The organism is Streptomyces luteireticuli (genome assembly GCF_041519305.1).
Taxonomy (GTDB): Bacteria; Actinomycetota; Actinomycetes; order Streptomycetales; family Streptomycetaceae; genus Streptomyces; species Streptomyces luteireticuli.
The window spans coordinates 5,454,347-5,510,327 of record NZ_CP167927.1; the positions used below are offsets into that span (position 1 = coordinate 5,454,347).

The 55,981-nt window shown below is 72.6% G+C and carries 52 protein-coding genes, 2 tRNA genes, 1 pseudogene and 1 riboswitch (2 of these 56 cut by a window edge); of the genes and pseudogenes, 35 read left to right on the top strand and 20 right to left on the bottom strand.

All coding sequences use genetic code 11. From position 1 onward, the window contains the following. The 3 genes from AB8735_RS24515 to nudC all read left to right on the top strand — a co-directional run. Positions 1-1,394, top strand: partial view of an ATP-dependent DNA helicase gene (locus AB8735_RS24515; RefSeq protein WP_372409403.1) — the final stretch only. 2,368 nt of this gene lie to the left of the window's left edge; 1,394 of the gene's 3,762 nt are visible here — the last part of the coding sequence; the start codon falls outside the window, past its left edge; it ends in the stop codon at positions 1,392-1,394. 10 nt (positions 1,395-1,404) lie between these two features. Further along, the gene (locus AB8735_RS24520) at positions 1,405-2,844 is read left to right on the top strand and encodes a dipeptidase (RefSeq protein WP_372409405.1); all 1,440 of its coding nucleotides are present in this window, start codon (positions 1,405-1,407) and stop codon (positions 2,842-2,844) included. A gap of 86 nt (positions 2,845-2,930) precedes the next feature. Beyond that, the gene (gene nudC, locus AB8735_RS24525; RefSeq protein ID WP_344020088.1) at positions 2,931-3,860 is read left to right on the top strand and encodes an NAD(+) diphosphatase; all 930 of its coding nucleotides are present in this window, start codon (positions 2,931-2,933) and stop codon (positions 3,858-3,860) included. A 37-nt stretch (positions 3,861-3,897) separates the two neighbouring features. On the opposite strand, the gene AB8735_RS24530 is transcribed toward nudC, so the two are convergent. Next, positions 3,898-4,143, bottom strand: coding sequence for a mycoredoxin (locus tag AB8735_RS24530; RefSeq protein ID WP_344020086.1), 246 nt, complete (start codon positions 4,141-4,143; stop codon positions 3,898-3,900). A 193-nt stretch (positions 4,144-4,336) separates the two neighbouring features. Here AB8735_RS24530 and AB8735_RS24535 point away from each other — a divergent pair, with 193 nt between their 5' ends. From AB8735_RS24535 to AB8735_RS24555, 5 genes are all read left to right on the top strand, one after another. Continuing rightward, positions 4,337-6,577: an ATP-dependent DNA helicase UvrD2 gene (locus AB8735_RS24535; protein ID WP_372409406.1), complete on the top strand. Its 2,241-nt coding sequence runs from the start codon at positions 4,337-4,339 to the stop codon at positions 6,575-6,577. Positions 6,578-6,720: 143 nt separating this feature from the next. Then, positions 6,721-7,062 carry a hypothetical protein gene (locus AB8735_RS24540; RefSeq protein ID WP_372409408.1) on the top strand — a complete coding sequence of 114 codons (342 nt, stop codon included), beginning with the start codon at positions 6,721-6,723 and terminating at the stop codon, positions 7,060-7,062. A gap of 130 nt (positions 7,063-7,192) precedes the next feature. Beyond that, positions 7,193-7,555, top strand: a complete 363-nt coding sequence (locus AB8735_RS24545) for a WhiB family transcriptional regulator (protein ID WP_344020080.1) — start codon at positions 7,193-7,195, stop codon at positions 7,553-7,555. Further along, entirely contained in the window at positions 7,552-7,857 is a 306-nt protein-coding gene (locus AB8735_RS24550) for a hypothetical protein (protein ID WP_372409409.1), read from the top strand. Before AB8735_RS24545 ends, AB8735_RS24550 begins: the two co-directional genes overlap by 4 nt. 116 nt (positions 7,858-7,973) lie before the next feature. Continuing rightward, positions 7,974-8,183, top strand: coding sequence for a hypothetical protein (locus AB8735_RS24555; RefSeq protein WP_344020076.1), 210 nt, complete (start codon positions 7,974-7,976; stop codon positions 8,181-8,183). Between the two features lie 57 nt (positions 8,184-8,240). On the opposite strand, the gene AB8735_RS24560 is transcribed toward AB8735_RS24555, so the two are convergent. Further along, the gene (locus tag AB8735_RS24560) at positions 8,241-9,617 is read right to left on the bottom strand and encodes an ABC1 kinase family protein (protein ID WP_372409412.1); all 1,377 of its coding nucleotides are present in this window, start codon (positions 9,615-9,617) and stop codon (positions 8,241-8,243) included. 41 nt (positions 9,618-9,658) lie between these two features. Then, a complete protein-coding gene (locus AB8735_RS24565) occupies positions 9,659-10,783 on the bottom strand; it encodes a ThiF family adenylyltransferase (RefSeq protein ID WP_372411908.1) in 1,125 nt (374 codons plus the stop codon). A gap of 315 nt (positions 10,784-11,098) precedes the next feature. Between AB8735_RS24565 and AB8735_RS24570 the strand changes: the two genes are divergently transcribed. Then, positions 11,099-11,716, top strand: coding sequence for a M48 family metallopeptidase (locus AB8735_RS24570; protein ID WP_372409414.1), 618 nt, complete (start codon positions 11,099-11,101; stop codon positions 11,714-11,716). Positions 11,717-11,737: 21 nt separating this feature from the next. On the opposite strand, the gene AB8735_RS24575 is transcribed toward AB8735_RS24570, so the two are convergent. After that, a complete protein-coding gene (locus AB8735_RS24575) occupies positions 11,738-12,277 on the bottom strand; it encodes an NUDIX hydrolase (RefSeq protein ID WP_372409415.1) in 540 nt (179 codons plus the stop codon). Continuing rightward, positions 12,274-13,725, bottom strand: coding sequence for a zinc-dependent metalloprotease (locus tag AB8735_RS24580; protein WP_372409417.1), 1,452 nt, complete (start codon positions 13,723-13,725; stop codon positions 12,274-12,276). The genes AB8735_RS24575 and AB8735_RS24580 overlap by 4 nt, the downstream gene beginning before the upstream one ends. A gap of 203 nt (positions 13,726-13,928) precedes the next feature. Between AB8735_RS24580 and AB8735_RS24585 the strand changes: the two genes are divergently transcribed. The 4 genes from AB8735_RS24585 (at position 13,929) to AB8735_RS24600 (ending at position 17,104) form a co-directional block, all read left to right on the top strand. Next, positions 13,929-15,053, top strand: a complete 1,125-nt coding sequence (locus AB8735_RS24585; RefSeq protein WP_344020068.1) for an SDR family oxidoreductase — start codon at positions 13,929-13,931, stop codon at positions 15,051-15,053. A 32-nt stretch (positions 15,054-15,085) separates the two neighbouring features. Continuing rightward, a complete protein-coding gene (locus AB8735_RS24590) occupies positions 15,086-15,520 on the top strand; it encodes a molybdenum cofactor biosynthesis protein MoaE (protein ID WP_344020066.1) in 435 nt (144 codons plus the stop codon). A gap of 208 nt (positions 15,521-15,728) precedes the next feature. Beyond that, positions 15,729-15,932 (top strand): hypothetical protein, encoded by a 204-nt coding sequence (locus AB8735_RS24595; protein ID WP_344020064.1) that lies wholly within the window; start codon positions 15,729-15,731, stop codon positions 15,930-15,932. Positions 15,933-16,012: 80 nt separating this feature from the next. Beyond that, positions 16,013-17,104 carry a PDZ domain-containing protein gene (locus AB8735_RS24600; RefSeq protein ID WP_344020062.1) on the top strand — a complete coding sequence of 364 codons (1,092 nt, stop codon included), beginning with the start codon at positions 16,013-16,015 and terminating at the stop codon, positions 17,102-17,104. Positions 17,105-17,203: 99 nt separating this feature from the next. Here the strand turns inward: AB8735_RS24600 and AB8735_RS24605 are convergent, their stop codons facing one another. Beyond that, the gene (locus AB8735_RS24605; RefSeq protein ID WP_344020060.1) at positions 17,204-17,797 is read right to left on the bottom strand and encodes a PPA1309 family protein; all 594 of its coding nucleotides are present in this window, start codon (positions 17,795-17,797) and stop codon (positions 17,204-17,206) included. Positions 17,798-17,941: 144 nt separating this feature from the next. On the opposite strand from AB8735_RS24605, the gene AB8735_RS24610 reads away from it, so the two are divergent. The 4 genes from AB8735_RS24610 (at position 17,942) to AB8735_RS24625 (ending at position 23,336) form a co-directional block, all read left to right on the top strand. After that, positions 17,942-20,797 carry a UPF0182 family protein gene (locus AB8735_RS24610; protein ID WP_372411909.1) on the top strand — a complete coding sequence of 952 codons (2,856 nt, stop codon included), beginning with the start codon at positions 17,942-17,944 and terminating at the stop codon, positions 20,795-20,797. Between the two features lie 41 nt (positions 20,798-20,838). Then, positions 20,839-20,912 (top strand) — tRNA-Met (locus AB8735_RS24615). A 259-nt stretch (positions 20,913-21,171) separates the two neighbouring features. Then, a complete protein-coding gene (locus AB8735_RS24620) occupies positions 21,172-23,166 on the top strand; it encodes a tetratricopeptide repeat protein (RefSeq protein ID WP_372409421.1) in 1,995 nt (664 codons plus the stop codon). A 96-nt stretch (positions 23,167-23,262) separates the two neighbouring features. Further along, a tRNA-Met gene (locus AB8735_RS24625) sits at positions 23,263-23,336 on the top strand. Between the two features lie 64 nt (positions 23,337-23,400). Here the strand turns inward: AB8735_RS24625 and AB8735_RS24630 are convergent. Further along, positions 23,401-23,817, bottom strand: a complete 417-nt coding sequence (locus tag AB8735_RS24630; protein WP_344020056.1) for a transcriptional repressor — start codon at positions 23,815-23,817, stop codon at positions 23,401-23,403. Between the two features lie 166 nt (positions 23,818-23,983). Between AB8735_RS24630 and AB8735_RS24635 the strand changes: the two genes are divergently transcribed. Further along, positions 23,984-25,471 (top strand): catalase, encoded by a 1,488-nt coding sequence (locus AB8735_RS24635; protein ID WP_372409423.1) that lies wholly within the window; start codon positions 23,984-23,986, stop codon positions 25,469-25,471. A 101-nt stretch (positions 25,472-25,572) separates the two neighbouring features. On the opposite strand, the gene hisN is transcribed toward AB8735_RS24635, so the two are convergent. After that, positions 25,573-26,388, bottom strand: coding sequence for a histidinol-phosphatase (hisN, locus tag AB8735_RS24640; RefSeq protein WP_344020052.1), 816 nt, complete (start codon positions 26,386-26,388; stop codon positions 25,573-25,575). Positions 26,389-26,687: 299 nt separating this feature from the next. On the opposite strand from hisN, the gene AB8735_RS24645 reads away from it, so the two are divergent. Next, a complete protein-coding gene (locus AB8735_RS24645) occupies positions 26,688-27,323 on the top strand; it encodes a TetR/AcrR family transcriptional regulator (protein WP_372409425.1) in 636 nt (211 codons plus the stop codon). 15 nt (positions 27,324-27,338) lie between these two features. On the opposite strand, the gene AB8735_RS24650 is transcribed toward AB8735_RS24645, so the two are convergent. From AB8735_RS24650 to AB8735_RS24665, 4 genes are all read right to left on the bottom strand, one after another. After that, positions 27,339-27,662 (bottom strand): multidrug efflux SMR transporter, encoded by a 324-nt coding sequence (locus AB8735_RS24650; RefSeq protein WP_344032089.1) that lies wholly within the window; start codon positions 27,660-27,662, stop codon positions 27,339-27,341. An 87-nt stretch (positions 27,663-27,749) separates the two neighbouring features. Continuing rightward, positions 27,750-28,757, bottom strand: a complete 1,008-nt coding sequence (gene rsgA / locus AB8735_RS24655; RefSeq protein WP_372409428.1) for a ribosome small subunit-dependent GTPase A — start codon at positions 28,755-28,757, stop codon at positions 27,750-27,752. A gap of 17 nt (positions 28,758-28,774) precedes the next feature. Further along, on the bottom strand, positions 28,775-30,136 hold the full coding sequence (gene aroA, locus AB8735_RS24660) for a 3-phosphoshikimate 1-carboxyvinyltransferase (protein ID WP_372409430.1): 1,362 nt from the start codon (positions 30,134-30,136) through the stop codon (positions 28,775-28,777). A gap of 97 nt (positions 30,137-30,233) precedes the next feature. After that, positions 30,234-30,947 (bottom strand): M50 family metallopeptidase, encoded by a 714-nt coding sequence (locus AB8735_RS24665; protein WP_372409433.1) that lies wholly within the window; start codon positions 30,945-30,947, stop codon positions 30,234-30,236. A gap of 185 nt (positions 30,948-31,132) precedes the next feature. On the opposite strand from AB8735_RS24665, the gene AB8735_RS24670 reads away from it, so the two are divergent. The 11 genes from AB8735_RS24670 (at position 31,133) to AB8735_RS24720 (ending at position 41,195) form a co-directional block, all read left to right on the top strand. Next, on the top strand, positions 31,133-31,966 hold the full coding sequence (locus tag AB8735_RS24670; RefSeq protein WP_372409435.1) for an SOS response-associated peptidase: 834 nt from the start codon (positions 31,133-31,135) through the stop codon (positions 31,964-31,966). Between the two features lie 46 nt (positions 31,967-32,012). Next, positions 32,013-32,645 carry an alpha/beta family hydrolase gene (locus AB8735_RS24675; protein WP_372409437.1) on the top strand — a complete coding sequence of 211 codons (633 nt, stop codon included), beginning with the start codon at positions 32,013-32,015 and terminating at the stop codon, positions 32,643-32,645. 250 nt (positions 32,646-32,895) lie between these two features. Further along, the gene (locus AB8735_RS24680) at positions 32,896-33,615 is read left to right on the top strand and encodes a sigma-70 family RNA polymerase sigma factor (protein WP_372411910.1); all 720 of its coding nucleotides are present in this window, start codon (positions 32,896-32,898) and stop codon (positions 33,613-33,615) included. Then, the gene (rsrA, locus tag AB8735_RS24685) at positions 33,612-33,944 is read left to right on the top strand and encodes a mycothiol system anti-sigma-R factor (protein ID WP_344032105.1); all 333 of its coding nucleotides are present in this window, start codon (positions 33,612-33,614) and stop codon (positions 33,942-33,944) included. The genes AB8735_RS24680 and rsrA overlap by 4 nt, the downstream gene beginning before the upstream one ends. A gap of 181 nt (positions 33,945-34,125) precedes the next feature. Beyond that, a complete protein-coding gene (locus AB8735_RS24690; protein WP_344032106.1) occupies positions 34,126-35,445 on the top strand; it encodes an HD-GYP domain-containing protein in 1,320 nt (439 codons plus the stop codon). Then, positions 35,442-36,665 (top strand): metal-dependent phosphohydrolase, encoded by a 1,224-nt coding sequence (locus tag AB8735_RS24695; RefSeq protein WP_372409440.1) that lies wholly within the window; start codon positions 35,442-35,444, stop codon positions 36,663-36,665. Before AB8735_RS24690 ends, AB8735_RS24695 begins: the two co-directional genes overlap by 4 nt. A 132-nt stretch (positions 36,666-36,797) precedes the next feature. Continuing rightward, positions 36,798-36,980: a hypothetical protein gene (locus tag AB8735_RS24700; RefSeq protein ID WP_344032110.1), complete on the top strand. Its 183-nt coding sequence runs from the start codon at positions 36,798-36,800 to the stop codon at positions 36,978-36,980. Further along, positions 36,977-37,963 (top strand): hypothetical protein, encoded by a 987-nt coding sequence (locus AB8735_RS24705; protein ID WP_344032112.1) that lies wholly within the window; start codon positions 36,977-36,979, stop codon positions 37,961-37,963. Before AB8735_RS24700 ends, AB8735_RS24705 begins: the two co-directional genes overlap by 4 nt. 128 nt (positions 37,964-38,091) lie before the next feature. Further along, complete coding sequence (gene def, locus AB8735_RS24710) at positions 38,092-38,721, top strand: peptide deformylase (RefSeq protein WP_372409442.1); 630 nt, start codon at positions 38,092-38,094, stop codon at positions 38,719-38,721. Positions 38,722-39,051: 330 nt separating this feature from the next. Continuing rightward, complete coding sequence (locus tag AB8735_RS24715; protein WP_344033132.1) at positions 39,052-39,669, top strand: carbonic anhydrase; 618 nt, start codon at positions 39,052-39,054, stop codon at positions 39,667-39,669. Positions 39,670-39,725: 56 nt separating this feature from the next. Further along, positions 39,726-41,195, top strand: coding sequence for a SulP family inorganic anion transporter (locus tag AB8735_RS24720; RefSeq protein WP_372409444.1), 1,470 nt, complete (start codon positions 39,726-39,728; stop codon positions 41,193-41,195). A gap of 39 nt (positions 41,196-41,234) precedes the next feature. Here the strand turns inward: AB8735_RS24720 and AB8735_RS24725 are convergent, their stop codons facing one another. From AB8735_RS24725 to AB8735_RS24735, 3 genes are all read right to left on the bottom strand, one after another. Next, positions 41,235-41,591 (bottom strand): YciI family protein, encoded by a 357-nt coding sequence (locus tag AB8735_RS24725; RefSeq protein ID WP_344033127.1) that lies wholly within the window; start codon positions 41,589-41,591, stop codon positions 41,235-41,237. 126 nt (positions 41,592-41,717) lie between these two features. Then, complete coding sequence (locus AB8735_RS24730; RefSeq protein ID WP_344033135.1) at positions 41,718-42,743, bottom strand: ribonucleotide-diphosphate reductase subunit beta; 1,026 nt, start codon at positions 42,741-42,743, stop codon at positions 41,718-41,720. Continuing rightward, entirely contained in the window at positions 42,743-45,139 is a 2,397-nt protein-coding gene (locus tag AB8735_RS24735) for a ribonucleoside-diphosphate reductase subunit alpha (protein ID WP_372409445.1), read from the bottom strand. The genes AB8735_RS24730 and AB8735_RS24735 overlap by 1 nt, the downstream gene beginning before the upstream one ends. Before the next feature lie 162 nt (positions 45,140-45,301). Next, positions 45,302-45,445, bottom strand: a riboswitch (cobalamin riboswitch). A gap of 290 nt (positions 45,446-45,735) precedes the next feature. Here AB8735_RS24735 and AB8735_RS24740 point away from each other — a divergent pair. Next, complete coding sequence (locus AB8735_RS24740) at positions 45,736-46,233, top strand: hypothetical protein (protein WP_372409446.1); 498 nt, start codon at positions 45,736-45,738, stop codon at positions 46,231-46,233. A gap of 42 nt (positions 46,234-46,275) precedes the next feature. Here AB8735_RS24740 and mctP read toward each other — a convergent pair whose 3' ends face one another. Together mctP and AB8735_RS24750 are read right to left on the bottom strand one after the other, a co-directional pair. Beyond that, a complete protein-coding gene (gene mctP, locus AB8735_RS24745; protein ID WP_344033120.1) occupies positions 46,276-47,901 on the bottom strand; it encodes a monocarboxylate uptake permease MctP in 1,626 nt (541 codons plus the stop codon). Further along, positions 47,898-48,158, bottom strand: a complete 261-nt coding sequence (locus AB8735_RS24750) for a DUF3311 domain-containing protein (RefSeq protein ID WP_344033118.1) — start codon at positions 48,156-48,158, stop codon at positions 47,898-47,900. The genes mctP and AB8735_RS24750 overlap by 4 nt, the downstream gene beginning before the upstream one ends. 162 nt (positions 48,159-48,320) lie before the next feature. Between AB8735_RS24750 and AB8735_RS24755 the strand changes: the two genes are divergently transcribed. Further along, entirely contained in the window at positions 48,321-49,067 is a 747-nt protein-coding gene (locus AB8735_RS24755; protein WP_372409448.1) for an HAD family hydrolase, read from the top strand. A 77-nt stretch (positions 49,068-49,144) separates the two neighbouring features. Here the strand turns inward: AB8735_RS24755 and AB8735_RS24760 are convergent. Further along, a pseudogene (locus tag AB8735_RS24760) lies at positions 49,145-50,455 on the bottom strand (MFS transporter); the annotation flags it as partial. Between the two features lie 10 nt (positions 50,456-50,465). Here AB8735_RS24760 and AB8735_RS24765 point away from each other — a divergent pair. Beyond that, the gene (locus tag AB8735_RS24765) at positions 50,466-51,311 is read left to right on the top strand and encodes a helix-turn-helix transcriptional regulator (protein WP_372409450.1); all 846 of its coding nucleotides are present in this window, start codon (positions 50,466-50,468) and stop codon (positions 51,309-51,311) included. A 7-nt stretch (positions 51,312-51,318) separates the two neighbouring features. Here the strand turns inward: AB8735_RS24765 and AB8735_RS24770 are convergent, their stop codons facing one another. Both AB8735_RS24770 and AB8735_RS24775 read right to left on the bottom strand, forming a co-directional pair. Continuing rightward, complete coding sequence (locus tag AB8735_RS24770; RefSeq protein ID WP_372409451.1) at positions 51,319-52,413, bottom strand: radical SAM protein; 1,095 nt, start codon at positions 52,411-52,413, stop codon at positions 51,319-51,321. A 326-nt stretch (positions 52,414-52,739) separates the two neighbouring features. After that, a complete protein-coding gene (locus tag AB8735_RS24775) occupies positions 52,740-53,507 on the bottom strand; it encodes a GntR family transcriptional regulator (RefSeq protein ID WP_372409453.1) in 768 nt (255 codons plus the stop codon). A gap of 240 nt (positions 53,508-53,747) precedes the next feature. Here AB8735_RS24775 and AB8735_RS24780 point away from each other — a divergent pair, with 240 nt between their 5' ends. Both AB8735_RS24780 and AB8735_RS24785 read left to right on the top strand, forming a co-directional pair. After that, positions 53,748-55,019: an extracellular solute-binding protein gene (locus AB8735_RS24780; RefSeq protein ID WP_372409454.1), complete on the top strand. Its 1,272-nt coding sequence runs from the start codon at positions 53,748-53,750 to the stop codon at positions 55,017-55,019. A 96-nt stretch (positions 55,020-55,115) separates the two neighbouring features. After that, a protein-coding gene (locus tag AB8735_RS24785) for a sugar ABC transporter permease (protein ID WP_344033106.1) crosses the window boundary here: on the top strand, positions 55,116-55,981 show its 5' portion. It continues 124 nt past the right edge of the window; only the first 866 of its 990 coding nucleotides appear in the window; it begins with the start codon at positions 55,116-55,118; the stop codon falls past the right edge of the window.

The following is a 55,981-nucleotide window of genomic DNA, read 5'->3' on the forward strand; positions in this document are numbered from 1 at the left end:
ACCCGGCCCTGGCGGAGCACGGGACCGACCTCGCCTGGCCCCTCCCCCTGGACGAGGAGTCCCTGTCCCGCCGCCGCGCCGCGGCGGACACGGTCCGCGCCCATCTGGGCCGCGCCCCGGGCATCCGCCCGTCGCCCGAGCCGTCCCACGACCCGGAGTGGCCCCCGCCGCCGGAGGAGGACGCGTACGACGCATACGGGGACGAGCCGTTCGACGCCTCGGACGAAGACCAGGAGGCCCTGGCCGCCCTGACGGACTGGGACGCCTTGCCGGCGACCCGCCCGGAGCCGACCGCACCCACTGCCGACGAACACGTCCCCGACGCTTGCACTGTCGAGGACGTGGTGCCGCAGCGTGCTGCGGCGCCGACGCCCGCAGCCGGCGGCTCGGCCGCCACGACCTCCTCGCGTCCGAGCCGCGACGCTTCGCGGGGTGCAGGGGGCGCAGCTCCCGCCGTCCGCGCGGCGGAGCCGCGCTCGGGTCCGGGGCTTGCACCGGGAAACGGAGAAAGGGCGGGGCTGGGGCAATACCCCTCCGTCCCCCGTCCCGCACCCGCCCCCGACAACGCGCCCCCCCTCACCCCCGAGGAATCCCGCCTCATCACCTCCTGGGACCGCGACCTGGAAGCCCTCGCCGGCGAGCTCCGCCGCGCCCGCGCCACCGTCCGTGACGTCCCCCTCCCGTCGTCGCTGACCGCCACCCAGCTGGTCCGCCTCGCCGCCGACCCCGACGCGTTCGCGGCCGAGCTCGCCCGGCCCATGCCGCGCCCCCCGCGCCCCGCCGCGCGCCGCGGCACCCGCTTCCACGCCTGGCTGGAGTCCCGCTTCGAGGCCTTCGAGGAGCTGCCCCTGCCCGGCTTCGACGACCTCGTCGACCCGGACGATGCCGAGGACGACACCACCGACCCTGGGACCACCGACGACCAGGACCTCGCCGCGCTCAAGGCGGCCTTCGAGCGCACCCCGTACGCCCACCGCACCCCCCACCGCGTGGAGACCCCCTTCCAGATCACCCTCGCCGGCCGCCTGATCCGTGGCCGGATCGACGCGGTCTACCGCACGGACGACACCCCGGGCGAGGAGCGCTACGAGATCGTCGACTGGAAGACGGGCCGCACCGCGGACGCCGCCGACCCCCTCCAGCTGGCGGTCTACCGCCTGGCCTGGGCCGAGCGCCACGGCGTCCCCCTGTCCCGGGTGACCGCCGCGTTCGTCCACGTCCGCGACGGTGCGGTCGTCCGCCCGCCGGACCTGCCGGACCGCGCCGGGCTCGAACGGATCCTGCTCGGGGAAGCCGACGGGGCGGCCGGGGCGGACGGCCCCGACGGGCCCGGCGCGGCCGACGGGACCCCGGACCGGGAAACCCGGTCCCGGTCACCGCACGTGTCCGGATAGGCTCGATGTCATGAGCCCCACCCCGGACAGTGCCGTCCGCGCGTACATCGAGCAGCACCGCGCCGCCTTCCTCGACGACCTCGCGGAGTGGCTGCGCATCCCCTCCGTCTCGGCCGACCCCGGCCGCGCCGCCGATGTCCGCCGCAGCGCCGACTGGCTGGCGGCGAAGCTGAAGGAGACGGGCTTCCCGACCGTCGAGGTCTGGGAGACGGACGGCGCCCCCGCGGTCTTCGCGGAGTGGCCCTCCGGGGACGACGACGCCCCCACGGTCCTGGTCTACGGCCACCACGACGTCCAGCCGGCCGCCCGCGAGGACGGCTGGCACACCGACCCGTTCGAGCCCGTCGTCAAGGACGGCCGGCTCTACGGGCGCGGCGCCGCCGACGACAAGGGCCAGGTGTTCTTCCACACGCTCGGTGTCCGCGCCCACCTGGCGGCCACCGGCCGGACGGCCCCCGCCGTCAACCTCAAGCTGATCGTCGAGGGCGAGGAGGAGTTCGGCTCGCCGAACTTCCCGGCCCTGATCCGCGCCCGCGCCGACCGCCTCGCCTGCGACAGCGTGATCGTCTCCGACACCGGCATGTGGTCCGAGGACACTCCGACGGTCTGCACCGGCATGCGCGGCCTCGTCGAGTGCCAGATCGACCTGTACGGGCCGGACCAGGACATCCACTCCGGCTCCTTCGGCGGGGCCGTGCCCAACCCGGCCACCGAGGCCGCCCGGCTGGTCGCCGCCCTGCACGACGAGGACCGCCGCGTCGCGATCCCCGGCTTCTACGACGGCGTCGTGGAGCTCACCGACGCCGAGCGCGAGCTCTTCGCCGAGCTGCCCTTCGACGAGGAGCGCTGGCAGCGCACCGCGCACTCGCACGCCACCCTGGGCGAGGCCGGCTTCAGCACCCTGGAGCGCGTCTGGGCCCGCCCCACCGCCGAGGTCAACGGCATCGGCGGGGGCTACCAGGGCCCCGGCGGCAAGACGATCGTGCCGTCCTCGGCTCAACTGAAGCTGTCGTTCCGCCTGGTGGCCGGCCAGGACACGGACCGGATCCAGCAGGCCGTGCGGGAGTGGACGGCCGCCCGTCTGCCCGGGGGCGTCCGCCACGAGATCGCCTTCACCGGGGCCACCCGTCCCTGTCTGACGCCGCTGGACCACCCGGCGCTCCGGTCCGTCGTCCGGGCCATGGGCCGTGCCTTCGGGCAGAAGATCCGCTTCACCCGCGAGGGCGGCTCCGGCCCCGCCGCCGACCTCCAGGACGTCCTGGGCGTCCCCGTGCTGTTCCTCGGCATCTCGGTGCCCTCGGACGGCTGGCACGCGCCGAACGAGAAGGTCGAGCTCGACCTCCTCATGAAGGGCGTGGAGACCGCGGCCCACCTCTGGGACGACCTCGCCGGGTCCACCGCCGGGTCCATCGCCGGGCCGGACGCGCCTGTCGCGCCCGGCGCGCCGTGACGGGACCGGGCCGGGCCGCCGGCCGCCCCGCGAGCCGCGCCCAAGACGCACCATCACCGTTACCACAGGGGGAGTTGGAAGCAGCCGTGACCACCTGGACCGCATTTCCGGCCGACCGTCCCATCACGCTCAGCGGCGCGAGCGGCATCGACCGCGCCGCGCACCACCGCCTGGACGAGGCGTGGCTGGCGGCGGCCTGGAGCCACCCCTCGACCCGGGTCTTCGTGGTCTCCGGGGGCCAGGCGCTGATCGACGACACCCCCGACGGCCGCACGGAGCTGGTGATGACGCCGGCGTTCGAGGCCCCCGTCACCGAGACGCACCGCTACTTCCTCGGCGAGGACGAGGACGGGGTGGCCTACTTCGCGCTCCAGAAGGACACCCTGCCCGGCCGCATGGACCAGTCGGCGCGTCCGGCCGGGCTGCGCGAGGCGGGCCTGCTGCTGTCGCCGCGCGACGCCGGCCTGCTGGTGCACGCGGTGGCGCTGGAGAACTGGCAGCGGCTGCACCGCTTCTGCTCGCGCTGCGGCGAGCGCACCGTCATCGCCGCCGCCGGCCACATCCGCCGCTGCCCGGCCTGCGGCGCCGAGCACTACCCGCGGACCGACCCCGCGGTGATCATGCTGGTCACGGACGATCAGGACCGCGCCCTGCTGGGCCGTCAGATGCACTGGCCGGAGGGCCGCTTCTCCACCCTCGCCGGTTTCGTCGAGCCCGGCGAGTCCATCGAGCAGGCGGTGCGGCGCGAGGTCGCCGAGGAGGCCGGCGTGGTGGTGGGCGAGGTGGAGTACGTCGCCAGCCAGCCCTGGCCGTTCCCCTCCAGCCTGATGCTGGGCTTCCGGGCGCGCGCCGTCTCCTCCGAGATCCAGGTGGACGGCGAGGAGATCCACGAGGCGCGCTGGTTCTCCCGGGAAGAGCTGCGGGCCGCGTTCAAGTCCGGGGAGGTACTGCCTCCCACCGGAATCTCGATCGCGGCCCGGCTGGTCGAGCTCTGGTACGGCGAGCCCCTGCCGTAGGCCCGGGGGCCGTGGGCGGGGGGCCGTAAGCAGGGGGTCAGACGCCGACCCCGATCTTGGCCTTGACCTGGGCGAGAGAGGGGTTGGTGAGCGTGGAGCCGTCCGCGAAGAGCAGGGTCGGCACCGTCTGGTTGCCCTCGTTGGCCTTCTCCACGAAGGCCGCCGACTCCGGGTCGAGCTCGATGTTCACCTCGGTGTACTCGATGCCCTCCCGCTCCATCTGGCGCTTGAGGCGTACGCAGTAGCCGCACCAGGTGGTGCTGTACATCGTCACGGCGGACATCGGTGCTCCTTAGGGAGTCGTGCTGTGGTGGGGGAGCGGTGCTCCGGTGGTAGAACGTGCATCCATCCCCGGCCATTCCCGGACCGGTCACGGGCGGATTCCGGCCAGTCCCGGCCCAGCATAAGTACGACCGCAGGGCCCCGCCTGTGGACAACCGTCCCGGTCGCCTCCGGGAACCTGGCAGCATGGCGGGGTGACACCAGCAACGCACACCACCCTCTTCCCCCAGGTGCCGGAGACCGCCGACGCCGTGCTCGACGGGCTCGACCCGGAGCAGCGCGCGGTCGCCACGGCCCTCGGCGGGCCGGTGTGCGTGCTGGCCGGCGCGGGTACGGGCAAGACCCGCGCCATCACCCACCGGATCGCCTACGGGGTCCGCTCCGGGGTGCTCCAGCCCGCCAGTGTGCTCGCCGTCACCTTCACCAACCGCGCGGCGGGCGAGATGCGCGGCCGGCTGCGCGAGCTGGGCGCCGCCGGCGTCCAGGCGCGCACCTTCCACTCGGCCGCCCTGCGCCAGCTCCAGTACTTCTGGCCCAAGGCCGTGGGCGGCGAGCTGCCCCGGCTGCTCGAGCGGAAGGCCCCGTTCGTCTCCGAGGCCGCGGCCCGCTGCCGGGTCCGCCTCGACCGCACCGAGCTGCGCGACACCACCTCGGAGATCGAGTGGGCCAAGGTCACCCAGACCGTCCCCGAGGAGTACCCGGCCGCCGTCGCCCGCAGCTCCCGGGAGGCCCCCCGCGACCCCGCCGAGATCGCCAAGGTCTACGGCGTCTACGAGCAGCTCAAGCGCGAGCGCGGAGTGATCGACTTCGAGGATGTCCTGCTGCTGACCGTCGGCGTCCTCCAGGACCGGAACGACATCGCCGAGACCGTCCGCCGCCAGTACCAGCACTTCGTGGTCGACGAGTACCAGGACGTCAGCCCCCTCCAGCAGCGCCTCCTGGAGCTCTGGCTGGGGGAGCGCGACAGCCTCTGCGTGGTCGGCGACGCCAGCCAGACGATCTACTCCTTCACCGGCGCCACCCCCGACCACCTGCTGGACTTCCGCACCCGCCACCCCGGCGCCACCGTCGTCCGGCTCGTCCGCGACTACCGCTCCACCCCCCAGGTGGTCCGCCTGGCCAATGGGCTCCTCGCCCAGGCCCGAGGCCGCGCCGCCGACCACCGCCTGGAGCTGGTCTCCCAGCGGGAGAACGGCCCGGAGCCGGTCTACGCGGAGTTCGCCGACGAGCCCGCCGAGGCCGAGGGCGTCGCCCGCCGCGTCCGCGACCTCATCGCCTCCGGTGTGCCCGCGGGCAGGATCGCGGTCCTCTACCGCATCAACGCCCAGTCCGAGGGCTACGAGCAGGCCCTCGCCGACGTGGGCGTGCCCTACCAGCTGCGCGGGGCCGAGCGGTTCTTCGAGCGCCCCGAGGTCCGTGAGGCCCAGGTGCTGCTGCGCGGCGCGGCCCGGGCGGCGGACGGCACCGACCCCCGGCTGGCCGCCGCCGAGGACCTGGCGGGCCAGGTGCGGGCCGTCTTCTCCACCCGGGGCTGGACGCCCGAGCCGCCCGCCGGCTCGGGGGCGGTCCGCGACCGCTGGGAGTCCCTCGCCGCCCTGGTGCGGCTCGCCGAGGACTTCGCCCGGTCCCGCCCCGGCGCCACCCTCGCCGACCTCGTCACCGAGCTGCAGGAGCGGACCGAGGCGCAGCACGCCCCCACCGTCGAGGGGGTGACGCTCGCCTCACTGCACGCCGCCAAGGGCCTGGAGTGGGACGCCGTCTTCCTGGTCGGCCTCACGGAGGGCATGCTGCCGATCACCTATGCGAAGACGGACGAGCAGATCGAGGAGGAGCGCCGGCTGCTCTACGTCGGCGTCACCCGGGCCCGCCGCCATCTGACCCTGTCGTGGGCGCTCTCCCGGGCGCCCGGCGGGCGGCCCTCCCGCCGCCCCAGCCGCTTCCTGTCCGGCCTGCGGCCGGGCTCCACGGCACCCCGCCCGGGCGCTCCGGAGCCCGCGGGCCCGATGGGCCACGTCTCGTACGGCTCCGGCGCGTACAGGCCCGGCGGCCGCCCCGCCGAGGACGGCCCCGCTCCCCGGGCGCGGCGCAGACCGGCGCGCTGCCGCGTCTGCGGGCGCACGCTGACCGACGCGGGGGAGATCAAGCTGCTGCGCTGCGAGGACTGCCCCAGCGAGCTGGACGAGGGGCTCCACGAGCGGCTGCTGGACTGGCGGGCCGAGCAGGCCGGCCGGCTCGGCCAGCCCGCCTTCTGCGTCTTCACCGACAAGACGCTGCTGGCGATCGCCGAGGCCGTGCCGGGAACCGAGGCGGAGCTTTCCGTCATCTCCGGTGTGGGAAGGCGCAAGCTCGGCGAGTTCGGAGCCGATGTCCTGGCGCTGTGCGCCGGTCGTGAGCCGGGGTCGCGCGAGGGTCCGGAAATCTCTCCGGAAAAATAGTTTGCGCGTGTGGAGGGCATACCCATAGCCTTCCGAGCAGGGAAACAACGGATCCTCACGGGATCCGCTGGTTCCGTGCTGTACTGAACCGAAGATTCGACGGACCACCGTCCGTCCCGAGACGCCGAGAGGAGGCGAGACCAATGATCAGCTTCATTCCCAGCAACAAAATGACCGATCGCCCGGTCTTCGCCATGCCTTCGCTCGGCATGCGTCCGTCCGGCGCCGTATCCGGTGTCGTCCTCGCCTCCGGCCTCGGTTCCGTCAATGGCACCGGTCTGTCCTCCGTCGCCCTCCCGGCCAATGTGTCGGTCCTGGGCAATGAGCGACCGACCAAGGCGCCTGCGGCAGCGGCAACGGCGGCAGTGGCACAGTTCCGTGCCTTTGCGGCGGAGACCAACGGCGCCGAATCCCGGACGAAGCAGTACCAGCACCACACGATGTGGGCCTTCCGTGGGCTCGAACCCTGGAGAGATCCAGCCTGATCGGCAGATCAGGTCGGCACCTTCCAGGGCCGCGGAACCCACACCGGGATCCGCGGCCCTTTTGCTTGCCCCCCAGCCAGGGGAAACCCCTCCGGCCACCAGCCGGAACAACAGACGAGGAACACCAACCGTGCAGATCAAGGCACACACCCCGTCAGTAGCCACCGACCTGATCCCCCCGCCCGTCCCCACGGAGGACACCTTGACCCCCCTGACCGCGCTCACCGACCTCGACGACGCGATCGAGAACCTGGGCACCCCGGTCCCCTGCCGCAGCTACGACCCGGAGGTCTTCTTCGCCGAGACGCCGGCGGACGTGGAGTACGCCAAGTCGCTCTGCCGGACCTGCCCGCTGCGCGAGGCTTGCCTCGCCGGCGCCATGGACCGTCGTGAGCCGTGGGGCGTCTGGGGCGGCGAGCTCTTCGTCCAGGGCGTCGTCGTGGCCCGCAAGCGCCCCCGTGGCCGCCCGCGCAAGAACCCGGTCGTCGCATGAGTCTCCCCGGCACGATCGACCTCCCCCTCGCGCACGATCCCACGAAGCAGGAACCGACGATGCACCACGCGTCCCCCGAGCCCTCCGGCTCCGCCCTCCCCACCCGCACCACCTCCGGCGCGACCACCTCGCGTCAGAACAGGAACCTCGAAATGCAACTCATCCCAGAAGTCCTGGCCCGTGCCCATATGCACGAGGGCAGGGCCGTCCGGCTCGCGGCGGCCCGGCGCATGCAGCGCCGTGCCGAGCGGGCCTCTCTGCGTGCCCGACGAGCCTTGGCCATGGCAGTGATGCACCCCTAGGCGCAGATCCGCCGAACGCGACTTGGTGAACCGGGGGCCGGTCCGAAAGGACCGGCCCCCGGTGCGTTCGGGTGCGTTGAACCCTCACGAACCGTTCACGGGGATATCGTCTGGGAGTGGACCAGAAGACGCCTGATTCAGCGCAGTTGGACCCTGAGGCCACCGGCACCACCCTCACGTGTGCCCGTTGCGGAACCACCGCCGACGGCTTCCCGCCGACCTGGACCTGCTCCGTGGAGAACGGCGGCCGCCACTACTTCTGCGACGACTGCGCCCGCGCCAACATCAGAGCGATCGAGGGCCGCCTCGACTCGGCCTGGTGGTGAGGGAGGCCTGATGGCGAGGGAACCGGGCCCGCGCCATGGACGGGCCCGCCGCCCTCCTCAGGCGGGAGTCCCCTGACCGCAGTCCTCGGCCGGACTGTCGTCCGCGAAGCCCGGGACCCACGCCTCCATCTCGTCGCGCATCCGCACCGTCGCGCCCAGCTGACAGAGCACCCCTATGGTGCTCGTGGTCACCCGGTGGATGAGCAAATACGCCGGGGGCAGGTTGAGCTGACGGGCCAGCTGGTACGCGGGGGAGCGGGGGTCGGCGATCCGTGTGGCCTGGGACCGCATCCAGTCGCGGGTGAAGGTGAACTCCTCCACCTGGGCGGGCTCGATGATCGGCAGCAGATAGTCGAGCACGGCCTCCGGGTCGAGCTCGATCTCCGGCTTGACGAACCCCTCGTCGCGGAGCAACTCGTGGACCGCCTCGGCGTCGCCGTCCAGCGTCAGCCGCAGCGCCGTCCCGATCTCGGCCGGCAGCCCCTGCGGCAGCCGGTCCACCGTGCCGAAGTCCAGGACGCCCAGCCGCCATTTCTCCGGCGGGCCGTCGGGATGGTCGCCGGTCACCAGACGGAAGTTGCCCGGGTGCGGGTCGGCGTGCAGCAGCCCGGTGCGGGCCGTGCCCGAGAACAGGAAGCGGGCCAGCAACTGGCCTGCTCTGTCCCGCTGCTCCTGAGTGCCGTCCGTTATCACTTCGGACAACGGCACCCCCTCCAGCCACTCCGTCACCAGCACTTGGTCGCTGTGGTGCACCACAGCGGGCACCGTGACGTCGGCATCCCCCGCGAACTCCTCGGCGTGGGCGATCTGGGCGCTCGCCTCCAGTCCGTAGTCCAGTTCCTCGGCCACCCGGTCCCGCAGCTCGGCGATGAGGGGCTTGAGATCCATCCCGGGGATCAGCGGCCCCAGCAGCCGGGCGAAACGGCCGAGTTGGGTGAGATCGGACAGCAGCGCCTCCCCGGCCCCCGGATACTGCACCTTGACCGCGACCCGTCGCCCGTCGTGCCAGACGGCCCGGTGCACCTGCCCGATCGACGCCGCGGCGGCCGGCTTGTCGTCGAACTCCTGGAAGAGATCCCGCCAGTCCGCCCCCAGCCGCTCCGCCAGCGCCGCGTGCACCGACTTCACCGGCATCGGGGGCGCCGCCTCCTGAAGCTTGGTGAGCGCCGCCCGATAGGGGCCCGCGACCTGCTCGGGAAGCGCCGACTCGAAGACGGACAGGGCCTGTCCGAGCTTCATCGCACCGCCCTTGAGCTGACCGAGCGTCGCGAACAGCTGCTCCGCCGTGCGCTGCTGCAGCTCGGCGGCGATCATCTCCGCCGGCCGGCCGCCGATCCTCTTGCCCAGCTCCAGCGCGGTGCGCCCGGCGAACCCCAGCGGCAGCGCGGCCAACTTGGCGGTACGAGCAACCGCCTTGCGCGGTAGATCAGACATGCGCCCCTCCAACTAGCTGTACAGCCACGCCGCGACGGCGGTCACCCGTGCATCCTCCCGTGCGGCGCCCCGGCGGCCGGGACACGGCCCCCCTCCGGAAGACGTGCCGCACCGCACGGGCACCGCGGGTGCGGCTCGACGGGGCGCGAGGACCACCCCGGACCCGGCAGTGCCAGCTCCAGGCGGTGCCCCGCACCCGCCGTGGACCCACCGTCGAGGAACGCCAGCGCCCACGACACGGTCAGCCCCGCCACGACCGTGGCCAGTGCCATGTCGCATGACGGTACCCCCGCGCGTCGGCCGGACCTCCACTGGGCGAGCATCCGGGGCCAGGCCGCGTCCCTCTCGGCACGGTCCAGGTCCAGGCAGCCCGCGCAGGCCGACCGTCCGGGCAGGACCAGCGGGCCCACCACCCCCGTCGCCTCGGCCACCCCCGCGTACAGATGGGGCGTCCCCGACGCCGCCAACTCCCGGGCCTCCGCCGGATCCGGGGACCAGACCGCCACCCCGTCCCGCGGCGCGCACACCGTCAGGGCCAGGGGCGGATCGGGGCGTCCGGCCCGGGAGCGGGGCCCGGGCAGCGGCGCCGCCTCGTGCACCACCCGGCGTCCCGCCGCGTCCCGCCGCTCGCCCGTCCGCCGTGCCCCCACCCCGCCCGGGCCCACGTCCCACGGCTCGACACAGCCACCGTCCACCACGTCGACCCGCCCCACCCCCGAGGCCGACAGCAGCGCGGCGACGGCCGCCCCCACCCGGCCCGCCCCGCGGACCCGCACCCGCGCCTCCTGCCGCGCGGCCATCAGCCGCATCGCCGCGCCCGGTCCGGGGTGCAGCACCGAGAGCGAGGCCAGGTCCGGGCGCAGCCGCTCCAGGGCCGCGCCGCCCCGGCTCCGCAGGGTGTCCCCGCCCGCACCGCCCCCGCGCGCGTCGTCGAGCAGGCCCGCCCGCGCCAGGCGCTCCACCAGCGCGTCCACCCGGCCCTCCGGGAGGCCCAGGGCGACGGCCTCCGCCCGCAGCAGCGGCAGGCTCCGCGTGCCGTCGAGCAGGGCCAGGAGGGAAGCGGTCGCGGTGTCCAGCGGACCGACCACCGACGCGTGCGCCCCCGTCATCCCCACCTGCACGGTGTCCCGGCTGCGCCAGGCCCGCCGCAGCGCCGGCTTGAGCATCGGATGCGCGGAACCGCCCCGGAGCGGCGGGCTCCCGCCTTCCGTCACGGCCGCCGCCCCGCACACCCGTCCGCTCCCCATGGCTCCCCCTGCCGGTCCGGTGCAGCGCACCGGCGCGTCACACCGTCGCCGCCCGGCAAGGCCCTGGTGCCCCGCCGATCCGGCAGGCCCAGGATGCACGGCGATGGCCGTTACTGCCCGGAGTTGTCCACAGGTAGGGAGTGATTGTCGTACTAGTGGTGTGCCCGATGGGGATCGGCCCTCAACCGGGCGGGCGCGGGACTTCCGGCGCCGCCACCCGGTAACGTCGGGCCCGTGCCCGTCGATCCTCTGCACAGTGCCCCCAGAACACCGCGCGGTGCCCCGAGTCCTGGCGGTCCGTCCGTCGAGGGGGCGGCGGCGGAGGCCGGGGCCGACGCGGTGGAGGTCCGCAGGAGCGCACGGCGCCGCAGGACCGTCTCCGCCTACCGCGAGGGCGACCGCACGGTCGTCCTCATCCCGGCCCGGATGTCGGACGCCGAGGAGAAGCGCTGGGTGGGCGTGATGCTCGACCGGCTCGCGGCGCAGGAGAGCAAGCGGATACTCGGGGACGCCGAGCTCGCCGAGCGGGCCGGGCGCCTCTCCGCGCAGTACCTCGACGGCCGGGCACGGCCGGCCACGGTCCGCTGGGTCACCAACCAGAACACCCGCTGGGGCTCGTGCACCCCCGCCGAGGGCAGCATCCGCCTCTCGCACCGGCTCAAGGGCATGCCCGAGTACGTCGTCGACTACGTCCTGCTGCACGAGCTGGCGCATCTGCTCGTACCCGGGCACGGCCCCGCCTTCTGGCGGCTGCTGGAGACGTACCCCCGCACCGAGCGCGCACGGGGGTACCTCGAAGGTGTGGTGGCCGCCGGCCGGCTTCCGCACCTGCCGGCGGCCCGCAGCGAGTGACCCGGGGCCCCGGGCCCCCGGTCACCCCAGCAGCGCGCGCACCCGGTCCACCAGGCGCACCACCGACGCGTCGGCCACCGAGGCCACCTCGTCGTAACCGAACCAGCGCAGGTCCAGCGACTCGTCGCTGATCGCCGCCTCGGAGCCGGCGGGGGCCAGCGCCGCGTACTGCACGTCCAGGTGCCAGGCGCACGGCGTGTGGTGCCGGTCCAGCCGGACGGGACCGCCCGGCAGCAGCGTCAGCCCCTCGGCGATGCCCGACTCCTCGCGCGCCTCGCGCAGGGCCGCCGCCGCCAGCGTGGCGTCCTCCGGCTCGCAGTGCCCGCCCATCTGGAGCCACATCTCCAGCTTGCGGTGGAGGGTGAGCAGCACCCGGCCCGCGGACGGGTCCACCACCAGGGCGCTCGCCGTGACGTGGCCCTCCCGGCACGCCTTCCACATGCCGTCCGGACGGCTCCGCAGGTGCTCCAGGTAGGCCAGCCGCAGGGTCTCCTGCCCGGCGTCCCCGTCCGGGGCGGACCACTCCTTGAGGACCCGCTCCGCGTCGGCGTGCAGGCTCACTCGGTCCCCTCGGAACCGTCGTCCTTCTTCGTGTCCGGCTTCTTCGGGTCCGGACCCGCGGTGCCCCCGGCCGCCTCGCCGAGCATCTTGTCCAGCTCGGAGAAGTCCAGGTGCTCGCGGTGCACGAAGCCGTCCGGGTCGTCCAGGTCGGCGGCGGTCGGCAGCATGTCCGGGTGCTCCCAGAGGGCGTCGCGGCCCTCGGCGCCGCGCGCGTCCGTCAGGGAGGCCCACAGCCGCGAGGCGTCGCGCAGCCGGCGCGGACGCAGCTCCAGGCCGATCAGCGTGGCGAAGGTCTGCTCGGCGGGGCCGCCGGTCGCCCGGCGCCGGCGCAGCGTCTCGCGCAGCGCCCCGGCGGACGGCAGGTGCGGGGCCGCCGCCGCGTGCACGACCGCGTCCACCCAGCCCTCGACGAGCGCCAGCGCGGTCTCCAGCCGGGCCAGGGCCGCCTTCTGCTCCGGCGAGTCCTCCGGCTGGAACATGCCCTGCTGGAGCGCCTCCTGCATCTGCTCGGGGTGCGTGGGGTCGAGCTGGCCGACGACGTCCTCCAGCTTGGAGGTGTCGACCTTGATGCCCCGGGCGTACCCCTCGACGGCACCGAACAGGTGCGAGCGCAGCCACGGCACATGGGAGAAGAGCCGCTGGTGGGCGGCCTCGCGCAGGGCCAGGTAGAGGCGGACCTCCTCCTGCGGGACGCCCAGGCCGGAGCTGAACTCCGCGATGTTCAGGGGCAGCAGCGCGGCCTTGCCGGCCGGGCCCAGCGGCAGGCCGATGTCGGTCGAGCCGACGACCTCGCCCGCCAGCACGCCCACGGCCTGGCCGATCTGGGTGCCGAACATGGCACCGCCCATGCTGCGCATCATGCCGAGCAGCGGACCGGCCATGGCCCGCATCTCCTCGGGCAGCACGTCGCCCATGGCCGAGCCGACGCGCTCGGCGACCGGGTCCACCAGCTCGCGCCAGACCGGCAGGGTCGCCTCGACCCACTCCGCGCGGCTCCAGGCCACGGCCGTGCCGGAGCCCGAGGGGAGCGAGGTGACGCCGTCCAGCCACAGGTCGGCCAGGCGCACGGCCTCCTCGACGGCCGCCCGCTCGCCGTCGGTGACGCTGGCGTCCTTGCTGCCGTCGGCGGTGCCCTGCGCGACGGTCTGCCGTGCGATGTCCTTGGCCATGTCCCAGTTCACCGGGCCGCCCTCGTACGAGAGCATCTGGCCGAGCTGCTGGAAGGCGGCGCCCAGGTCCTGGGGGTTCATCCCGCCCGCTCCGGGCATACCGGGCATGGCCCCGCCGAACAGCGCGGCGAAGGGGTTGTCCCCGCCGCCGGCCCCCGGGCCGAACCCGAAGGGGTTCGCCGGCCCTTGGCCACCCTGGTCACCGCCCTTCTTCTTGCCGTTGTCGCCGTCCTCCGGCTCCTCCGGCGGAAGACCGAATCCGAATGGGGTGTCACTCACGGGTTTCCTCGGCTCGTAGGGCCGCCGGCTCGGGCCGGCGGCGAATGCCCGACAACACCACCCAGCGTAGACACCTCCCCGGTATCGGGGCTTGGTGCTCCACCGGCTCGGGGCCTGCGGCAGGATGGACGTCACCTGGTACGTACGGGTCATGGCACAGGTGATGACGCATACATACTGAAGACAACCGCTGGAGACGCCCGGTGAGTTCCCCCGACCGAGAAGTTCGCGCAGCGCGAAACGGTTCCGCGCGAGACAGTACGAGGCCGCCCGGCCGTCGGCCCGTGGTCGCCGTGACCGGTGCCGCCCGTGGCATCGGCGCGCTGCTCACCCGGCGGCTCGCCGCGTGCGAGGAGGTCAAGCACGTCCTCGCGATCGACGAGCGGCGCGGCGACGTCAGCGAGGCGCAGTGGCATGTGCTGGACGTGCGCGACCCGGCGATCGCGGAGAAGCTGCGCGGGGCCGACGTCGTGGTCCACCTCGCCCTCGACCTCGATCTTGAGACCGATCCCGCCGCCCGCACCGCCTACAACGTGCGCGGCACCCAGACCGTGCTGACGGCCGCCGCGGCGGCCGGGGTGCACCGCGTGGTGCTGTGCACCTCGGCGATGGTCTACGGCGCGCACCCGGACAACGACGTGCCGCTGGACGAGGACGCCGAGCTGCGGGCGACCGCCGAGGCCACCGGTGTCGGGGACCTGCTGGAGATCGAGCGGCTGGCCCGCCGCGCGCCGCGCGCGCACCCGGGCCTGAACGTCACGGTGCTGCGGCCCGCCGTGCTGGTCGGCGGCACGGACACCGCCCTGACGCGCTACTTCGAGTCGCCCCGCCTGCTGGTGGTCGCCGGCTCCCGGCCCGTGTGGCAGTTCTGTCACGTGGAGGACCTGGTGAGCGCGCTGGAGTTCGCGGCGCTGGAGAAGGCCGAGGGCGAATTGGCGGTCGGCTGCGACGGCTGGCTGGAACAGGATGAGGTCGAGGAGCTCAGTGGGATCCGCCGCATGGAGCTGCCCTCGGCGGTGGCGCTCGGCGCCGCCTCCCGGCTGCACCGCCTGGGCCTGACGCCCTCCCCGGCCGGCGACCTCGCGTACACGATGCACCCGTGGGTGGTCAGCGGGCACCGGCTGCACGCCGCGGGCTGGCGGCCGCGCTGGACCAACGAGGAGGTCTTGGCGGAGCTGCTGGAGGAGGTCGCCGGGCGGCACACGGTGGCCGGGCGGCGCCTCGGCCGGAAGGACGCGACCGCGGCGGGGGCGGCGGGGGCGACGGTGGCGCTGCTGGGCACGGCGGCGCTGGTGCGACGGGCGCGGAAGGCGCGACGGAGGGTGTAGGGCTCCGTCCCTCCTGCGGCACCATGGTCCGCATGCCCGCTTCGAACGAGCGCCCGGTGCGCCTCCTCGCCGTCCGCGACACCCCCCTCTCCCTGGACGAGGTCTTCGCCGCCGTCGGCGACCCCGCCGCCGGTGGCACCGCGCTCTTCGTCGGTACGGTGCGCGACCACGACGGGGGAGCGGATGTGACCGGACTCGGCTACTCCGCGCACCCGTCCGCCGAGGCCGAGCTGCGGCGGGTCGCCGAGGCGGTGGCGGCCGACTTCCCGGTGCGGGCGCTGGCCGCCGTGCACCGGGTCGGGGACCTGGTCGTCGGCGACCTCGCCGTCGTGGTCGCGGTCTCCTGCCCGCACCGGGCCGAGGCGTTCGCGGCCTGCCGCCGGCTGATCGACGACCTCAAGAGCGAGGTGCCGATCTGGAAGCACCAGACCTTTTCCGACGGTACGGAGGAGTGGGTCGGCGCGTAGCGCCGTCGATGAGGGGTGGCGGTCGGGTGACGGGAGGGCGGGTAGGGGTCTAAGGGGGACAAGGGGGTTCAAGGGGGTTTAAAGAGGCGTCGTGCCCGGAACGGGCCGCCACCGGTTGCGTAACCAGGCCCCTGAAGTGAGCGTTGAGACGGCAGACGATTAATGTGCTCATCGGTAAGTCGCGAGGAGTGAGGGGTCGGAGGCCGTTATGGCGGCGCTCGCTTGGTTGCTGATTCCGGTTGCCGCGGCCGTGGTCGCCGCTCTGTGGGGGAGCTGGGCGGCCCGGAACCGCAAGTCCGGCGATGTCTCGGAGCTCGCGGGGTACGAGAAGTTCCGCGAGGCCATGGAGCGCCGGGAGGCGGTGGAGCGCCCGGCCATGGAGCGCTCGGACTCCGGGACCGGATCCGCCTGACACCCGCCGCGACCAGGCATTCCGCCCCGTACGGACCGCCCCGGGAGTGGACTGTCGGACCCGTCCCGTACTGTCGTTCCATGCCCCGCCGCACTGCGACGATGCTCGCCTCCCTGCTGATGCTGATCGCGCTTCTCTGCGCCGGCGTGCTGATCCCCGTGCCCTATTCGGAGATGTCGCCCGGGCCCACGGTGAACACCCTGGGGGACCACGGCGGAGAGCCGGTGCTCCAGATCTCGGGGCGCAAGACGTACCCGACCACCGGCCACCTCAACATGACGACGGTCCGGGTGACCGGCTCGCAGTACCGGATGAACATGGTCGAGGCGGTCTACGGCTGGCTGACCCACGACAAGCTGGTCGTCCCGCACAGCACCCTCTACCCCGACGACAAGACCCCGGACCAGCTGAACCAGGAGACCGCCGAGGAGTTCAGCCAGTCCCAGGAGAGCGCCAAGGTCGCGGCGCTCAAGCAGCTGGACATCCCGGTCGGCACCCGGGTGGTGGTCTCCTCCGTGGTCAAGGCCAGTCCGGCGGAGGGCCTGCTGCACGCCGGCGACGTGATCAAGTCCGTGGACGGCACGGAGGTCAAGCAGCCCGGCGACGTGGCCAAGCTGGTCACCCGGCACAAACCGGGCGAGAAGGTTGCCTTCCGGGTCGTCCCGGCCAAGGAGGCGGCCGCCGCGGAGAAGGAGAAGCGGCAGCCGAAGACCGAGGAGACCGTGACGCTGGTGACGCGCGAGGCATCGGGCGACAAGCGGGCCATCGTGGGCATCCAGGCGGGGACGGCGCACACGTTCCCGTTTTCGATCAACATCAAGCTGGCCGACGTCGGCGGGCCGAGCGCGGGCCTGATGTTCGCCCTCGGAATAGTCGACAAGCTGACCCCGGACAACATCGCCGACGGCAAGTTCATCGCCGGCACGGGCACGATCGACGACAACGGCAAGGTCGGCCCGATCGGCGGCATCGAGATGAAGACCGTCGGCGCCCGCAGCAAGGGCGCGGAGTACTTCCTGACCCCCAAGGACAACTGCGCGGCCGCGGCCAAGGACACCCCGAAGGGGCTGACCCTCGTCAAGGTCGAGACGATCGGGGACGCGCTGAAGTCCCTGGACAAGATCAAGAAGGGGGACGCGGCCGGCCTGCCGCAGTGCACGACGGGCAAGTGACGCCCCCGCGCCCCGCGGCTCCCCCGAGCTCCCGCCGCCGTCCCCCTCTCCGTCCCCGGACCCGGCCGGGGCCCGGTCCGGGGACGGCGCGGTCCCGGCTCAGGCGGCGAAGGTGGCCGCGAGCGCCTCGGCCAGACCCGGCACCAGGTCGGGGCCGGTGAGCACCTCGGTCGGCGAGTCCTTCTCGCGCAGCCGGACGGCCGACTCGCGGGCCCCGTCGCGCAGCACCGCGACGGTCATCCGGACCTCCTGCCGGTCCGGGTGCCCGGCGACCCACTTGGCGAGCTGCTTCTCGTTCAGCCCGTGCGGCACCGAGCCCTCGGCCGACGGCGGCAGCATCAGCCGCTCCACGGTCAGGGCGCAACCCGCCACGGCGTCCGGCCAGGCGACCGTGCCGAGGAACTTGTCGAGGGCGGTGCCGGCGGGCAGCTCGTCCTGCTCGATGGGGGTGTAGGAGGGGGCGGCGGAGCCGGGGGCCCCTTCGAGGCCGAGCTGCGCGGCGAGCGCGGGCTCCTGCGCGCGGAGCTTCGCGGTGTCGACGAGGGCGAAGAGCCGGGCGGGCTGGTCCCAGCCGAGCCCGGAGGCGTACTCGTCGATCTCGAGCACGGCGCGGGTCAGCGGGCTCGCGGCCATGGGGGGCGTGCCCGGGACGGGCTGGTCGGGGTGGCTCGGGGAGCCGGCATTGCTGGACATGCTCAATATCGTGCCCTGACCGGGGCCGAAATCGGGAACCGAGTAAAGCCTCGGTAAGTTGCCACAGTGGGTCCTACTATCGCCAGGGCCTGATCGACAGCTCCACTGACAGCGAACTTCGAGGTGCGCACCTTGGCTTTCCAGATGCCGGACCGCGGCGGAGGCCCGACAGGCCCGCGGATGAGAGTCGGACGGCCTTCCCGCCGCGTCCGGACCCTGATGACGACCCTGGGTGTGCTGGCGGCGCTGGCCATGCTCTTCGTCATGTTCGCCGGGTTCTGGACGGACTGGCTGTGGTACCGCTCCGTCCACTACTCCTCGGTCTTCACCACCACGCTCGGCACCAAGATCGGCCTGTTCGCCGTCTTCGGCGTGCTGATGGCCGTGGCGGTGGGGATCAACATCTGGCTGGCGCACCGGCTGCGGCCGCCGCTCAGCGCGATGTCGGCGGAGCAGCAGTCGCTCGACCGCTACCGGATGAGCATCGCGCCGTACAAGAAGTGGGTGCTGCTGGCGGTCACCGCGCTCGTCGGCCTCGTCGCGGGAGCCTCCGCGGCGGGCCAGTGGCGCACCTGGCTCCAGTGGATCAACGGGGTCCCCTTCCATCAGAAGGACCCGCAGTTCCACAAGGACATCTCCTTCTACACCTTCGATCTCCCCTGGTACCGCTTCCTGTTGAGCTTCGGCTTCGCGGCGGCCGTGCTGTCGCTGATCGCCGCCGCCCTGGTGCACTACCTCTACGGGGGGCTCAGGCTCACCAGCCCCGGTCACCGGGCCACCGCCGCGGCGACGGGCCATCTCGCCGTCCTCCTGGGCCTGTTCGTGACGCTCAAGGCCGTCGCCTACTGGCTGGACCGGTACGGGCTGGCGGTCAAGTCGAGCGGTCTGAAGTCGACGAACGGCTGGACGGGCCTGCGTTATGTGGACGCCCACGCCTATCTGCCGGCCAAGACGATCCTGTTCATCATCGCGCTGATCTGCGCGGTGCTCTTCTTCGCGACGCTGTGGCGGCGCACCTGGCAGCTGCCGGTGATCGGCTTCGGCCTGATGGTGCTCTCGGCGATCCTGATCGGCGGGCTCTACCCGGCGATCGTGCAGAAGTTCCAGGTCTCTCCCAACGAGCAGGCCAAGGAAGCCCCGTACATCGCGAAGAACATCAAGGCCACGCGCGAGGCGTACGGCATCGACGAGACCAAGGTCGACGACGCCTACCCGGGCAAGGGCGACACCTCGACGGACAAGAACACGCTGCGCGACCTGGCCGGTTCCACCGCCAGCCTGCGGCTGCTCGACCCGAACATCGTCTCGCCCGCCTTCCAGCAGGAGCGCCAGGACCGCGGGTACTACCAGTTCCCGTCCACCCTGGCCGTGGACCGCTACAAGGTGGACGGCAAGGACCAGGACACGGTCATCGGTCTGCGCGAGCTCAACATCAAGGGCATCCCCGAGCGCAACTGGATCAACGACCACTTCAAGTACACCCATGGCTATGGCGCGGTGACCGCCAAGGGCGACTCGGTGCCCAGGGGCGGCGGCCCCGACTTCCAGTCGGACAAGGTCCTGGGCCCGTACGAACCGCGGGTGTACTACGGCGAGAAGACCACGCAGTACTCGATCGTCGGCGGTCCGCAGAAGGAACTGGACCGGCCCGGCGACGAGGACAAGGAGAGCTACAGCTATCAGGGCAGGAGCGGGGTCGACCTGTCGAACCCGGTCAACCGCGCCGCGTACGCCGTGGCCTTCGGCGAGCCCAAGATCCTCTACTCGGGCGCCATCGGCAAGGGTTCGAAGATCCTCTACAACCGGACCCCGAAGGCCCGCGTCGAGGCGGTGGCCCCCTGGCTGACGATCAACAGCGACGCCTACCCGGCGGTGGTGGACGGCCGTATCCAGTGGATCGTGGACGCCTACACCACGACCAACGGCTATCCCTACGCCTCCCGTACCACCCTCGGCGACACCACGGCCGACTCGCTGACCACCGGCCAGCGCGCGGTGGTGGCGCAGCAGAACCGGGTCAACTACATCCGCAACTCGGTCAAGGCGACGGTCGACGCCTACGACGGCAAGGTCACGCTGTACCAGTGGGACACCGAGGACCCGGTGCTCAAGACCTGGATGAAGGCCTTCCCGGGGACGGTGAAGGCGAAGAGCGAGATCGGCGCCAAGCTCAAGGACCATCTGCGGTACCCGCAGGACCTGTTCAAGGTGCAGCGCGAACTGCTGACCCGGTACCACGTCACCGACCCGGGGACGTTCTACACCGGCAGCCAGCGCTGGGAGGTGCCGGACGACCCGACGAACAAGGGCAACGCGGTTCCGCCGTACTACCTGAGCATGCGGATGCCGGACCAGAAGGACCGCACGTTCTCGCTGACCACGACGTTCACGCCGAAGAACCGCCAGAACCTGGGCGCTTTCATGGCCGTTGACGCGGATGCGCGCAGCGGCGAGTACGGCAGGATCAGAATTCTCCAGCCGAAGGACACGGTCTGGGGCCCGTTGCAGGCGCAGAGCAATTTCAACAGCGACCCGACGGCCGCCAGTGAGATCAAGCTCCTGCGGGGCGGGGATTCCGAGATCGAGTACGGAAATCTGCTGACGGTTCCTCTCAACGGCGGTCTGCTGTACGTGGAACCGGTCTACGTCCGCGGTGCGCGCGCGAATTACCCGCTGCTGAAGAAGGTGTTCGTCACCTACGGCGAGAAGATCGCGTTCGAGAACACCCTGGGGGAGGCCCTCGACAAGGTCTTCGGCGCACAACAGCCGGGCGGCAAGCAGCCGCCGGACGGCACGAAGCAGCCCCCGGCCGGCAACCCGACGGTGAAGCAGGCCGTGAAGGATGCTCAGGACGCCTACAGCGCAGGGCAGAAGGCGCTGGAGAAGCAGGACTGGGAGGCGTACGGCAAGGCCCAGAAGGACCTCAAGGACGCCCTCGACCGGCTGGCGAAGGCCGAGGCGCGGAGCGAGGAGAAGAACGGGGGCAAGCCGGGCAGCTAGTCCCGCCCGTCCCGCGCCGTGGTACGGTTGTTCCACAACGGCGCGGGGTGGAGCAGCTCGGTAGCTCGCTGGGCTCATAACCCAGAGGTCGCAGGTTCAAATCCTGTCCCCGCTACTGGAAGACAAGGCCCGGAGTCCTAGACTCCGGGCCTTGTCGTGCTTCCAAGGAGCCGTCAGGGGTCGACCGTTGCCGGAGTGACCGGCGGGACCACTGTTCGTATCGGACGCCACGCTGCTCTGTGCGGGTTGTGTGCGGGGGTTTTGATTAGAGTTTGGAGCAGCGTTGTGTCGGGAAGTCGGGAAGTCGACAAAACGCTGAAGTGACCTCACTGGCTGCGGGATTCCAGGTGTACGCAGGTTGCGGGAGTGCGACGATGGGACGTATGGGGGACAAGGCGAGGCTGGTGGAGACAGGTCGGCTTGTGAAGGCTCCCGCTGCGGGGAGTGTTCCGGAGGTACGGGTTCCGGCGCCGTACGACCCTGCGCGGGCCTCGTCGGGCCGGTCGGCCCCGGTGCCCTCGACGGCCCCGGCACCCTCGGCGGGCGCCGCCGAAGCGGCCGACCTGGAGCTGGAGACCGCCCGCCGCCGCGCCGAGGAGTCCGGCGACCCCGCCGCCCTGAGCATGCTCGGCGCCCTGCTGCTGCGCCGCGGCGACCTCGACGGGGCCGAGAAGCACCTGCGCGCCGCCACCGCCGAGGGGGACCGCTCCGCGGCCAACAACCTGGGCGTCCTGCTCCACCAGCGCGGCTACGCCGACGAGGCGGCCGGCTGGTGGCGGGTGGCCGCCGTCGCCGGTTCCGCCGCCGCGGCCCACGCCCTCGGCCGCTACCACCGCGAGCGCGGCGACGAGCCGGCCGCCGAGTACTGGCTGCGGCAGTCCGCCGAGTCCGGGCACGCCCTCGGCGCGTACGCCCTCGCCGACCTGCTGGAGCACCGCAGCGACGTGGGCGCCGAGCGCTGGTTCCGCTCGGCCGCCGAGCGCGGGCACCGCGAGGCGGCGTACCGGCTGGCCCGCATCCTCGACGGCCGGGCGCCCGGCTCCGCCGCCCGCTCCGGCGGCCTGGCCGCCGGGCCGGTCCCGGCCACCGGCTCCCGCCGCACCCCCGTCGGCGGCGGCGACACCTCCGTGCGCGACCTGCGGGCCGCCGCGGCCGGCCGGGAGAAGGGCCCCGCCGACGAGGCCGAGCAGTGGTACCGGCAGGCCGCCGCCCGCGGCCACCGCCGCGCGGCCCTGCACCTGGGCACCCTGCTGGAGGCCCGGGGCGAGATCCAGGAGGCCGCCCGCTGGTACCTGACCTCGGCCAAGGACGGCGAGTCCCGGGCCGCGTGCGCCCTCGGCTTCCTGCTGCGCGACGCCGGTGACGGCGACAGCGCCGCCGTCTGGTGGCGCCGGGCCGCCCAGGACGGCGACGGCAACGCGGCCAACGCCCTGGGCGCCCTGCACGCCGACCGCGGCGAGTCGCAGCAGGCCGAGCGCTGGTACCGCGCCGCGCTCGATGCCGGGGACGTCAACGGCGCGTACAACCTCGCCCTGCTCTGCGCCGAGCAGGGCCGCACCGCCCAGGCCGAGCAGTGGTACCGCCGCGCCGCCTACGCCGGTCACCGCGAGGCCGCCAACGCCCTTGCCGTCCTGCTGCTCCAGGCCGGCGACCCGGCCGGCGCCGAGCCGTGGTTCTCCAAGGCCGCCGAGGCGGGCAGCGTCGACGCCGCCTTCAACCTCGGCATCCTCTACGCCGGGCGGAACGAGGAGCGCGCGGCGCTGCAGTGGTACGAGCGGGCCGCCTCCGCCGGGCACACCGAGGCGGCCCTGCAGGTGGCGATCGTCCTGCTGCGCGAGGGCGGTCCGGACGACGCCGAGGATGCCGAGCGGCACCTGCGGGTGGCCGCCCGGGGTGGCAGCGCGGAGGCGGCCTTCCGGCTCGGCTCCCTGCTGGACCGGGAGGCCGGGGACGACCACGACGCGGCGTCCGCGGCGGAGTGCGAGGAGTGGTACGGCAAGGCCGCCCGCCAGGGCCACCGCCGCGCCCAGGTGCGGCTCGGCATGCTCGTGGCGGCGCGGGGCGACGTCGTCGAGGCCGCGCGCTGGTACCGCGAGGCCGCCGAGGCGGGCAGCAGCAACGGCGCCTTCAACCTCGGGCTGCTGCTGGCCCGGGAGGGCAGCGAGCCGGAGGCGGCCCTGTGGTGGACCCGGGCGGCCGAGGCCGGACACGGCCGCGCGGCCCTGCGGCTGGCCCTGCTGGCCGCCCGCCACGGCGAGTTGACGCAGGCTCAGCTCTGGTGCGCGCAGGCCGTCGAGCGCGGCCCGGCGGAGGTCGCCGAGCGGGCGGCGCGGCTGCGGGACGCGCTCCAGCAGGAGTTGTCGGCGTGAGCCGCGCCACCGTACGTGGTGCCGTGCTCGCGGGCTGTCACGGGAGACATCGCGTTTGCACCATGTGCCGTAACCGGGTTACAGTTGGCCCATCGACGCGGGGTGGAGCAGCTCGGTAGCTCGCTGGGCTCATAACCCAGAGGTCGCAGGTTCAAATCCTGTCCCCGCTACTGATCACGAAGGCCCGGATCCTCAGGATCCGGGCCTTCGTGCTGCACCCGTTCGGTGCCGGGCTCAGCCCGCCGCGCAGCCGGGGCACAGGCCCCGGTACGTCACCTCGACCGCCGAGAGTTGGAAGCCGAAGCGCTCCTCCGGCGGGAGGCCGGCGAGCAGGTCCCCCGAGGGGTGCACGTCGCGGATCGTGCCGCACCGCGAGCACACGAGGTGCTGGTGCGCATGGTGGGCGTTGGGGTCGTAGCGCTTGGCGCGGCCGTCGGTGCTCACCTCCAGCACCTCGCCCAGCGAGACCATCTCCCCGAGGGTGTTGTAGACGGTCGCCCGGGAGATCTCCGGCAGCATCTCCGCCGCCTTCGCGTGCACCTCGTCGGCGGTGTAGTGCACATGGTCCCCGTCGAGCACCTCGGCGACGACGCGCCGCTGTGCGGTCAGCCGCCAGCCGCGTCCCCGGAGCCGATCCAGCAGGTCACTCATGCCATTCACCCATCAGTCAGATAGCACCAGCCTAGCAGCGCGTTTTGTCCATCAATGGAGGTGATTCTTCTGTACGCCGCATCTTGACTTAGACAAAGTCCAATGTAGGATCGCTTTCGGTTCCTGCCAAGGCCGAGTGCCTGGCGTGGCAGGGCGAGTCGATGGAATGACGGAGGCGTACGTGTCGGTTCAGGACGAGGTCAAGACGACGGGCCCGCTGACCACGGAGTCCGGAGCTCCGGTCGCGGACAACCAGAACAGCGAGACCGCGGGCATCGGCGGCCCCGTCCTGGTGCAGGACCAGCTGCTCCTGGAGAAGCTCGCCCACTTCAACCGTGAGCGCATCCCGGAGCGCGTGGTGCACGCCCGCGGCGCCGGCGCCTACGGCACCTTCACCGTGACCGCGGACGTCACGCGGTACACGCGGGCGAAGTTCCTCGCCGAGATCGGCAAGGAGACCGAGGTCTTCCTGCGCTTCTCGACCGTCGCGGGCAACCTCGGCGCCCCGGACGCGGTCCGTGACCCCCGCGGCTTCTCGCTGAAGTTCTACACCGAGGAGGGCAACTACGACCTCGTCGGCAACAACACCCCGGTGTTCTTCATCAAGGACGCCATCAAGTTCCCGGACTTCATCCACACCCAGAAGCGCGACCCGTACACCGGCTCGCAGGAGGCGGACAACGTCTGGGACTTCTGGGGTCTGAGCCCCGAGGCCACCCACCAGGTGACCTGGCTGTTCGGCGACCGCGGCATCCCCGCCTCGTACCGCCACATGAACGGCTACGGCTCGCACACCTTCCAGTGGAACAACGAGGCCGGCGAGGCCTTCTGGGTCAAGTACCACTTCAAGACCGACCAGGGCATCAAGAACCTCACCCAGAGCGAGGCCGACAAGCTCGCCGGTGCGGACCCCGACAGCCACCAGCGCGACCTGCGCGAGGCCATCGAGCGCGGCGAGTTCCCGACCTGGACCGTGCAGGTGCAGATCATGCCGGTCGAGGACGCGGCGAACTACCGCTTCAACCCGTTCGACCTCACCAAGGTGTGGCCGCACGAGGACTACCCGCCGATCGAGTTCGGCAAGCTGGAGCTCAACCGCAACCCGGAGAACATCTTCGCCGAGGTCGAGCAGTCCATCTTCTCGCCGGCCCACTTCGTGCCCGGCATCGGCCCGTCCCCCGACAAGATGCTCCAGGGCCGGCTCTTCGCCTACGCCGACGCCCACCGCTACCGCGTCGGCATCAACGCCGACCACCTGCCGGTGAACCGTCCGCACGCCACCGAGGCCCGCAGCTACGGCCGCGACGGCCACCTCTACGACGGCCGCCACGGCCGGGCGAAGAACTACGAGCCGAACAGCTTCGGCGGCCCGGTCCAGACGGACCGCCCGCTGTGGCAGGCGTCCGCCGTCTCCGGCGTGACGGGCGACCACGTCGCCCCCTCGCACGCCGAGGACAACGACTTCGTCCAGGCGGGCAACCTCTACCGCCTGATGTCGGAGGCGGAGAAGGAGCGCCTGATCGCCAACCTCGCTGGCTTCATCGCCAAGGTGTCCCGCGACGACATCGCCGAGCGCGCGATCGACAACTTCCGCAAGGCGGACGAGGACTACGGCAAGCGGCTGGAGGCCGCGGTCCAGGCCCTGCGCGGCTAGGGCGCTTGCCGTAAGAAACCGGAGAGGCCGGACGCCAATGGGCTCCGGCCTCTCCGGCCGTTCGGGGACAGCCGCCCTGAACGGCGTTCAGGAACGGCCGTTCAGGGACGGCTCGGGCGCAGATAGCCCAGCAGCTCGTCGTGGAGCAGCCCGTTGGACGCCGCCGCGTTCCCGCTGTGCGGGCCGGGACGGCCGTCCAGCCCGGTGAAGCGGCCGCCCGCCTCCTCGACGATGACGACGTTCGCCGCCATGTCCCACAGCGACAGCTCCGGCTCGGCGCAGATGTCCACCGTGCCCTCGGCGACCATCATGTACGGCCAGAAGTCGCCGTAGCCGCGGGTGCGCCAGCAGTCCCGGGTCAGATCCAGGAAGCCCGGCAGCATCCCGCGCTCCTCCCAGCCCGAGAGCGAGGAGTAGGCGAACGACGCGTCCGCCATCCGCTCGACCTTCGAGACGCCGAGCCGGCTCGCGGAGGAGAGGCTGCGGCCGGTGTACGCGCCCGAGCCCTTCGCCGCCCACCAGCGGCGGCCCAGCGCCGGGGCCGAGACCAGGCCCACCACCGGCTCGAACTCGGCCCGGCCCTCGCGCTCGACCTGGACCATCAGGGAGATGAGCGTCGCCCACACCGGGACGCCGCGCACATAGTTCTTGGTGCCGTCGATCGGGTCGATCACCCAGCGGCGGGGGCCCAGGCCCTCGCTGCCGAACTCCTCGCCGAGGACGGCGTCCCGCGGGCGGGCCCGCTGCAGCTGGCCGCGGATCAGTTCCTCCGCGGCCTTGTCGGCCTCGCTCACCGGGGTCATGTCCGGTTTGGTCTCGACCTTGAGGTCGAGGGCCTTGAACCGATCCATGGTCGCCGCGTCGGCGGCGTCCGCCAGGACGTGGGCCAGGCGCAGATCATCGTGGTAGTCGGACATAACCGGAACACTACCCGCGATCGGTCTTCCTGGGCTCTTGACACCGTCTGGTGGTGCGTCAATTCTGTGGCCACAACCGTCGTGCGGCCGCAAGGGCGTGTCCGATGGGCCGGTGCGGGCCCTGCAGCGTCCGGTGCGGTGCAGGGCAAGGCGGAGCATCGCCCGCGTACCGGGCGTACTCGGGTGATGCGACAACGCAGCGAGGTGCCGTGCCTGGGGGCACCTCCCAGCGGTGGCCGGGGGAGCGTCGCGGGGCCCCGGCCGACCCATCGGACACGCCCCAGGCCCGGGAGGCGACGATGCCCGCGGCACGAGAGCTCCTGCTGGACGCGGCCTTCACGGCCCTCGGCACCCGGCCCTGGCACGGGGTCCGCATGGTCGACGTGGCGGCCGCCGCCGGGGTGTCCCGGCAGACCCTGTACAACGAGTTCGGCAGCAAGGACGGCCTGGCCCGCGCGCTGGTGCGGCGCGAGGCGGAGTCCTTCCTGGCCGGTGTGGACCGGTCGTTGGCGGACGTCGCCGACCGGGGCGACGCGGACGCCGGGGACTGCTGCGCGGCCGTCGCCGTATGGACGCTGCGCGCCGCGCGGGCCAACCCGCTGGTGCGCGCCGCCCTCACGGGCTGCCGCGGCGACCGGCTGCCCGCCCAGGCGGCCCCGGCCGTGCCCGCGCCGCGCACCCCGCCGCCCTCCGCGGCCCGGGGCGCCCCGGTGCCCGCGGCGCTGGTGGAACGCATCCGGGGCAGCGCGGCCGCGGCCGTCGGCAGGTCGGCGGAGCCGGAACCGGCGGATCCGGAGGCGATACGGCGGGCCTGCGAGGCCGCCGTGCGGGTGACCCTGTCGTATGTGGTCGCCCCGGCCGCCTCCGACGTGGAGGCGGCGGGGCAGGTCGCCCGGGTCGTGCGCGCGCTGCTGGATGCTCCCGAGCGCTCCTGAGAGCCGGGCCGCGCCTCAGTGCGCCGAGCCGGAGAGCTGGAGTCCGATCACCCCGACGATCACAAAGGCGATCGATACCAGCTTGAGGGTGGAGACCAGGTCGTCCAGGAAGACCATGCCGTAGATCGCGGTGCCCGCCGCCCCGATCCCCGTCCACACCGCGTACGCCGGACCGACGTCCAGCTTCTTCAGCGAGAGCGTCAGCAGGCCGAAGCTGCCCAGGGCGAAGCAGGCGAAGGCGATCGTCGGCCACAACCGGGTGAAGCCGTGCGAGAGTTTCAGACAGACGGCGAAGCCCGTTTCCAGAAGTCCGGCGACCACGACCAGCAGCCACGCCATCAGATTGCCTCCCGAGTCGTAGACCGCCCCACGCGTACCGGTCGGTTGGTGCACTTGCCGCTGGCGGTCATTCGCAAACGTAGGCGATCAATCGCCTTCGCGCCGCTCCCGGGTGGCCAGAAGCCTGCGCAGCGAGAAGAGCCGCTGCGGATCGGCGTGCCCCTCCGCGACCCAGGCGTCCAGCGCGCAGTCCTGCTCGTCGTGGCTGCAGGCGCGCGGGCAGCCCTCGGTGCCCGGTTCCAGGTCGGGGAAGGCGTGGATGACCCGGGACGGGTCGATGTGGTGGAGCCCGAACGACCGGACGCCCGGGGTGTCGATCACCCATCCCGAGTTGTCCGGAAGCGGCAGGGCCAGCGCCGACGTCGTGGTGTGCCGGCCGCGGCCGGTGACCGCGTTGACATGGCCGGTGGCCCGCTGCCGGTCGGGGACGAGCGCGTTCACCAGGGTCGTCTTGCCGACGCCGGAGTGCCCGACGAAGGCGGTGATCCGGCCCGTCAGCTGCTCGCGGACCCGGTCGGCGGCGTCGCCGTCGGCCAGCTCTTGGCGGTTGGTGACCACGTACGGCACGCCCAGCGACCCGTAGGACTCCATCAGCTTCTCGGCCGGGGCCAGGTCCGACTTCGTCAGGACGAGCAGCGGTTCGAGCCCCGCGTCGTACGCCGCGACCAGACAGCGGTCGATCAGCCGGGGGCGCGGCTCCGGGTCGGCGAGCGCGGTGACGATGGCGAGCTGGTCGGCGTTGGCGACCACGACCCGCTCGAACGGGTCGGTGTCGTCGGCCGTCCTGCGCAGCACCGAGCGGCGCTCCTCGACCCGGACGATCCGGGCCAGGGTGTCCTTCTTCCCGCTGAGGTCGCCGACGATCGCGACGCGGTCGCCGACCACCGCGCTCTTGCGGCCCAGTTCACGGGCCTTCATGGCCGTGATGGCGCGGTCCTCGACGAGGACGGTCAGCCGGCCGCGGTCGACCGTGAGGACGAAGCCCTCGGCGGCGTCCTCGTGCTTGGGGCGGATGCTCGTCCGGGGCCGGTTGCCCTTGCGATTGGGGCGGACGCGGACGTCGTCCTCGTCGGTGTGCTTGCCGTAGCGGCGCATGGCTGTTCTCGGATCTCTCAGGCTCTCGGAGCCGTCGCCTCCGCGACGGACCCGAGCATTCCGTGCCACAGCTCCGGGAAGTCCGGCAGCGTCTTGGCGGTGGTCGCCACGTTCTCCACCCGGACGCCCGGGACCGCGAGGCCGAGGACCGCGGCGGCGGTGGCCAGCCGGTGGTCCTCGTAGGTGTGGAAGACGCCGCCGTGCAGCGGGCGCGGGCGGATGCGCAGGCCGTCGGCGGTCTCGGTGACGTCGCCGCCGAGCTCGTTGATCTCCTTGGCGAGCGCGGCGAGCCGGTCGGTCTCGTGCAGCCGGAGGTGGGCGATGCCGCGCAGCTCGGACTCGGAGTCGGCGAGCGCGGCGACGGCGGCGATGACCGGGGTCAGCTCGCCGACCTCGTGCAGGTCGGCGTCGAGGCCGGTGATCCGGCCGGTGCCGGTGAAGGTCAGCCCGGCGTCGGTCAGTTCGCAGATGCCGCCCATGGCGGTGAAGATCTCGCGCAGCGCGTCGCCGGGCTGCGTGGTGTGCTCGGGCCAGTCGGGGATGGTGACCCGGCCGCCGGTGACCAGGGCGGCCGCCAGGAACGGCGCGGCGTTGGACAGGTCGGGCTCCACGACCAGGTCGCGGCCGAGCAGGGCGCTGGGGGAGACCCGCCACACGTCCGGCTCGCCGCCCGCCTCGGGGGTGTCCACCTGGGCGCCGGCGGCGCGCAGCATGTCCACGGTCATCCGGATGTGCGGCAGCGAGGGCAGCGCGGAGCCGACGTGGCGGACCTCGACGCCCTGGTTGAAGCGCGCGCCGGAGAGCAGCAGCGCGCTGACGAACTGGGAGGACGAGGACGCGTCGATCTCCACCGGACCGCCCTCCAGGGCCCCGGCGCCGTGCACGGTCAGCGGCAGGGCGCCGCGGTCGTTGTCGTCGATGCGGGCGCCCAGGGCGCGCAGGGCGTCGATCACGCCGTGCAGCGGACGCTCGTAGCTGCGCGGGTCGCCGTCGAAGCGGATCGGGCCGTCGGAGAGCGCGGCCACCGGCGGCAGGAAGCGCATGACCGTGCCCGCGTTGCCGACATCGACCGTGGCCGGGCCGTGCAGCTGGGCGGGGATGATGCGCCAGGCCTCGCCGGTGCCGTCGGGGCCGCCCTCGGAGCTGGAGGAGACGGTCTCCTCGATGCCGACGCCCATGGCGCGCAGCGCCTCGGCCATCAGGAGGGTGTCGCGGGAACGCAGCGGGCGGCGCAGCCAGCCAGGCTCGGCGGCCAGCGCGGCGAGGACGAGGCCGCGGTTGGTGACCGACTTCGAGCCGGGCACGGTGACGGTCGCGTCAACGGCCCCGGTCGCGGTCGGAGCGGGCCAGAGGTCGGTGTGCGCGGGGCTCTGGGTCATGCCCTTACCTTACGGCCTCCCCGGCCGCGGTGAACGGGCTCCCCGGTGGAGGTGAACGGGCTTCTGACGCCCGTCCGTCCGTTCCGGTCGTTCCGCTTCACGCCCCGAGCAGCCAGCGCCCGCCGGCCACCAGACAGACCAGCGAGACGAGGTGGAACAGCAGCAGCCACAGCACGGGCGCGATGCCGGTCAGCCGCGCCAGCTGGTCGGCGTCCGAGTCCGGGGCGGCGCCGTGCCGGCGCTTGCGCTGGAGCTCGAAGGCCGGCCGCACGCCGCCCAGCAGCAGGAACCACACCACTCCATACGCGAACGCGGCCCGCAGCTCGGCGCCCGCCAGCCAGGAGACCAGGGCGAAGGCGCTGCCGGAGACCACCACGGTCAGCACGCCCCAGGCGTTGCGGATCATGACCAGCATCGCCGCGAGCAGCGCCGTCGCGCCCCACAGCAGTGCCGTGACATGCCCGGTGGCCAGCGCCCACGCCCCGGCGAGACCCAGCAGCGAGGGGGCCGGGTAGCCGGCCGCGGCGGTCAGGACCATGCCGATCCCGGCCGGCCTGCCGCGCGAGACGGTCAGCCCGGAGGTGTCCGAGTGCAGCCGGATCCCGCTCAGGGTCCGCCCGCTGAGCAGTGCCACCAGGGCGTGCCCGCCCTCGTGGGCGATGGTGACGGCGTTGCGCGTCACCCGCCAGACCCGCGGCGGGGCGACGGCGGCGAGGGCGAGCAGCCCGGTCACCACGACGGTCCAGAGGGAGGGCCCGGGCTGGGAACCGGCCAGCCGGTCCCACAGTCCGGCGGTGCTGGTGCTGTCCATGGCGGTGCCGCTCCTCAGGCGTGGTGCATCGACGCGTGGTGCATCGGCGCGGTGTGGATCCGTGCAGAGGGACGGCCGGAAGTCGACGGTGGTTCCCCGGGCCGCGGCTCCCGAGGGTTTGATGGGCGGGTGGGGCGGATGGGGCACCATGGTCAGCGCGAGGGTGAACCGAGGGGCGGTCGGACATGTGCGGGCGGTACGCGGCGAGCCGGAGGCCGGAGGACCTGGTCGGACTCTTCGACGTCGAGGTCTGGGAGCCCGAGGAGACCCTGGCGCCCGACTGGAACGTGGCGCCGACCAAGAGCGTCCACGCGATACTCGAACGCCCCCTGAAGGGTTCCGGCGACCCGCGCCCGGTCCGCCAGCTGCGCGTCCTGCGCTGGGGGCTGGTGCCGCCCTGGGCCACCTCGCCCGAGGGCGCCGCCCGGATGATCAACGCCCGGGCGGAGACGGTGCACGAGAAGCCGTCCTACCGGCGGGCCTTCGCCGCGCGGCGCTGTCTCCTCCCGGCGGACGGCTACTTCGAGTGGGTCACCGGCGCGCAGGAGCGCGAACTGGAGGTCCAGGGCCGTAAGAAGCGCGCCCGCAAACAGCCCTGGTTCGTCACACCGGCCGACGGCTCGGTGATGGCCATGGCCGGGCTCTACGAGTTCTGGCGCGACCGGACGCTGCCCGACGACCATCCGCAGGCCTGGTGGGCGACCTGCTCGGTGATCACGACCGAGGCCGAGCCGGAGCCCTTCGCGGACGGCGGGGCACCGGACGCCGATGCCGAGGGCCGCCCGCGCTCGCTGGCGGACATCCACCCCCGCATGCCGCTCGTCCTCACCCCCGACCGGTGGGCGGACTGGCTGGACCCGGCCCGCACCGACCCGGAGGAACTGCGCCCGCTGCTCGCCCCGCCGCCGCCCGGCCTGGTGCGCGCCCATCCCGTGACGACGGCGGTCAGCGATGTCCGCAACAACGGGCCCGAACTGCTGACGGAACTGGCGGCGCCGGAGGAGGCGACGCTGTTCTGAGCCCGGCCGGAGCGGCGTTGTCGGTGGGGCGCGGCAGGATGGTCGCGTGAGCATCCAGACCGTACCGACCCCGGCCGGGGACGCCCGGATCCACTGGCACCCCGCAGCCACCGGCACGCCCCGCCTCGTCCTCGCCCTCGGGCACGGCGCCGGCGGCGGCGTCGAGGCCCGCGACCTCGTGGCGCTGGCCGCCGCCCTGCCGGCGCACGGGGTGACCGTGGCCCTCGTCGAGCAGCCCTGGCGCGTCGCCGGGAAGAAGGTGGCCCCCGCGCCCGCGACGCTGGACAAGGCCTGGCGCGCCCTCTGGCCCGAACTCGCCGCGCCCGGCGTCCCCGTGGTGGCCGGCGGGCGCAGCGCCGGGGCGCGGGTCGCCTGCCGGACGGCCGCGGAGCTGGGCGCGGTGGCCGTGCTCGCGCTGAGCTTTCCGCTGCATCCGCCGGGCAGGCCCGAGAAGTCGCGGGCGGAGGAACTGCTCGGCGCGGGTGTGCCGGTGCTCGTCGTGCAGGGGGCGCGGGATCCCTTCGGACGGCCCGAGGAATTCCCCGCGGGCACCGGCCCGGTGGCCGTGCCCGGCGCCGACCACGGTTTCGCGGTGGCCCGGTCCGCGGGCGTCACCCAGGAGGACGCACTGGCCCTGATCACCGAAGCGGTGCGGGACCGGCTCGCCGGCCTGCCCTGACCGGGAATGCGCGGGGGCCCGCCGCTGTTCTCGTACTCGTACGACAACGCACCGGCACATGACAAAGGAACGGGAGACCCGCGCAATGGGTTCGATCGCATGCCTGTCCCGCCCGAACACGGCAGACCAGGGCCAGGTGGCCATGGGCATGGGCCGGGCGGCCGCGGCTGGAGCGGCGGGCCTGGCCGATCGTCGTCTATTCTCCGAAACGAGCGGGTCCGCCAAGGACCCGGCCAGGGTTCTGGAGGAGGTGGGTCCGGTCGCAGGCACCGACGCGGGGTCGAACGGCGAGGGGCTCTCTCCCGCCCGGCACACGGAGAACGAGCACCCGGAGAGCGGGCACGCGGAGAGCACGGCGGAGCGCAACGCGCGCTTCGAGCGGGACGCGCTGACCTTCCTCGACCAGATGTACTCGGCCGCCCTGCGGATGACCCGCAATCCGGCGGACGCGGAGGACCTGGTCCAGGAGACGTACGCCAAGGCGTACGCGTCCTTCCACCAGTTCCGTGACGGCACGAACCTCAAGGCGTGGCTCTACCGCATCCTCACCAACACCTTCATCAACTCGTACCGCAAGAAGCAGCGGGAGCCGCTGCGCAGCGCGTCCGAGGAGATCGAGGACTGGCAGCTGGCGCGTGCCGAGTCGCACATGTCCCAGGGGTTGCGGTCCGCCGAGTCGCAGGCGCTGGACCATCTGCCCGACTCCGATGTCAAGGAGGCCCTTCAGGCCATTCCCGAGGAATTCCGCATAGCGGTCTACCTCGCGGATGTGGAGGGGTTTGCCTACAAGGAGATCGCGGACATCATGGGTACCCCCATCGGCACGGTGATGTCCCGCCTCCACCGGGGCCGGCGTCAGCTCCGCGGCCTGCTGGAGGACTACGCCCGTGAGCGCGGCCTGGTCCCGGCCGGGGCCGCCGCGCCGAACGGTTCCGCCGCGTCGCACAATCGGAAGGGCTCGGACTCATGAGCTGCGGTGACCCGCACGAGACGGACTGCTCCGAAGTCCTCGACCACCTCTACGAGTACCTCGACCGCGAGATGCCGGACGGCGAGTGCGCCAAGTTCGAGGTGCACATCGACGAGTGTTCGCCCTGCCTGGAGACCTACGGTCTGGAGCAGGCGGTCAAGAAGCTCGTCAAGCGCTGCTGCGGACACGACGACGTCCCCGCCGACCTGCGGTCCAAGGTGATGGGCCGGATCGAGCTCATCCGCGGCGGCCAGCCCGTCCCCGAGCAGGACGTGGTGGCCGAGGCCGTCGCCGAGCGCGCCGACGCACGGGGCGCGGACCGGGACTGATCCGGCCGCCTCCGCGCCCGGCGTCCGGACGGATCCGCACGGATCCGCATGGATCAAAACGGCCGCCGCCCGAACGTCACCCGAACGGACGGCGGTTCGGGCGGATGCGGCCGACGCGGGCCGTCCGCCACCCTATTCTCCCCATCCCGACAGGGAGCGTTGAGGATGGGGAGGACATGTCATGAAGGCAGTTCCGGCGGCCGCACGCGGCTGGATCGCGTGCGCCGTGGCCGCCGCGGCCGGGTGCGACGCACCCGCCCTGTGGGCCGGCCGGACCGTCGACTGGGCGGCCGCGGGCCTGCTGGCCGCCGTCCTCGTCGCCGGTGAACGCCTGCCCCACCGCTCCCCGATGCTGCCGGTCCTGCTGACCGGCGCCCTCCTCCTGCCGCCGGCCGCCGCCGGGCTGGCCGCGGTCCCCGGCGCGCTCGCCGGACCGCCCGGCGGCAGCGCCCCCGGCGGGCCGGCCTGGCTGCGCCGGCTGTGGCACGCCGCGCTGTACTCCCTCGCCGCGGCCTGTGCCGCCGGCGTCTTCGCCGCCGCCCGCGGACTGCTGCCGGCCGGACCGCCCGGGGCGCTGCCCGCCGCGCTCGCCGCCGCCCTGGCCCTGGCCGCCGTCGTCGCCGTCCTCGACGCCGGGGTGCGCGGCGCCCGGCCCGGCCCGTGGCCCGCCGCCCTGGTCCCGGCGCTGGTGCACGGCACCACCGCGCTGCTCGCGGCCGTCCTGTGGGAGAGCGCCTACGGGCCGCCGGCCGCCCTGCTGGTGCTGCTCCCCGTGGCCCTCTCCCCCCGGCTGCCGGCCCGCTTCCGCCGCGACCGCGCCGACCGCCGGGCCGCGTTCCAGGCGCTGGTGCGGGCGGTGGACCTCAAGGACCACTACACCTGCGGCCACGGCGAACGCGTCGGGCGGGCCGCGGTGCTGATCGGCCGCGAACTGGGCGTGGGCGGCGCGCGGCTGGAGGCGCTGCGGGTCGCAGGCGTCCTGCACGACCTCGGCAAACTCGGCGTCCCCACCCGGCTGTTGCGCAAGGCGGGCCCGCTCACCGCCGAGGAACGGCGCATCGTCCAGCGCCATCCCGAGTACGGGCACGAGCTGGTGCGCGGCATCGGCTTCCCCGGTGAGGCGCGGGAGGCGATCCTCCACCACCACGAGCGCATGGACGGCACCGGCTACCCCCACGGTCTGACGGGTCATCAAATCCCGGAGGCGGCACGGATCGTGGCCGTCGCCGATGCCTTCGACGCGATGACCTCCACCCGTGCCTACAGCCGGGCCCGCCCGGTTTCCGCCGCCCTCGCGGAGCTGCGCCGCTGCGCCGGTTCCCACTTCGACCCGCGCATGGTCGCGGCGCTGGCGCGGGCGGTCGCCCGGGAGGGCTGGCAGCCGGTGGACGGGGTCCGGGAAACCCCGGTTCCGGACTGCGGAAACGTCCCTCCTGATCACGGTCCGGGCGTACGGCCGGACCCCGTCCTGCCCGCGTCCCTCCCCGGGGGCGACCGGTGAACCTCGCCCGTGCCGCACATCTCGCCGCGGCCACCGGCGCGTTGCTCGCCCTGGGCTGGACCGCCCGGCACGGCCTCGCGCAGCCGGGCGTCGCCCTGGCCTACGGCGTGCTGATCGCCGTCGGCGAGGCCGTGCGGCACCGGCCGGGGGCGCCCGGCGACGCCCGCGAGTCCGCCCCCGTCGGCGCCGCCGGATCGCTCGCCTACGCCCTCCTCGGCGAGGTCGGCGGCCATCCGGCCACCCATGGTGTGCCGCAGGTGGTCGCCGTGGTGCTCGGCGCGACCCTGGCCGGGGCCGGAGGGCGCCCGCCCGCGCCCGACCGGCTCGTGCGCCGCGTGGCGGGCACCGCCCTGGCCGCCCTCTGCTTCCAGCCGTTGCACCACGCCGGGCCGTGCCCGTACTACGTGCTCTCGCTGCTGCTCCTGCTCGGCCTCACCGCCGTCTCCGACGCCGCGCTGGCCGCCGCCCTCGCCCGCTCCCGGGCCGGCGGCCGCTACACGGCGGCGCTCCGGACCGAACTGCGCGCCCTGCCCGGCATCGGTCCCGCGGTCTGCGCGACCGGCGTCACCGCCGCCCTCGCCCCGGCCGTCGCCGGGCTGTGGGTGCTGCCGCTGTGCTGTCTGCCGCTGCTGGTCGTCCAGCTGTCCGCCGGGCGCCGGGGGAGCGCCCGGAGCACCTGCGGACGGACCGTCGCCTCGCTGGCCCGGGCGACGGAGCTCGCCGGGTGCACACCCGCCGGTCACGCAGGGCGCGTAGCCGGGCTCAGCCGTGCCGTCGGCCGCGAGCTCGGAATGACGGAGTCCGGCCTCAGCGTCGTCGAGTACGCGGCGCTCATGCACGACGTGGGCCAGCTCTCCCTCGTCGATCCGGTGCCCGCCGGGGCCACCGAGCCGCTGCCGCCCGAGGAGCGGCGGCGCCTCGCCCGGCTGGGCGGGGCCGTGGCCCGGCTGGCCCCGCTGGAGGGGGCGGACGCCGCCGAGGTCGCCGCCGCGGTGGAGCGCCAGGCCGACCCGTACCGGGAGCAGCCCCTCGCCGCCCGTGTGGTGCGCACGGTCAACGCCTACGAGGACCTGGCCTGCGGTGCGGGCCACGGCCCGGCGGCCGCGCTGGAGCTGCTGCGCCGGGCCGTGGCCGCGGGGAGCCACGACCACGAGCCCCGGGTGGTCGAGGCGCTCGCGCGGGTGCTCGCGCGGGACGCGCCGGAGCGGGCGGAGGCGTGAGGCGCCCGGTGGCGGCCGGAGTAGCACGGCTAACCCACGGGTAATGAGCGGGCGTCCGACGGGGCATGGTTGGATGCGAAGAGAAGAAGAGCGACGAAGTACATGACGAGAACGCGGGAACCGGGGGGTGTCATGAGCGCTGTCGCGGACGTCAGGTCGTGGTGGGCGCGGCTCCCCGAGGAGACGACCCGGCTCACGGGCGGGGTCGTGAGCAAGGAGTGGCGGGCCGCCGTCAGGGAGGACGGCACCGGCCACCTGGGCCATCCGGCGTGGGTGCACGCGGGACGTCGAGAAAACAGCAGGCGGACATCGTGAGGATCTTCGGCAGGGTGCGGCACCGGCCTTCCCCCTCGTGGCGGCAGGCCACCGACCGTGCCTTCACTCTCATCGGCGACGGCCGGTACGAGGACGCCGGCGCGCTGCTGACGCGCGCCGCCGACATGGAGCCGTGGCTGTCCGAGTCGTGGTTCAATCTCGCGCTGCTGCACAAGTTCCGGCACGACTGGGAGCAGGCCCGTGCCGCGGGGCTGCGGGCGGTGGCGCTGCTGGACCGCGAGGCGGGCGCGCCCGACTGGTGGAACGTGGGCATCGCCGCCACCGCGCTCCAGGACTGGCCGTTGGCCCGGCGGGCCTGGCAGGCATACGGACTGCGGGTGCCCGCCGAGGGCGGCCCCGCGGGCGAGCCGTCCGGGATGGAGCTGGGCAGCGCGGCCGTGCGGCTCTCGCCGGAGGGCGAGGCCGAGGTGGTCTGGGGCCGCCGGCTGGACCCGGCGCGCATGGAGGTGCTGTCCATCCCGCTGCCCTCGTCCGGCCGGCGCTGGGGCGAGGTCGTGCTGCACGACGGCGTCCCGCACGGCGAGCGGGTGACCGCCGCCGGGCCGTCCTACCCGGTCTTCGACGAGATCGAGCTGTGGGCCCCGTCCCCCGTGCCGACCTGGGTGGTCCTCCTGGAGGCCGCCACCGAGGCGGACCGGGACGCCCTGGAGCGGCTGGCCGCCGACGCGGGGTTCGCCGCCGAGGACTGGTCGTCCTCGGTGCGGCTGCTGTGCCGCACATGCTCGGAGAGCCGGATGCCCAGCGACGAGGGCGACGGCGAGCATCTGGACCCGCACGACCACAGCGAGCCCGGCCACCCCGGCCCGCTCGGCCACCGCACGGCCGGTTCGGGGCTGCTCTGGGTGCCCGAGCGGGAGTGCGGCATCGCCGCGCCCGCCGGTCTGGTGCGCGGCCTGCTGGACGGCTGGGTCGCGGACAGCCCCGACACCCGGGAGTGGCGCGATCTGGAAGAGGTCTGCTGAGCGCCCGGCGGCGCCCCCTTACCCTGGAACGGCCCTGTGGATCCGGGGACGATCCCCGGAGGGCCGGGGCCGGCACGGGATCCAGGGCCGATACGGCATTCGGGTTGTGAGAGAGGCTTACGGCGGTCATGGCGCAGCAAGACACCGACCAGTCGGTGAACGACGAGTTCATCGTGGACACCGAGGACTGCGAGGAGCGTGAGGCCGCGCACCGCGAGCGCGGCACCTCCCGGCCGATCACCGTCCACGGCAACCCGGTCCTGCACCGGGAGTGCAAGGACGTGACGGAGTTCGACGAGAAGCTGGCCCAGCTGATCGACGACATGTTCGCCAGCCAGCGCACCGCGGAGGGCGTCGGCCTGGCGGCCAACCAGATCGGCGTGGACCTCAAGGTGTTCGTCTACGACTGCATGGACGACGAGGGCGTCCGGCACGTGGGCCACATGTGCAACCCGGTCCTGGACGAGCTGCCGGCCGACCGCCGGGTGCTCGACGCCTCCAACGAGGGCTGTCTGTCGGTCCCGACCGCCTATGCGGAGCTGGCCCGCCCCGACTACGCGGTCGTGCGCGGCGTGAACATGAAGGGCGAGCCCATCGCGATCGAGGGCACCGGCTACTTCGCGCGCTGCCTCCAGCACGAGACGGACCACCTCTACGGCTACCTCTACATCGACCGCCTCTCCAAGCGCGACCGCAAGGACGCGCTGCGGCAGATGGCGGAGGGCACCCCGCGCTACCCCGTCGTCGCCAACGACTGACGGCCTCACGGGACCGTGGAAACGGCCGGTCCGCCCGCACCTCCGGGTGCGGGCGGACCGGCCGTTTCCATTCCGGCTGTGTTGATTCCGGCTGTGTTCATTCCGCGAATGGAATGCAGGTGAATGGTCCATGGAATTCTCGACCCCAGTGGGACCGAACAATTCCAGGGCGGGTGATTCGGGGCCAAGTAACGTTTCGTGTCCGGTTTTTGGTGAATAATTCCGGGGTTCACAGGGCGGTAATGCATCGGTAAAGTGATGGCCTCCCGCGGTGGTGCAGAATGCCGCGAAAGACGACCGACCATGCCCCGCAACACGAGGCAGGCCATCATGCGATCACTCGTCGACCACGCCCGCTCCTTCGCATCCACCCTCGTCGCCGACCCCGAGCGCGCCCGGCGGCTGAGGGCTCTGGAGGCGGGCCAGTCACCCGAAGTCCTCTTCATATCCTGCGCCGATTCCCGCGTCGTTCCCTCGCTCATCACCGGGGCGCACCCGGGAGAACTCTTCGAGCTCCGCACCGCGGGCAACATCGTCCCCGAATACCGCAGTCGCTGCCCCACGGGAGAGGCCGCGACCGTCGAATTCGCCGTCGCCGTCCTCGGCGTCCGCGACATCGTCGTCTGCGGGCACTCGCACTGCGGCGCGCTCGGCGCCGTCGTGCGCGGCGACGACCTCTCCGCCGTGCCGGCCGTGCGGGGCTGGCTCGACCACGCCGTGCCGCCCGAGGCCCCGGCCCGTACGGTGCGGCCCGGCCCGCCCGACCTGGCCGAGGTGGCACAGCGGCACGCCGTCGCCCAGCTGGAGACCCTGCGCGCCTACCCCTGCGTCCGGGAGCGGCTCGACCGGGGCCGGCTCGCCCTGCACGCCTGGTACTACGAGGTCCACACCGGCCTCGTCGGCGCGCACCGTCCCGACGGCGGCGCCCTGCCGTTCCCGCCCCTGTGATCCGCCCCGTGACCCGCCCGGCAGCGACAGACAAGGGACCCTCCACCGTGTTCTCCGTGTTCCCCGCTCCGAAACAACCGGACGCGCTCCGTCAGGACGTCCTCGCCTCGCTCGTCGTCTTCCTCGTGGCCCTGCCGTTGTGCGTCGGCGTGGCCGTGGCCTCCGGGGTGCCGGCCGAACTCGGCCTGATCACCGGCATCGTGGGCGGCCTCGTCGTCGGCGCGCTCCCCGGCAGCACCTTCCAGGTCAGCGGTCCGGCCGCCGGGCTGACGGTGCTGGTGTCCGAAGCCGTCCGCGAGTTCGGGCTCGGCATGCTCGGCGTCATCGTGCTGTGCACCGGGCTGCTCCAACTGGCCCTGGGCCTGCTGCGGTTCGGCCGCTGGTTCCGGGCCATCTCCGTCTCGGTCGTGCACGGCATGCTCGCCGGCATCGGACTCGTCCTGTTCTTCGGCCAGTTGTACACGATGGCCGGAGTCCCGCAGCCGCGCGCCGGCCTCGACAAGATCGCCGGTATCCCCGGGCTGCTCGGGGACGTCCTGGACGGCGGCCGGGCCGCGACCGCCTGCGCCGTCGGCGCGGGGACGGTCGCGGTGCTCGTCCTGTGGCCGCGGCTCCCGGCGCGGGCCCGCCTCGTCCCCGCGCCGCTGGCCGCGGTCGCCCTGGCCACGGCGGTGACCTGGGCGACCGGTACGGACGTCGCCCACGTCACGGTGCAGGGTCTGGGCGGCGCGATCGACCTGCCGGAGTGGGGCGACTTCGCCTCGCTCGGCGTCCCCGTGCTCGGCACCGTCGTCACCTTCGCGCTCATCGCCTCGGCCGAGACGCTGTTCAGCGCCGCCGCCGTGGACCGGATGCACGACGGGCCCAGGACGCACTACGACAAGGAGCTGCTGGCCCAGGGCGCCGGCAACATGCTCTGCGGCCTGCTCGGCGCCCTGCCGATGACCGCGGTCATCGTCCGCAGCTCGGCCAACGTCCGGGCCGGCGCCCGCACCGCGCTCTCCCGTGTGCTGCACGGCGCCTGGCTGCTGGTCTTCGTGGTGGCCCTGCCGGCGGCCGTCGGCGTCATCCCGCTGCCCGCGCTGGCCGGCGTGCTGGTGCACGCGGGCTGCAAGCTGATCCCCTTCGGGGAGTTCGCCCCGCTGTGGCGCGCGCACCGCGGCGAACTGGTGATCCTCGCGGCCACCGCCGTGGCCATCCTGGCGACCAGCATGTTCGAGGGCGTGCTGCTCGGCATCCTGCTGGCCGTCGTGAAGTCCGCCTGGGAGACCTCCAAGGTGCAGGTGGACGTCCGCGACCTCACCGACGGCAGGATCCTCGCGCGGCTCACCGGCAACGCGACCTTCCTCCGCCTGCCCCGCATCATGGAGACCCTGGAGGCGCTGCCCAAGGACCGCCCGATCGAAATCGACCTGTCCGAGCTGCGCCATCTCGACCACGCCTGCCGCACGGCCCTGGAGAGCTGGGCCGAGAGCCACAACGACGCCGGTACCGAACCGGTCCGGCTGCGCGAGGCCGTGGGCTGAGACGGGAAAGGGGGACGGCCTCGCCGTCCCCCGCACCCGCTACCCGGCGGGAAAATCCTCGGGTTCGAAGATCCGGCGCAGCTCGACGACCCCGTCCTGGAAGGGGATCCGCTTCGCCCAGTCGCGGGCCTCGTCCATCGACTCCACCCGGATGACCCAGTAGCCGGCCATCAGCTCGCCGATCTCGGAGAACGGTCCGTCGATCACGCTCGGCGCCCCGCCCGCGAACACCACCCGCGCGCCCTCCGCCGAGGACCGCAGCCCGTCGGCGGCCAGCAGCACGCCCGCCGCGGCGAGTTCGTCGTTGTACCGCCCCATCTCGGCGATCTCCTCCCGGGTCGGTAGCACACCGGCCTCGGAGTCCTCGGTCGCCTTGACGATCATCATGACCCGCATGGGGTTCTCCTGCCGTCGCTCTGTCCTGATGGTTCCCACCATGGCCGGACATGGAGCGACAAACGCGGAGCCCCGCCGGACCGGGTCCGGCGGGGCTCGTCGACGCGTACGCGGATCAGAAGCGGATCAGAACTCGTCGTCGAAGGCGACCGTGCCCTCGACCGCGACCTGGTACGCGGAGGCGCGGCGCTCGAAGAAGTTGGTCAGCTCCTGGACGTTCTGCAGCTCCATGAAGGAGAACGGGTTCTCCGAGCCGTAGACCGGGGCGAAGCCCAGGCGCATCAGGCGCTGGTCGGCCACGCACTGGAGGTACTCGCGCATGGACTCGGTGTTCATGCCCGGCAGGCCGTCGCCGCACAGGTCGCGGGCGAACTGGAGCTCCGCCTCGACGGCCTCCGCGAGCATGTCCGTGACCTGCTGCTGGAGTTCGTCGTCGAAGAGGTCCGGCTCCTCCTCGCGGACGGTGTCCACCACGGAGAACGCGAACTCCATGTGCATGGTCTCGTCGCGGAACACCCAGTTGGTGCCGGTCGCCAGGCCGTGCAGCAGGCCGCGCGAGCGGAACCAGTACACGTAGGCGAACGCCCCGTAGAAGAACAGCCCCTCGATGCAGGCCGCGAAGCAGATCAGGTTGAGCAGGAAGCGACGGCGGTCGGCCTTCGACTCCAACTGGTCCAGCTTCTCGACCGAGTCCATCCACTTGAAGCAGAACTGGGCCTTCTCCCGGATGGACGGGATGTTCTCCACCGCCGCGAACGCCTCGTTGCGGTCGTCCGGGTCGGGGAGGTAGGTGTCCAGCAGCGTCAGATAGAACTGGACGTGCACGGCCTCCTCGAAGAGCTGCCGCGACAGGTACAGCCGCGCCTCGGGGGAGTTGATGTGCTTGTAGAGCGTGAGCACCAGGTTGTTGGCCACGATCGAGTCGCCGGTCGCGAAGAACGCGACGAGGCGGCCGATCAGGTGCTGCTCGCCCGGGGAGAGCTTGGCGAGGTCGGCGACGTCGGAGTGGAGGTCGACCTCCTCCACGGTCCAGGTGTTCTTGATCGCGTCACGGTAGCGGTCGTAGAAGTCCGGGTACCGCATGGGCCGGAGGGTCAGCTCGAAACCGGGGTCGAGCAGGTTCTTCGTACGACGTTCGGGGGCGGTCGTCATTACTGGCATGCCTCGCAGGACTCGGGGTTTTCCAGGGAGCAGGCGATGGCGTCGGCGTCGGGGGCCGACTGCTGGACGGGGACGGTGGCGGCGGTGCCGGCCGACCGCGCGATCCGGGTCGCCGGGCGCGAACGCAGGTAGTACGTGGTCTTGATGCCCTGCTTCCAGGCGTACGCGTACATCGAGCTGAGCTTGCCGATGGTGGGCGCGGCCATGAACAGGTTGAGGGACTGGCTCTGGTCGAGGTACGGCGTACGGGCCGCGGCCATGTCGATCAGGGAGCGCTGGGGGATCTCCCAGGCGGTGCGGTAGAGGTCGCGCACCTCCTGCGGGATCCACCGCATGTCCTGGACCGAGCCGTTGGCGTCGGTGAGCGCGTCGCGCGTGGTGCGGTCCCACACGCCGAGCTTCTTCAGGTCCTCCACCAGGTAGGTGTTGACCTGGAGGAACTCACCGCTGAGCGTCTCGCGCTTGAACAGGTTGGAGACCTGCGGCTCGATGCATTCGTAGACGCCCGCGATGGACGCGATCGTCGCCGTCGGGGCGATCGCCAGCAGCAGCGAGTTGCGCATGCCGACGGCGGCGATCCGGGCGCGCAGCGCGTCCCAGCGCTCCGCCCAGGTGGGCTCGGTGTTGGGGTAGTGGTCCGGGTGCAGCACACCGCGCGCGGTGCGGGTGGCGGACCAGGCCTCGTGCGGGCCGTGCCGCTCGGCCAGGTCGGCCGACGCCTCGTAGGCCGCGAGCATGATCCGCTCGGAGATCCGGGTGGACAGCGCCTTCGCCTCGGGGGAGTCGAAGGGCAGGCGCAGCCGGAAGAAGACGTCCTGGAGGCCCATCAGGCCCAGACCGACCGGCCGCCAGCGGGAGTTGGAGGCGCCCGCCTGCTCGGTCGGGTAGAAGTTGATGTCCACGACGCGGTCGAGGAAGGTCACGGCGGTGCGGACGGTGCGGTCCAGCCGCTCCCAGTCCATCTCGCCGTCCTCGCCCAGGTGGGCGGCCAGGTTGACCGAACCCAGGTTGCAGACCGCGGTCTCGCCGTCGTTCGTGACCTCCAGGATCTCCGTGCAGAGGTTGGAGGAGTGGACGACCTTGCCGGGCTCGGCGGTCTGGTTGGCGGTGCGGTTGGCGGCGTCCTTGAACGTCATCCAGCCGTTGCCGGTCTGCGCCAGGGTGCGCATCATCCGGGCGTAGAGCACCCGCGCCGGGATGGTCTTGACGGCCTTGCCCGCGGCCTCGTACGCGCGGTACGCGGCGTCGAACTCGTCGCCGTACAGGTCCACCAGGTCCGGGGTGTCCGCCGGGGAGAACAGCGACCACTCGGCGTCCGCCTCGACCCGGCGCATGAACTCGTCCGGGATCCAGTGCGCGATGTTGAGGTTGTGCGTACGGCGCGCCTCCTCACCGGTGTTGTCGCGGAGCTCCAGGAACTCCTCGATGTCCGCGTGCCACGTCTCCAGGTAGACGCAGGCCGCGCCCTTGCGCCGGCCGCCCTGGTTGACGGCCGCGACCGAGGCGTCGAGGGTGCGCAGGAACGGCACGATGCCGTTGGAGTGCCCGTTGGTGCCGCGGATCAGCGAACCGCGCGAGCGGATGCGGGAGTAGGACAGGCCGATGCCGCCCGCGTGCTTCGACAGCCGCGCCACCTGGTGGTAGCGGTCGTAGATCGAGTCCAGCTCGTCCAGCGGCGAGTCCAGCAGGTAGCAGGACGACATCTGGGGGTGCCGCGTACCGGAGTTGAAGAGCGTGGGGGAGGAGGGGAGGTACGAGAGCGTGCTGGTGAGGCGGTAGAGCTCGGCGACGTCCTCCAGCGCCCGGACGGAGGCTTCTTTTGAATCAGCAGTCTCGGCGAGGCCGCAGGCCACGCGCAGCAGGAAGTGCTGCGGGGTCTCGATCACGTTCCGGGTGATCGGGTGGCGGAGCAGGTAGCGGCTGTGCAGGGTGCGCAGGCCGAAGTAGCCGAAGCGGTCGTCGGCGCCGTCGACCAGGGCGGCGTCCACCAGCGCGTCCAGCCGCTCGGCGTGCTCGCGCACGAACGCGGCGGTGTCGTCGGCGATCAGGCCCTCGCGGTGCCCGGTGGCGACCGACGCGGAGAAGGAGACCGCGCCCTGCCCGCCCGCCTCCTCGGCGATGGCGAGCGTGAGGAGCCGCGCGGCGAGCCGCGAGTACTCGGGCTCCTCGCCGATCAGCCCGGCCGCGGCCTCGGTGGCCAGCGAGCGCAGTTCGGCCTCGTCCGACCCGGCGTGCCGGCCGCGCAGCGCGGCGGCGGCGACCTTGCCGGGGTCGGTGGCGGGCAGGTCGGCGGTGAGTTCCGTCAGGGTGCGCAGCAGCGCGGTCCCGGGAGCGTCGACGGACTCCTCCGCCTGCGCTGAGACCGGATCGACGGGCGCGATCGTCACGTGTTGCTCTCCCTCACTCGGCTGGAGGCCGCTCGGGAGCGCACGGGGCCGCACACGGGCATGCGGGGCGCGTACGTGACGTACGGAAGCATGCGCGCAGGCGTCCACCGGCCCAACCCTCGAGGCCCGGACGTGGTTCGACACCGCACACCGGCGGCGGGCCGGCGAGGGCGTACTGTCGGCAGGTCCTCGGACTGCGGCGTGGGTGCAATATCTCCACACGTACACCGTTGCGGGACAGTTCCGGATTTCCACCGGATTCCCCTGCGGCGACAGCGAGGACGAGCATACATCTAGTGCTGCCCGTCGCGTGTACCCCCACATGTTGTGTCGGCGCGTCATGAGACGGTCGCGGAATGTGCTAGACGGTGGCGTGTTCGCGGGTGCGACGGCCGGAGAGGCCGCGGGGGGCGGGGGAGGGCGGCCCCGCTTCACGGAAGCGTAGGGGCGGTGCGCGGGCGGCCGTTCGCCCGTCACCGGCCGCACTGACTTTTGTCATCTCCGGCCGGTGACGGGCGGACCTGCCGCCGGAGGGCGGGGGAGGGAATGATCGTGGGTGTTGGACGGGACGGCGACACCACGACGGGGCGGACACCATGAGCGACACGGGGGCGGACACGATGAGCGGCACGGGGGCGGGCACGATGAGCGGCACCATCACCGAGCAGCAGGCCGGGGCCGGGCAGGGCGCGCTCGATCCGGAGCTGAAGCCGCTTCCGGTGTGGTTCTTCGCCTTCGAGGGGGCCATGGGGGCCGCCTTCGACTTCTACAAGGCGTGGGACGGGGCCTGGATGGTCCTCGCCGCGCTCGGGGCGGTGAACATCGCGGTGGGGCTGACGGTCCTGCGGCGGCGCAGGAAGCTGCTCAAGGCGATGCTGAAGAACTCCCGCGCCCGGAAGATCCTCTTCGGGCTCATCGGGCTGCGGGTCGCGCTGCACGTCGTGCTCGGGGCCGTGGGTGCCACCGTCGAATCGGCGGCCGGTCATCTGGCCCTGGGGCTGGTGATGTCCGCGCTGACCGTGGGGCTGCTCTGGTTCGACCAGCGGGTCTCCTTCCGGGCGCTCGGTCTGACGCCTTCGGGTGCCGCCGCCTGACAGGGGGAGGGGGACGGCCGGGCCCGTGGGCCCGGCCGTTTCTCAGTGGCCGCCCGGTGCGCCCGCCGTGGCCGGGGGGAGCTCCACGGCGACGTCGGGGTCGCCCGCGTCCGCCGTGTAGTCGGAGGGCTTCGTCTCGTCCACGCCGTCCGGGGCCTTGAGGGCCTTGAGGACGAGCGTCAGGACGACGGTGACGGCGACGTTCAGGACGAAGGCCGTCAGGCCGATGTAGCCCTTCTCCCCGATGAAGGGGATGAGGTTGGTGTTGCCGAAGTGGTCCTGCGTGGCGCTGGGGGTGTCATAGGCGCGCCATGTCCCGTAGACCATCCCGACGGCCCAGCCGGCCAGCAGGGCCCAGCGGTGGAACCAGCGGGTGAACAGGCCGCCGACCAGGGCGGGCACGGTCTGGAGGATCCAGATGCCCCCCAGCAGCTGGAAGTTGATGGCCACCGACTTGTCCATGGTGAGGACGAAGACCAGCGCGCCCACCTTGACGAGGAGGGAGGCCAGTTTGGACACCTTCGCCTCGTTCTCCGGCGTCGCGTCCTTGCGCAGGAAGTCCTTGTAGATATTGCGGGTGAAGAGGTTCGCCGCGGCTATGGACATGATGGCGGCGGGGACGAGGGCGCCGATGCCGATGGCCGCGAAGGCCACGCCCGTGAACCAGTCGGGGAACATGTCGTCGAAGAGCTGCGGAATGGCCAGCTGGCCGTTCTTCACCTTGATCCCGGCCGCGACCGCCATGAATCCCAGCATGGCCAGCAGGCCCAGCATCAGCGAATAGAGCGGCAGGATCGTGGTGTTGCGCCGGATGACGTTCCGGTTCTTGCTGGAGAGGACCGCCGTCACGGAGTGCGGATAGAGGAACAGCGCCATCGCGGAGCCCAGTGCGAGCGTCGCGTAGGCCCACTGCGCGTCCGGTCCGGAGGCGAGGGCGCCGCGCGGCTTCCCGGTCGCCGGATTCTTCGTGGAGAACGCCTCGCCCGCCTTGGCGAAGATGTCGTGGAATCCGCCGAGCTTCATCGGGATGTAGATGATGGCGACCGCGATGACGATATAGATCAGCGCGTCCTTGACGAAGGCGATGAGGGCGGGGGCGCGCAGTCCCGAGGAGTAGGTGTAGGCGGCCAGGACACCGAAGGCGATGAGCAGCGGCAGGTCCTTCATGAACCAGTTGGAACCGCCGCCCACGCCCATCACGTCCAGCACCGCCTGGATGCCGACGAGTTGGAGCGCGATGTAGGGCATCGTGGCGAGAATGCCGGTGAGGGCGAGGGCCAGGGAGAGCCCCTTGGAGCCGAACCTGCCGCGCACGAAGTCCGAGGACGTGACGTAACCGTGGCGGTGGGAGACCGACCACAGCCGCGGCAGGAAGGTGAACACCAGCGGATAGCAGAGAATGGTGTAGGGCACGGCGAAGAATCCCGCCGCCCCGCCCGCGTAGACGGCCGCCGGAACGGCGACGAAGGTGTACGCGGTGTAGAGGTCGCCGCCCAGCAGGAACCAGGTGATCCAGGTTCCGAAGGAACGCCCGCCCAGCCCCCACTCGTCGAGGTTGTCCGCGTTCTCCGCCCGCCGCCATTTCGCGGCCATGAATCCCATGACCGTGACGGCGAGGAAGAAGAGGATGAACACGGTGAGGGCGACTCCGTTGACGCCGTGCCTCATCGCCCCTCACCGGCCTTCCGGGCCCGCTCGTTGCGTCGTACGAGGACGTACGCGACGGTGGTCAGCGCGGTGGATATGAGCACCCAGAGCATCTGGTACCAGTAGAAGAACGGAATGCCGATGAACTCCGGTGTCAGCCGGGCGTAGGAGCCGACCCAGAGCATCGCCCCGAACGGCAGGGCGAGACAGACGCCCGCCACGATCAGCGGGAGGGTCACGACAGGTGTGCGCCGGTCCCCGGCGGGTGGTTCGGACATGCGATGGCTCCGTCCCCGTGTGGTGAACGCGCAAGCACGGCGCGATCACTCGCGTAATGCGCACGAAATCTAGGGGAGGGACCGTCCGGGCGTCACCCCCTGTCCGGATATCGGTATGAGAACGTCAAGTTCCGCCGGGAGGTGGGCCGTAGGCTTCCGTGCATGACGCATGAACCTTTTGACCTCGTCATCTTCGACTGCGACGGGGTGCTGGTGGACAGCGAGCGGATCGCCGTCCGGGTGGACGCCCGGATGCTGGCGGACCTCGGGTGCCCCTTCACGGAGGAGGAGATCGTCGAGCGGTTCCTGGGGGCGGCGGAGGGCGAGCTCGTCCGCGCGGTGGAGGAGCGGCTCGGACGGAAGCTGGAGCCGGGGTGGTGGAAGCCGTACCAGCGGTGGTACCAGGAGGCGTACGACGCGGAGTTGACGGCCGTGGACGGGGTCGCCGAGGCGCTCAAGGAGATCACGCTCCCCGTCTGCCTCGCCTCCAACGGCGGCCACGAGAAGATAGCCCGCAACCTGCGCACGACCGGACTCCACGACCACTTCGAGGGACGCGTCTTCAGCGCCCGGGACGTGGCCCGGGCCAAGCCCGCCCCGGACCTCTTCCTGCACGCGGCCCGGACGATGGGCGTGGAGCCCTCCCGGTGCGCGGTGGTGGAGGACAGCCGCTACGGGGTGCGGGCGGCCCGGGCCGCGGGCATGCGGTCGTTCGGCTACTGCGGCGGCCTCACTCCGGCGGAGTGGCTGGAGGGGGAGGGGACGGTGGTCTTCGACGACATGCGGAGCCTGCCCGAACTGCTGCTGGACCCCCCGGATTTCCGCTTCCGCAGCAACGGCAGCAGCGCCAACGACGCGGCGCACAGGGCGACGTCGAAGCCCAGCGCCGCGGCCATCCCGTGCCCGTAGGCCACGGCGTCACCGCGCGGGGCCCCGCCCAGCACCCCGTAGTACAGCGTCCCCACCACCGCCACCCCGACCGCCCCGCCCACCTGTTGGCCGGTGGACAGGACCCCGGAGGCCATGCCCGCCTCGGCCGGGGCGACCCGCGACAGGACCGTGCCGATGAGCGGCGTCACCAGCAGGCCGTTGCCCGCGCCGGTCAGGGCCAGACCGGGAGCGAGGTGCCAGGGGGACAGGGAGCCGCCCGCGAGCAGGACCGCCGCGATGCCGGTCGCGTGGCCGAGGGCGGAGAGCAGCGCGCCGCGGACCAGGAGGCGGTGGCCCCGCCGGGCCAGACGGCCCGCCGCCACGCTGGCGGCGAAGAACGCCGCGGCGAAGGGGACGTAGACCAGGCCCGCGCCGAGCGTCCCCAGCCCCAGCCCGTCCTGGACGGTCAGCGAGAGCACCAGGAACGAGGAGTTGATGCCCGAGTAGGTGAGGAGGACGAGCGCGATGCCGACGGCGAAGGGGCGTTCCCGCAGCAGCCCCGGGCGCAGCAGCGGCGTCCGCGCCCGCCGTTCGACCGCGGCGAAGCACCCGAACGCGGCCGCGGCCGCGACGGGGCTCAGCCAGGTCCACCACGGCCAGCCGCGCTCCCGGCCCTCCACGAGGGGCACCACGAGCAGGCCCAGGGCGACGGTCAGCACGCCCGCGCCGGGCAGGTCGGGACGCCGGCCGCTGCCCGGAGCGCGTGACTCCGGTACGCGGACGGCGGTGAGGACGAGCGCGGCCAGCCCCACCGGCACGTTCACCCAGAACACCGGGCGCCACGACGTGCCGAAGAGGTCCGCCGCCACCAGCAGCCCGCCCAGCAACTGGCCCGCCACGCCCGCCGCACCGATCACCGCGCCGAGCGCCCCGAGCGCCCGCGCCCGCCGCTCCGCCGGGACGAGCACCTGGATCATCGAGAAGACCTGGGGGAACATCACCGCCGCCCCCAGCCCCTGCACCAGCCGGGCCGCGATCAGGGCACCGGCCCCGGGGGCCGCGGCACAGGCCGCCGAGGCCAGGGTGAAGACGGCCATGCCGGTCAGGAACATCCGTCTGCGGCCCAGGAGATCGCCGAGCCGGGCGCCGGTGATCAGGGCGATGGCGTAGGTGAGCTGGTAGCCCGCCAGGATCAGCTGGACGTCGGCGTCCGAGGCGTGCAGGTCCCGCTGGATCGCGGGCGCGGCGACGAGGACGACGAAGGTGTCGAGCACGGCCATGAAGACGCCGGTGAGCAGAACGGCGAGGGCGGTGACGGGCGAACGTGGGGTCCGGTTCATGACCTTGACCCTCGCCCGGGCAACCGGGCCGCTCCAGAGGGGAATTATGCTGGTGGCGGCAGTACCCCCCTGAGCCGGAGGAACCATGGGGAGCGCGATGGCGGACCGTGAACACCGGCGCGCGCTGGCCGGGTTCCTGCGCTCGCGCCGCGAGCGGCTGAGCCCGGCCGACGCCGGACTGCCGGCCGGCCCGCGCCGCCGCACCCCCGGACTGCGCCGCGAGGAGGTCGCCCTGCTCTCGGGTGTCAGCGTCACCTGGTACACCTGGTTGGAACAGGCCCGCGAGATCGGCGTCAGCCGGCAGGTACTGCACGGGCTGGCGCGTGGGCTGCTGCTCTCCCCGGCCGAGACGCGGCACCTGTTCTCCCTGGCGGGCGAGGCACCGCCGGACGGGGCCCGCCCGGAGCCGGCGCGCGGGCCCGGCCCCGCGCTGCGCCGCCTGGTGGACGCGCTCGACCCGCACCCCGCGTATCTGGTCTCGGCCACCTGGGACCTGCTGGCCTGGAACCGGGCCGAGGCCGGGCTGGTCGGCGACCCGGCGAACTGGCCCGTGCCCGGCCGGAATCTGCTGCGGCGGGTGTTCCTCGACCCCGCGATGCGCGACCTGCTGGCCGACTGGCCCGGCCAGGCGCGCATGCTGCTGGAGCAGTACCGCGCCGCGGCCGACCGGCACGTCGGTGACGCGGAGTTCGCCCGGCTGACGGACGAACTGTGCGAGCGGAGCCCGGAGTTCGCGCAGTGGTGGCGTACGCACGACGTCGCCGAGTTCCGGCCCGTCCGCCGGGAGTTCGACCATCCTCGGCTGGGGCGGCTGTCCTTCGACTATGTGAAGCTGGCCGGGGTGGACGTGCCCGGGGTCACCCTCGTCTCCTGCATGCCGGCCGACGAGGCGACCGCGCGGCGGCTGCCGGAGCTGAGCGCCCTCGGCGCTGCGGAATCGTGACGGGGCGTCATACGAAGTCGGCGTGGAGTGTGGACGGCACCTCGGTCACGTACTCCGACGCCGGTCCGTGGCCCGCGCGCAGCTGTTCCAGCAGCTCGTTCTGCGGGCGGTAGAAGCAGGAGCCGCACCGCTCGGTGCCCAGGGGGTCCGTCGCCTCCCAGGCGGCGCGGGCGTCGCCGTCGAGGGCCTCCGCCCAGCCGTCCGCGACCACGTCGCCGGTCCGGTAGTGGCTGTCGGTCCGCACCTGCGGACAGGGGTAGAGGTGGCCGTCGGCGCCGACGGTGGCGGTGAAGCGGCTGTAGTGGCAGCGGTGGAAGCGGCCGTTCGCGGGGTGGTCGCGGTCGTGAGGGGCGAGATGGACCTCGAAGTCCCGGGTGACGAGGAGGGCGGCCTCGGTCAGTGCGGCGGTCGCGTCCGGCGCGGCGGTCGCGTCAAGCGCTCCAGGTCCGTCGTGCGCGCCGGGTGCGGCCTCGAAGCGGATGTAGTGCGCCCCCGCGCCGCGGGCCGCGCGGGCCGCCCCGAGGATGCCGGTCCGGTTCCGTGCGCCGATCACATAGTGGAAGCCGATGCGGAAGTCCGGGTCGATGGCCGACTGCCGCAGCCGGCCGACGTCGTCGAGGAGCGTCGCGTCGTCCGCGAACGCGACGCGCGCCCAGGTGTGGGTGGAGGCGACGCACTCGGCGACGTCCGGCCGGCCGAGCCGGACGCCGTCGGTCACCAGCCCCAGCCGCAGCCCGGCCTCGTGGCCCGCGTCGCAGACGGCCGCGTAGCCGGGGTGCGCGGTGGGCTCGCCGCCGCCGCGGAACGACACCGCCCGGCCGCCGGCGTCCGCGAAGCCGCGCAGCAGACGCACGGCGTCGTGCGTGGCCAGGCCGGTGGACGGGGTGCTTCCGGTGCCGTCGGGCGCCAGGGCGAGGCGCAGGTGGACGGGGCGGAGCCGGTCGCCGTCCACGAAGCGGCGCAGCAGTGCGCCGTGGGCGAGGAGCTTGTCCGGGGCGAGCGCCGGGCCGAGGCCGACGGTTTCGGCCGCGCCGGGCCCTTTCGGGGCGGCCGGTGAACCGTCGGGCCGGAAGTCCGCCGCTTCGGCGGTGGGTGAGGTCACGATCGTCCTCTCGCAGAGCCAGAGGGTCGGCGGCCGTGACACTATGAGCCGCCGTCATGGGCGTCAATAGGCATAGACCAGGGGTCCGGTGGCTGGTGGGGGCGGGAGGGTGGCCGTATCCGGACGTTCCGCTCCCGTGGAGTCGGACGGGATCCCCCGGCCGGGGACGGCCCACGCGACGCTGTGCTGTCCCGGGGGATGACCCCCGGACCCCCGGCCCGGGCCGGCTCCCGCCGTGCTACCCCACCGGCCTCTGCAACCGCGCCACGCTGTGCTGTCCCGGGGGATGCCCCCCGGACCCCCGGCCCGGGTCGGCTCCCGCCGTGCTACCCCACCGGCCGCTGCAACCGCGCCACGAACTTGTAGCGGTCGCCCCGGTAGACCGACCGCACCCACTCCACCGGCCGTCCCTCCGCGTCCAGCGAGTGCCGCGAGAGCATCAGCATCGGCAGGCCCGTGTCCGTGCCCAGCAGGCCCGCCTCGCGGGGCGTGGCGAGCGAGGTCTCGATGGTCTCCTCGGCCTCCGCCAGGTGGATGTCGTAGACCTCGGCCAGCGCGGTGTAGAGCGAGGTGTACTTCACCAGGTTCCGGCGCAGCGCCGGGAAGCGCTTCGCGGACAGGTGGGTGGTCTCGATGGCCATCGGCTCACCGCTGGCCAGCCGCAGCCGCTCGATGCGCAGGACGCGGCCGCCCGGCACGATGTCCAGCAGCGAGGCGAGCCGGTCGTCGGCGGTGACATAGCCGATGTCGAGGAGTTGGGAGGTGGGTTCGAGGCCCTGGGCCCGCATGTCCTCCGTGTAGGAGGTCAGTTGCAGCGCCTGCGAGACCTTAGGTTTTGCGACGAATGTCCCCTTGCCCTGGATGCGTTCCAGCCGCCCCTCGACCACCAGCTCCTGGAGGGCCTGACGGACCGTCGTCCGCGAGGTGTCGAACTCCGCGGCGAGCGTGCGCTCCGGGGGCACCGGAGTGCCGGGGGGAAGGGTTTCGGTCATCTCCAGCAGATGACGTTTGAGCCGGTAGTACTTGGGGACGCGCGCGATCCGCGCACCGCCCGCGGTGCCGCCGCCCTCCGTCGTCCCGCCCTCGGTCGCCATCGCGTGCCTTCCCGACTCCGATCCTGCTGCCGTCACCGGCTCCTCCGTCCATCGCCGTCACATGGTGGCACGGGCACGACCCGAGGGGACCGGAGATGTCCTGGTCGTCCTCAGGTGTCGGTCCGGTAACGGAGCCGACAGCGACTCTTATACACCCTTGACACCCCAAAAGGTCTAGGCCAAGCTGCGGGCACTGGTCTAAACCATTAAAGACCACTTTTCGGTCCTGAGGAGAGTGCTGTGAAGCGTGGGCTCATAGCGGCGACAGGTGTCGCGGCCTTGTTGGTGAGTGTGGCTGCTTGTGGGTCCGACAAGGGCGACAAGGATTCCGGTTCCGGGGACTCGAAGGGCAAGACGCTCACGGTCTGGTTCATGGACGGTTCGAACCCGCCCGGCTGGACGAAGGCGGTCCAGGCCGAGTTCGAGCAGAAGACCGGCGCCAAGCTCGACGTCCAGGTCCAGAAGTGGGACGGCATCCAGCAGAAGCTCACCACCGCGCTCTCCGAGTCCACGCCGCCGGACGTCTTCGAGGTCGGCAACACCCAGACCCCCTCCTACGCGGAGACCGGCGGCCTCGCCGACCTCGGCGACCTGAAGAAGGAGATCGGCAAGGACTGGACCGAGTCCCTCAACAAGCCGGCCGTCTTCGACGGGACGCAGTACGCCGCCCCTTGGTACGCCGCCAACCGCGTCGTCATCTACAACAAGAAGATCTGGGCCGACGCCGGCATCAAGGACGTGCCGAAGACCCGCGCCGACTTCTTCAAGGACCTTGAGGCGATCCAGAAGAAGGGCGACGCCGAGCCGCTCTATCTCCCGGGCCAGAACTGGTACTTCTTCACCGGCCTCACCATCGGCACCGGCGCCGACCTGGTGAAGAAGGACGGCAACAAGTACGTCTCCAACCTCGCCGACCCCAAGGTCGCCAAGGCGATGGAGATCTACAAGCAGTACCAGGCGTTCAGCAAGGCCCCCCAGGACAAGGACGAGGCCACCCCGCAGCAGGCCGACGTCTTCGCCAAGGGCAAGACCGGCGCGTTCATCGGCATGGGCTGGGAGGCGGCCACCGCGATCAAGGCCAACCCCCAGATCGAGAAGGACCTGGGCTACTTCACCATCCCGGGCGAGAGCGCGGACAAGCCCGAGGGCGTCTTCCTCGGCGGCTCCAACCTGGCGATCGCCGAGCGCAGCAAGAAGAAGGAACTCGCCGAGGAGTTCCTGAAGATCGCGCTGTCCGACAAGAACGAGGGCGCGCTGGCCAAGGAGGTCGGCTCGATCCCCAACAAGGACGCGCTGCTGGCGAATCTGAAGGGCAACGCGGCCGCCGAGGCCGCCGCACCCGCCGCCAAGGGCGGTGGCACCACCCCGCTGATCCCCGAGTGGGCCGCGGTGGAGAACGCCCCCAACCCGATCAAGGCATACATGACGGCCGTTCTGGGCGGCAAGTCGCCCGAGGAGGCGGCCAAGCAGGTCGAGGGCGACGTCAACAAGCGCCTCAGCCAGAAGCAGTGACCCGGGCGGGCGGGGGCACGGGCGACGGTCCGCCCGCGGCTCCCGCCCGGCCCGCCGTACCACCGTGCAAGTGAACAGGGGAGAAGGCGGACGACGATGTCAGCGCAGACCGAAGAGGCGACGGCCGGGGCCGCGCCGCCGGCCGGCAAGGGCGGGTCGCCGCCCGCCCGTCGCGGCGGTGACCGGAGGACCGGGAACGCCGGGAAGTCCGTCCCCTATCTGCTGATCCTCCCCGCGGCCGTCTTCACCGTGCTGCTGCTCGGCTGGATCATGGTCGAGAACGGCCTGCTGTCGTTCCAGAACCTCAACCGGCGGCAGCTCATCCGCCGCACCACCGAGTGGACCGGACTCAGCAACTACACCGACACGCTGGGCAATTCCGAGTTCTGGCGGGTGACCCTCCGGTCGATCGTGTTCACCGCCGCCAACGTGGCGCTGATCATGCTGATCGGCTGTCTGATCGGACTGCTGCTCGCCCGGCTGGGCAAGAAGCTGCGGCTGCTGCTCTCCCTGGGGCTCGTCCTGACCTGGGCGATGCCCGTCGTCGCGGCGACCACCGTCTTCCAGTGGCTGTTCGCCCAGCGCTTCGGCGTCGTCAACTACGTGCTGGACCAACTGGGCTGGCACTCGATGGCCGACTACAACTGGACCGGCGGGCAGTTCTCCACCTTCTTCGTCATCACCGTGCTGATCGTCTGGCAGTCCGTGCCGTTCGTGGCGATCAACCTCTACGCGGCGACGACCACCATCCCCAAGGAGCTCTACGAGGCCGCCGCGCTCGACGGCGCCGGCGTGTGGAAGCGGTTCACCTCGGTGACCTTCCCGTTCCTCAAGCCCTTCTTCCTGGCGACGACGTTCCTCGAAGTCATCTGGATCTTCAAGTCGTTCACCCAGGTCTTCGTCATCAACGAGGGCGGTCCGGACCGGCTCACCGAGACGCTGCCGGTCTACGCGTTCGTCGA

Excerpts from the sequence above, each read along its gene's own strand:
- AB8735_RS24520 (WP_372409405.1), top strand. The coding sequence starts at position 1,405 with ATGAGCCCCACCCCGGACAGTGCCGTCCGCGCGTACATCGAGCAGCAC.
- AB8735_RS24530 (WP_344020086.1), bottom strand. The coding sequence starts at position 4,143 with ATGTCCGCCGTGACGATGTACAGCACCACCTGGTGCGGCTACTGCGTA.
- AB8735_RS24540 (WP_372409408.1), top strand. The coding sequence starts at position 6,721 with ATGATCAGCTTCATTCCCAGCAACAAAATGACCGATCGCCCGGTCTTC.
- AB8735_RS24550 (WP_372409409.1), top strand. The coding sequence starts at position 7,552 with ATGAGTCTCCCCGGCACGATCGACCTCCCCCTCGCGCACGATCCCACG.
- AB8735_RS24560 (WP_372409412.1), bottom strand. The coding sequence starts at position 9,617 with ATGTCTGATCTACCGCGCAAGGCGGTTGCTCGTACCGCCAAGTTGGCC.
- AB8735_RS24565 (WP_372411908.1), bottom strand. The coding sequence starts at position 10,783 with ATGCTCAAGCCGGCGCTGCGGCGGGCCTGGCGCAGCCGGGACACCGTG.
- AB8735_RS24590 (WP_344020066.1), top strand. The coding sequence starts at position 15,086 with ATGCCCGCTTCGAACGAGCGCCCGGTGCGCCTCCTCGCCGTCCGCGAC.
- AB8735_RS24595 (WP_344020064.1), top strand. The coding sequence starts at position 15,729 with ATGGCGGCGCTCGCTTGGTTGCTGATTCCGGTTGCCGCGGCCGTGGTC.
- AB8735_RS24600 (WP_344020062.1), top strand. The coding sequence starts at position 16,013 with ATGCCCCGCCGCACTGCGACGATGCTCGCCTCCCTGCTGATGCTGATC.
- AB8735_RS24605 (WP_344020060.1), bottom strand. The coding sequence starts at position 17,797 with ATGTCCAGCAATGCCGGCTCCCCGAGCCACCCCGACCAGCCCGTCCCG.
- AB8735_RS24610 (WP_372411909.1), top strand. The coding sequence starts at position 17,942 with ATGCCGGACCGCGGCGGAGGCCCGACAGGCCCGCGGATGAGAGTCGGA.
- AB8735_RS24620 (WP_372409421.1), top strand. The coding sequence starts at position 21,172 with ATGGGACGTATGGGGGACAAGGCGAGGCTGGTGGAGACAGGTCGGCTT.
- AB8735_RS24630 (WP_344020056.1), bottom strand. The coding sequence starts at position 23,817 with ATGAGTGACCTGCTGGATCGGCTCCGGGGACGCGGCTGGCGGCTGACC.
- AB8735_RS24635 (WP_372409423.1), top strand. The coding sequence starts at position 23,984 with ATGACGGAGGCGTACGTGTCGGTTCAGGACGAGGTCAAGACGACGGGC.
- hisN (WP_344020052.1), bottom strand. The coding sequence starts at position 26,388 with ATGTCCGACTACCACGATGATCTGCGCCTGGCCCACGTCCTGGCGGAC.
- AB8735_RS24645 (WP_372409425.1), top strand. The coding sequence starts at position 26,688 with ATGCCCGCGGCACGAGAGCTCCTGCTGGACGCGGCCTTCACGGCCCTC.
- AB8735_RS24650 (WP_344032089.1), bottom strand. The coding sequence starts at position 27,662 with ATGGCGTGGCTGCTGGTCGTGGTCGCCGGACTTCTGGAAACGGGCTTC.
- rsgA (WP_372409428.1), bottom strand. The coding sequence starts at position 28,757 with ATGCGCCGCTACGGCAAGCACACCGACGAGGACGACGTCCGCGTCCGC.
- aroA (WP_372409430.1), bottom strand. The coding sequence starts at position 30,136 with ATGACCCAGAGCCCCGCGCACACCGACCTCTGGCCCGCTCCGACCGCG.
- AB8735_RS24665 (WP_372409433.1), bottom strand. The coding sequence starts at position 30,947 with ATGGACAGCACCAGCACCGCCGGACTGTGGGACCGGCTGGCCGGTTCC.
- AB8735_RS24670 (WP_372409435.1), top strand. The coding sequence starts at position 31,133 with ATGTGCGGGCGGTACGCGGCGAGCCGGAGGCCGGAGGACCTGGTCGGA.
- rsrA (WP_344032105.1), top strand. The coding sequence starts at position 33,612 with ATGAGCTGCGGTGACCCGCACGAGACGGACTGCTCCGAAGTCCTCGAC.
- AB8735_RS24690 (WP_344032106.1), top strand. The coding sequence starts at position 34,126 with ATGAAGGCAGTTCCGGCGGCCGCACGCGGCTGGATCGCGTGCGCCGTG.
- AB8735_RS24700 (WP_344032110.1), top strand. The coding sequence starts at position 36,798 with ATGAGCGCTGTCGCGGACGTCAGGTCGTGGTGGGCGCGGCTCCCCGAG.
- def (WP_372409442.1), top strand. The coding sequence starts at position 38,092 with ATGGCGCAGCAAGACACCGACCAGTCGGTGAACGACGAGTTCATCGTG.
- AB8735_RS24715 (WP_344033132.1), top strand. The coding sequence starts at position 39,052 with ATGCGATCACTCGTCGACCACGCCCGCTCCTTCGCATCCACCCTCGTC.
- AB8735_RS24725 (WP_344033127.1), bottom strand. The coding sequence starts at position 41,591 with ATGCGGGTCATGATGATCGTCAAGGCGACCGAGGACTCCGAGGCCGGT.
- AB8735_RS24730 (WP_344033135.1), bottom strand. The coding sequence starts at position 42,743 with ATGACGACCGCCCCCGAACGTCGTACGAAGAACCTGCTCGACCCCGGT.
- AB8735_RS24740 (WP_372409446.1), top strand. The coding sequence starts at position 45,736 with ATGAGCGACACGGGGGCGGACACGATGAGCGGCACGGGGGCGGGCACG.
- mctP (WP_344033120.1), bottom strand. The coding sequence starts at position 47,901 with ATGAGGCACGGCGTCAACGGAGTCGCCCTCACCGTGTTCATCCTCTTC.
- AB8735_RS24750 (WP_344033118.1), bottom strand. The coding sequence starts at position 48,158 with ATGTCCGAACCACCCGCCGGGGACCGGCGCACACCTGTCGTGACCCTC.
- AB8735_RS24755 (WP_372409448.1), top strand. The coding sequence starts at position 48,321 with ATGACGCATGAACCTTTTGACCTCGTCATCTTCGACTGCGACGGGGTG.
- AB8735_RS24765 (WP_372409450.1), top strand. The coding sequence starts at position 50,466 with ATGGCGGACCGTGAACACCGGCGCGCGCTGGCCGGGTTCCTGCGCTCG.
- AB8735_RS24775 (WP_372409453.1), bottom strand. The coding sequence starts at position 53,507 with ATGGCGACCGAGGGCGGGACGACGGAGGGCGGCGGCACCGCGGGCGGT.